47 protein-coding genes, 1 pseudogene and 1 riboswitch (1 of these 49 running past the window's edge) are annotated in these 57,671 nt (G+C 42.6%); of the genes and pseudogenes, 17 read left to right on the top strand and 31 right to left on the bottom strand.

All coding sequences use genetic code 11. The features are described 5' to 3' along the window. Window positions 1–366: the start of a class D beta-lactamase gene (gene blaOXA / locus AVJ20_RS05735; protein ID WP_111884528.1), read on the bottom strand. Its footprint begins 486 nt before the window's first position; only the first 366 of its 852 coding nucleotides appear in the window; it begins with the start codon at window positions 364–366; its stop codon lies off the left edge, out of view. A 202-nt stretch (window positions 367–568) separates the two neighbouring features. Here blaOXA and AVJ20_RS05730 point away from each other — a divergent pair, with 202 nt between their 5' ends. Continuing rightward, window positions 569–1,378, top strand: coding sequence for a toxin-antitoxin system YwqK family antitoxin (locus AVJ20_RS05730; protein WP_111884491.1), 810 nt, complete (start codon window positions 569–571; stop codon window positions 1,376–1,378). 41 nt (window positions 1,379–1,419) lie between these two features. On the opposite strand, the pseudogene AVJ20_RS05725 reads toward AVJ20_RS05730, so the two are convergent. Beyond that, a pseudogene (locus tag AVJ20_RS05725) lies at window positions 1,420–3,126 on the bottom strand (diguanylate cyclase). A gap of 1,096 nt (window positions 3,127–4,222) precedes the next feature. On the opposite strand from AVJ20_RS05725, the gene omp33-36 reads away from it, so the two are divergent. After that, window positions 4,223–5,104 carry a porin Omp33-36 gene (gene omp33-36 / locus AVJ20_RS05720; RefSeq protein WP_111884490.1) on the top strand — a complete coding sequence of 294 codons (882 nt, stop codon included), beginning with the start codon at window positions 4,223–4,225 and terminating at the stop codon, window positions 5,102–5,104. A 59-nt stretch (window positions 5,105–5,163) separates the two neighbouring features. Here omp33-36 and AVJ20_RS05715 read toward each other — a convergent pair whose 3' ends face one another. Then, a complete protein-coding gene (locus AVJ20_RS05715) occupies window positions 5,164–5,859 on the bottom strand; it encodes an ion channel (RefSeq protein WP_111884489.1) in 696 nt (231 codons plus the stop codon). 251 nt (window positions 5,860–6,110) lie between these two features. On the opposite strand from AVJ20_RS05715, the gene AVJ20_RS05710 reads away from it, so the two are divergent. Then, window positions 6,111–6,485, top strand: coding sequence for a hypothetical protein (locus AVJ20_RS05710; protein WP_111884488.1), 375 nt, complete (start codon window positions 6,111–6,113; stop codon window positions 6,483–6,485). A gap of 88 nt (window positions 6,486–6,573) precedes the next feature. Here the strand turns inward: AVJ20_RS05710 and AVJ20_RS05705 are convergent, their stop codons facing one another. Continuing rightward, the gene (locus AVJ20_RS05705) at window positions 6,574–8,289 is read right to left on the bottom strand and encodes a cation acetate symporter (protein WP_111884487.1); all 1,716 of its coding nucleotides are present in this window, start codon (window positions 8,287–8,289) and stop codon (window positions 6,574–6,576) included. A gap of 1 nt (window position 8,290) precedes the next feature. Beyond that, window positions 8,291–8,623, bottom strand: a complete 333-nt coding sequence (locus AVJ20_RS05700) for a DUF485 domain-containing protein (protein WP_078193192.1) — start codon at window positions 8,621–8,623, stop codon at window positions 8,291–8,293. A gap of 181 nt (window positions 8,624–8,804) precedes the next feature. On the opposite strand from AVJ20_RS05700, the gene AVJ20_RS05695 reads away from it, so the two are divergent. Both AVJ20_RS05695 and AVJ20_RS05690 read left to right on the top strand, forming a co-directional pair. Continuing rightward, entirely contained in the window at window positions 8,805–12,293 is a 3,489-nt protein-coding gene (locus AVJ20_RS05695; protein ID WP_111884486.1) for a PAS domain-containing hybrid sensor histidine kinase/response regulator, read from the top strand. A 428-nt stretch (window positions 12,294–12,721) separates the two neighbouring features. Continuing rightward, window positions 12,722–13,489 (top strand): hypothetical protein, encoded by a 768-nt coding sequence (locus tag AVJ20_RS05690; protein ID WP_111884485.1) that lies wholly within the window; start codon window positions 12,722–12,724, stop codon window positions 13,487–13,489. Between the two features lie 170 nt (window positions 13,490–13,659). Here AVJ20_RS05690 and AVJ20_RS05685 read toward each other — a convergent pair whose 3' ends face one another. Next, window positions 13,660–14,310 carry a response regulator gene (locus AVJ20_RS05685; protein ID WP_078190543.1) on the bottom strand — a complete coding sequence of 217 codons (651 nt, stop codon included), beginning with the start codon at window positions 14,308–14,310 and terminating at the stop codon, window positions 13,660–13,662. A 374-nt stretch (window positions 14,311–14,684) separates the two neighbouring features. Here AVJ20_RS05685 and msuE point away from each other — a divergent pair, with 374 nt between their 5' ends. The 4 genes from msuE to AVJ20_RS05665 all read left to right on the top strand — a co-directional run bounded on the left by msuE (window position 14,685) and on the right by AVJ20_RS05665 (window position 19,217). Next, window positions 14,685–15,416: an FMN reductase gene (msuE, locus tag AVJ20_RS05680; RefSeq protein WP_111884484.1), complete on the top strand. Its 732-nt coding sequence runs from the start codon at window positions 14,685–14,687 to the stop codon at window positions 15,414–15,416. Between the two features lie 39 nt (window positions 15,417–15,455). After that, the gene (sfnG, locus tag AVJ20_RS05675) at window positions 15,456–16,562 is read left to right on the top strand and encodes a dimethylsulfone monooxygenase SfnG (protein ID WP_111884483.1); all 1,107 of its coding nucleotides are present in this window, start codon (window positions 15,456–15,458) and stop codon (window positions 16,560–16,562) included. Window positions 16,563–17,058: 496 nt separating this feature from the next. Further along, a complete protein-coding gene (locus AVJ20_RS05670; RefSeq protein ID WP_111884482.1) occupies window positions 17,059–18,477 on the top strand; it encodes a cryptochrome/photolyase family protein in 1,419 nt (472 codons plus the stop codon). A gap of 125 nt (window positions 18,478–18,602) precedes the next feature. Next, complete coding sequence (locus AVJ20_RS05665) at window positions 18,603–19,217, top strand: riboflavin synthase subunit alpha (protein ID WP_111884481.1); 615 nt, start codon at window positions 18,603–18,605, stop codon at window positions 19,215–19,217. 71 nt (window positions 19,218–19,288) lie between these two features. Here AVJ20_RS05665 and AVJ20_RS05660 read toward each other — a convergent pair whose 3' ends face one another. After that, window positions 19,289–20,467: an acyl-CoA dehydrogenase family protein gene (locus AVJ20_RS05660; RefSeq protein ID WP_111884480.1), complete on the bottom strand. Its 1,179-nt coding sequence runs from the start codon at window positions 20,465–20,467 to the stop codon at window positions 19,289–19,291. Window positions 20,468–20,772: 305 nt separating this feature from the next. After that, on the bottom strand, window positions 20,773–22,716 hold the full coding sequence (gene acs / locus AVJ20_RS05655) for an acetate--CoA ligase (RefSeq protein ID WP_111884479.1): 1,944 nt from the start codon (window positions 22,714–22,716) through the stop codon (window positions 20,773–20,775). 284 nt (window positions 22,717–23,000) lie between these two features. Here acs and AVJ20_RS05650 point away from each other — a divergent pair, with 284 nt between their 5' ends. Together AVJ20_RS05650 and AVJ20_RS05645 are read left to right on the top strand one after the other, a co-directional pair. Next, a complete protein-coding gene (locus tag AVJ20_RS05650) occupies window positions 23,001–23,579 on the top strand; it encodes a DUF805 domain-containing protein (protein ID WP_111884478.1) in 579 nt (192 codons plus the stop codon). A 123-nt stretch (window positions 23,580–23,702) separates the two neighbouring features. Then, window positions 23,703–24,674, top strand: coding sequence for a mechanosensitive ion channel family protein (locus AVJ20_RS05645; protein WP_111884477.1), 972 nt, complete (start codon window positions 23,703–23,705; stop codon window positions 24,672–24,674). Here AVJ20_RS05645 and AVJ20_RS05640 read toward each other — a convergent pair. The 5 genes from AVJ20_RS05640 to prfB form a co-directional block, all read right to left on the bottom strand. After that, window positions 24,660–25,370, bottom strand: coding sequence for a 16S rRNA (uracil(1498)-N(3))-methyltransferase (locus AVJ20_RS05640; RefSeq protein ID WP_111884527.1), 711 nt, complete (start codon window positions 25,368–25,370; stop codon window positions 24,660–24,662). The genes AVJ20_RS05645 and AVJ20_RS05640 overlap by 15 nt on opposite strands. A gap of 227 nt (window positions 25,371–25,597) precedes the next feature. Beyond that, window positions 25,598–26,878, bottom strand: coding sequence for a 3-deoxy-D-manno-octulosonic acid transferase (locus tag AVJ20_RS05635; RefSeq protein ID WP_111884476.1), 1,281 nt, complete (start codon window positions 26,876–26,878; stop codon window positions 25,598–25,600). A gap of 87 nt (window positions 26,879–26,965) precedes the next feature. Further along, complete coding sequence (locus AVJ20_RS05630; RefSeq protein ID WP_111884475.1) at window positions 26,966–28,054, bottom strand: alkene reductase; 1,089 nt, start codon at window positions 28,052–28,054, stop codon at window positions 26,966–26,968. Window positions 28,055–28,091: 37 nt separating this feature from the next. Continuing rightward, a complete protein-coding gene (locus AVJ20_RS05625) occupies window positions 28,092–28,391 on the bottom strand; it encodes an ArsR/SmtB family transcription factor (RefSeq protein WP_078190555.1) in 300 nt (99 codons plus the stop codon). Between the two features lie 154 nt (window positions 28,392–28,545). After that, window positions 28,546–29,641 (bottom strand): peptide chain release factor 2 gene (prfB, locus tag AVJ20_RS05620; RefSeq protein ID WP_111884474.1). Its coding sequence is split into 2 segments (ribosomal slippage): window positions 28,546–29,568 and window positions 29,570–29,641, totalling 1,095 coding nucleotides; the frame shifts between segments, so codons are not numbered across the junction. 181 nt (window positions 29,642–29,822) lie between these two features. On the opposite strand from prfB, the gene AVJ20_RS05615 reads away from it, so the two are divergent. Beyond that, window positions 29,823–30,671 (top strand): porin, encoded by an 849-nt coding sequence (locus AVJ20_RS05615; protein ID WP_111884473.1) that lies wholly within the window; start codon window positions 29,823–29,825, stop codon window positions 30,669–30,671. 326 nt (window positions 30,672–30,997) lie between these two features. After that, window positions 30,998–31,783: a putative porin gene (locus tag AVJ20_RS05610; protein ID WP_111884472.1), complete on the top strand. Its 786-nt coding sequence runs from the start codon at window positions 30,998–31,000 to the stop codon at window positions 31,781–31,783. Between the two features lie 71 nt (window positions 31,784–31,854). On the opposite strand, the gene recJ is transcribed toward AVJ20_RS05610, so the two are convergent. The 7 genes from recJ to AVJ20_RS05575 form a co-directional block, all read right to left on the bottom strand. After that, window positions 31,855–33,558, bottom strand: coding sequence for a single-stranded-DNA-specific exonuclease RecJ (recJ, locus tag AVJ20_RS05605; protein ID WP_111884471.1), 1,704 nt, complete (start codon window positions 33,556–33,558; stop codon window positions 31,855–31,857). Continuing rightward, window positions 33,559–34,215 (bottom strand): pyridoxamine 5'-phosphate oxidase, encoded by a 657-nt coding sequence (gene pdxH / locus AVJ20_RS05600; protein WP_111884470.1) that lies wholly within the window; start codon window positions 34,213–34,215, stop codon window positions 33,559–33,561. An 18-nt stretch (window positions 34,216–34,233) separates the two neighbouring features. Continuing rightward, on the bottom strand, window positions 34,234–35,565 hold the full coding sequence (gene glmM, locus AVJ20_RS05595) for a phosphoglucosamine mutase (protein WP_111884469.1): 1,332 nt from the start codon (window positions 35,563–35,565) through the stop codon (window positions 34,234–34,236). 118 nt (window positions 35,566–35,683) lie between these two features. After that, window positions 35,684–37,150, bottom strand: a complete 1,467-nt coding sequence (gene guaB / locus AVJ20_RS05590) for an IMP dehydrogenase (RefSeq protein WP_078190562.1) — start codon at window positions 37,148–37,150, stop codon at window positions 35,684–35,686. A gap of 220 nt (window positions 37,151–37,370) precedes the next feature. Beyond that, window positions 37,371–37,736: a YkgJ family cysteine cluster protein gene (locus tag AVJ20_RS05585; RefSeq protein ID WP_078193208.1), complete on the bottom strand. Its 366-nt coding sequence runs from the start codon at window positions 37,734–37,736 to the stop codon at window positions 37,371–37,373. A 98-nt stretch (window positions 37,737–37,834) separates the two neighbouring features. Further along, on the bottom strand, window positions 37,835–38,632 hold the full coding sequence (locus AVJ20_RS05580; protein WP_111884468.1) for an MBL fold metallo-hydrolase: 798 nt from the start codon (window positions 38,630–38,632) through the stop codon (window positions 37,835–37,837). Between the two features lie 194 nt (window positions 38,633–38,826). Next, window positions 38,827–39,405 (bottom strand): TMEM165/GDT1 family protein, encoded by a 579-nt coding sequence (locus AVJ20_RS05575; protein WP_078193209.1) that lies wholly within the window; start codon window positions 39,403–39,405, stop codon window positions 38,827–38,829. Between the two features lie 74 nt (window positions 39,406–39,479). After that, window positions 39,480–39,622: riboswitch (yybP-ykoY riboswitch) on the bottom strand. 58 nt (window positions 39,623–39,680) lie between these two features. Here AVJ20_RS05575 and AVJ20_RS05570 point away from each other — a divergent pair. After that, window positions 39,681–40,391, top strand: a complete 711-nt coding sequence (locus AVJ20_RS05570) for a methyltransferase type 11 (protein ID WP_162689737.1) — start codon at window positions 39,681–39,683, stop codon at window positions 40,389–40,391. Window positions 40,392–40,439: 48 nt separating this feature from the next. On the opposite strand, the gene AVJ20_RS05565 is transcribed toward AVJ20_RS05570, so the two are convergent. From AVJ20_RS05565 to AVJ20_RS05555, 3 genes are all read right to left on the bottom strand, one after another. Beyond that, a complete protein-coding gene (locus tag AVJ20_RS05565) occupies window positions 40,440–42,431 on the bottom strand; it encodes a 2-oxo acid dehydrogenase subunit E2 (RefSeq protein WP_111884466.1) in 1,992 nt (663 codons plus the stop codon). A gap of 2 nt (window positions 42,432–42,433) precedes the next feature. Beyond that, on the bottom strand, window positions 42,434–45,136 hold the full coding sequence (gene aceE, locus AVJ20_RS05560; protein WP_078193212.1) for a pyruvate dehydrogenase (acetyl-transferring), homodimeric type: 2,703 nt from the start codon (window positions 45,134–45,136) through the stop codon (window positions 42,434–42,436). Window positions 45,137–45,417: 281 nt separating this feature from the next. Further along, complete coding sequence (locus AVJ20_RS05555; protein ID WP_111884465.1) at window positions 45,418–46,110, bottom strand: M23 family metallopeptidase; 693 nt, start codon at window positions 46,108–46,110, stop codon at window positions 45,418–45,420. Between the two features lie 106 nt (window positions 46,111–46,216). Between AVJ20_RS05555 and AVJ20_RS05550 the strand changes: the two genes are divergently transcribed. Then, entirely contained in the window at window positions 46,217–46,657 is a 441-nt protein-coding gene (locus tag AVJ20_RS05550; RefSeq protein WP_111884464.1) for a DciA family protein, read from the top strand. A 97-nt stretch (window positions 46,658–46,754) separates the two neighbouring features. On the opposite strand, the gene lpxC is transcribed toward AVJ20_RS05550, so the two are convergent. The 8 genes from lpxC to gshB form a co-directional block, all read right to left on the bottom strand. Then, a complete protein-coding gene (gene lpxC, locus AVJ20_RS05545; protein WP_078193215.1) occupies window positions 46,755–47,657 on the bottom strand; it encodes a UDP-3-O-acyl-N-acetylglucosamine deacetylase in 903 nt (300 codons plus the stop codon). 125 nt (window positions 47,658–47,782) lie between these two features. After that, entirely contained in the window at window positions 47,783–48,973 is a 1,191-nt protein-coding gene (gene ftsZ, locus AVJ20_RS05540) for a cell division protein FtsZ (RefSeq protein WP_111884463.1), read from the bottom strand. 159 nt (window positions 48,974–49,132) lie between these two features. Beyond that, a complete protein-coding gene (gene ftsA / locus AVJ20_RS05535) occupies window positions 49,133–50,395 on the bottom strand; it encodes a cell division protein FtsA (RefSeq protein ID WP_111884462.1) in 1,263 nt (420 codons plus the stop codon). A 68-nt stretch (window positions 50,396–50,463) separates the two neighbouring features. Then, on the bottom strand, window positions 50,464–51,318 hold the full coding sequence (locus AVJ20_RS05530) for a cell division protein FtsQ/DivIB (protein WP_078193218.1): 855 nt from the start codon (window positions 51,316–51,318) through the stop codon (window positions 50,464–50,466). A 3-nt stretch (window positions 51,319–51,321) separates the two neighbouring features. Further along, window positions 51,322–52,251: a D-alanine--D-alanine ligase gene (locus AVJ20_RS05525; protein WP_111884461.1), complete on the bottom strand. Its 930-nt coding sequence runs from the start codon at window positions 52,249–52,251 to the stop codon at window positions 51,322–51,324. Between the two features lie 59 nt (window positions 52,252–52,310). Next, the gene (murC, locus tag AVJ20_RS05520) at window positions 52,311–53,759 is read right to left on the bottom strand and encodes a UDP-N-acetylmuramate--L-alanine ligase (protein ID WP_078190576.1); all 1,449 of its coding nucleotides are present in this window, start codon (window positions 53,757–53,759) and stop codon (window positions 52,311–52,313) included. A 14-nt stretch (window positions 53,760–53,773) separates the two neighbouring features. Beyond that, window positions 53,774–54,871, bottom strand: coding sequence for an undecaprenyldiphospho-muramoylpentapeptide beta-N-acetylglucosaminyltransferase (gene murG, locus AVJ20_RS05515; protein WP_111884460.1), 1,098 nt, complete (start codon window positions 54,869–54,871; stop codon window positions 53,774–53,776). Between the two features lie 304 nt (window positions 54,872–55,175). Then, window positions 55,176–56,120, bottom strand: a complete 945-nt coding sequence (gene gshB, locus AVJ20_RS05510; RefSeq protein WP_111884459.1) for a glutathione synthase — start codon at window positions 56,118–56,120, stop codon at window positions 55,176–55,178. A gap of 326 nt (window positions 56,121–56,446) precedes the next feature. Here gshB and AVJ20_RS05505 point away from each other — a divergent pair, with 326 nt between their 5' ends. Next, window positions 56,447–57,349 (top strand): GGDEF domain-containing protein, encoded by a 903-nt coding sequence (locus AVJ20_RS05505; protein ID WP_111884458.1) that lies wholly within the window; start codon window positions 56,447–56,449, stop codon window positions 57,347–57,349. A 125-nt stretch (window positions 57,350–57,474) separates the two neighbouring features. Beyond that, window positions 57,475–57,671, top strand: a 197-nt coding sequence (locus tag AVJ20_RS05500; RefSeq protein ID WP_111884457.1) for a DUF3565 domain-containing protein, incomplete at its 3' end; no start/stop codon positions are given.

Here is a 57,671-nt window from a genome sequence, read left to right as displayed (position 1 = left end):
GTCTTTTTCCCATGACGGGAAAGCACGTTTTTCACCTTTCCATTTAAAAACTTCAGTGGCTGTCGCCTTCTGATGCTGCAAACCAATTAATGCATTTAACATTTTAAAAGTAGATGCGGGAATGTATTCAGTGTGGGCGCGCTGTAAGTCATTGCCATAATGACTTAAACGCTGACCATCAAATGTGACAAATACTGCCTGTGTTTGTGCTTGATTAAATAAAGACGGAATCTCTCTCACCCGTGAATTTACTAAATTGGCTTGAGCCGTTTGTTTTAAGTGTTGAGATGAATCCAACATGCCTTCATTTGTTGTACATGCTGACAAACTCAGGACAGTCATCAACGATAGATATATTTTTTTCATTGCACTATTTTTATGGCGTTTAAAGTCCATAGTATAAGATGAAGTTCAAATCTGAATTGTTTACTTTTCAACAGTCTTCTATCTGTTGCAAACTTAGCGCATCCACTATTTATTTTTAAACAAAACATCCTTATGATGACGCCTATCGTGGACTCAACAACGAATAATTTTTAACTTTTTAAAATATAAAAGCATACTAACAATGAATAAATTTATCTTAAGTTTCAGCCTCTTATTATGTCCAATATATAGCTTTGCCGATGGCTATCTAAACGAATACATGGTGCTGTTTGTCTCACAAGAAGACCCCGATCTTAGCCCATGGAAAGATAAGCCGCAGTGTAAAGCCCTCAGTACCCCGACTTCACACAAAGGGATCTATGAAAATCAATATGTCTATGCCAATGGCAATGCCCTGACCACCATCTTTCTGAGTAATAGCAAAATTAAAAACGGTGAATGTGAACATTTAATTCACTTTCCAGATGGTATTCAAGGCTCAGGCGTATTTGAAAGTTTCTTCCCCAATGGCAAACCCCGTAGCCGCATTGCCTATAAAAATGGGGAGTACGAAGGCAAACTCGAGTTTTGGTTTGCCAATGGGATAAAAGAGCAAGAAAGTAGCATCATCAATGGTGAATCTCAGGGGGATTACAAAATTTGGCATCCAAATGGCCAACTGGCTTTTTCTCAAAATTATAAAAATGGTATCGAGCATGGCCTGCGCCAACGCTGGTATAGCGATGGTAAACCGTGGACCTATGCCAATTTTCAAAATAATAAACTGATTGGTGAGCTGAAAATGTGGTTTGAAAACGGCAAACTAGAACGCCAAGGTTATTATCGTAATGGCGTTCGTCATAACAGTTATAAAATTTGGTATGACAATGGGCAACCTGAAGCGGTGCTTCAGTACAATTTAGGCAAAATTACCCAAGCCCAGTGTTGGAATGAAGATGGTAGTCAAATGAACCAACAAGCCTGCAACAAATTATATAAAGATGAAGATTAATTGATTTTTCTGGCTAAATTTATGAATCTGCCAAGCTGCGTTTAGGCTGAAACACGATCACGCCCCGCAGCTTTGGCTTTAAACAACGCTTGGTCTGCGCGCTCTAATAAATCGATCCAGCTTTTGGCACCCACTGCAACACCAATACTCACCGTCACGATGAGATCGGCTTCGTCTTCTGCCAAATTGAAATTCACATGCTGAATATCATGCCGTATGGTTTCGGCAATGTGCTGGGCTTTGAGCATATCAATCCCCTCGATCAGGACTAAAAACTCATCTCCACCATATCGCACCACCAAGTCGGATGAACGAATATGTTGTCGTAATTGATTGGCAACATGTTGAATCACCAAATCACCGACAATATGCCCATAGCGATCATTCACCTGTTTAAAGTGATCAATATCAATCACGATCAGTGCTGTATGTAAAAAGCCTGAATTTTGGCTGTCGCGAAATTTAATATATTCATCTAAGGCAAAACGATTGGCGACATTGGTGAGTGAGTCAGTATTGGCAATATGTTTAAGCTGAAATTCAAAGGCATCACGCTGTTCCAACATGTTTTCAATATGCTGAATGGCATCAAATAAACTGAGATAACCTACTTTGGCAGGTTCAATCACGCCTTGATCCATTTGTCGGTGCCGAGCCAGTTTAAATAACTGATTACGAGCACGAATTAAAGGTTCAAACACCCATTTCTTGGCATAGAACATCGTTAATAATGCAGTCAGTAATGACACGAGCGAGACAAAAAGCGTGAAAATCAATTTATTTCGCGCTTCACGTTGTTCATCCGCAGCTACTTTGAGACTGTAATCTACAATATAACTTTGCAATTCCACCACTGTGACAAATTTATTGACCATTGCATCAGTGAGCTGGGTGCCATCCATGTGATAACGCTGATGTTGAAGACTTTTTTGAGTCAAACCATCAATAATTGGCAAACCTTTATCTAAAAATTCCGTCCTTACCGCATGATGTAACTGTTTAAACTCGGGAGTTTTGTCATGTTCAGACTGCACGACATTGATCAATTCCCATAGATAGCGTGTTTGACGCTGGGTTTGTAAACTCCGCGCTAAATTTTGCTCTGGAATTTCCTGTTGAAATGATACCGCAGCCATAATATTTGATGCGACTCTTCCCGCCTAATCACGTAATTCTGCCAGTAATAAAATCAGCGTGTAATAATTCGATACACGAGTATCTTTACCATGAGAATAATTGACCAATTTCTGCATGGCAATATAGCTTTGATCCCAAGCTTGGAACATCGCCAAAATGGCATGATCCAATTTTTTAGCTTCACGTTGTTGTGTCGGCAGCGCAATATATTGATCGACCGTTTTGCGACCCTGCAACAAATATGGATATAAATTGGACTCTAACTGCTGGGCGATCGGTGCAAAGCCCGTTTCTTTTAAAACTTTCAGTGTATCTTGATATTGCCGATCAACGCCTTGACGATATTCAGCCAACTCAATAATTTTTTGCTCGCGCTGTTCACCTTGACTCGACATTGCACTGTTAGCTGGCGCACGTTCACGGGAAATTTGGTTGGTTAAATCTGCCACCATTTTCAGCATCTGAATTTCTTTCAGCGCTTCGGCACTTTTGAGGTAGTTTTGATTGCTGCTCACAATCAATGGAACACTGATAAATACGATAGACAAGACGATTACTAGCATCGCAAGTTGCAAGCGCTTACTAATATGCTCTGTTCGTAATGTTTCCATCTATTTTATGCCCCACACTTGTTGCATACCCCAACCCACTTCTCAACTAAACGCGGGAATATTTAAATTAATGACCAATAATTTATTAATTTGTAAAGTGAACATTTATAGCTCTAAATTCTATATAAATGTGCTTAATCTGTCACATTTTTATCACTTTAGAACGAGATAATTTGCTAAAAAACAGCAGCATATTTCAAAGCGAAATATTTTTTATTAACTTGTTTAAATAAATATTTACAATTGCAATAAATTGGTGCAGAATGCACCGTATTAGGGCACACTAGATTTCTTCCTCAGCAGAATATTTTAGTTTCCCGAAAATTTTGGCTAAAAAATCCTGATTTTCCTTGAAAATCAGGATTTTTTTTGTCTATATCACTTTAATTGAAAGATAAATAGAATTATTAACGCACCATAAAAGTGCATTTATTTCTACAAGATATTTGCTCTATATTTTATCTTTAATATAAAGTTGCATTTTTGAATAAAAAAAAGCCCAACCTTGGGGAAAGCTGGGCGAATAAAAAACAATAATGGAGAATCAGGGTCAAAGTCACACTTTTAAACCGTGTGACGACTCGATTGGCAAATTATGAATCAAATAAAACCTGATGTAAAGCCAAGTATTTCACTAGGATATTAAAAATATCACAAAGACACATATTTAAGTGACATATCCCTCAAACTTAAAACAAAAATGTCTATTTAATATACAAATAAGTGGTTTTAGCCCAACAATTCAGCAGTCAAAGTCCCGATTTATTACCTCAAATGCGTGAAAAGCGTTAGAATTTACCCACTACCATAAATGTTATTTTAAATTAAAATAACAATAATAATTGTTATTTTAGATTGAGAAGTTGTGTATTTTTTCAAGTGTATTTTTTTAATTAAGAATTTAATCAAACTTACTTAATTGTTCTCAATGATTTTTTTTCAGTGACTTATTAGTTAGAGTAAAAACTGAATTTCTTATTATGAAATAAAGATCTGAGTCAGAGACTGAATAATAACCTTTAGGATCATTGACTTAATATATTGTTACAATACAATGCTCAATGTTTAATCCATTTGTAACAACTGGTAGAAAATCATGAAAAAACTCGGTTTAGCCACTGCTTTATTATTAGCCATGACCGGTGCTCAAGCTTACCAATTTGAAGTTCAAGGCCAAGCAGAATACATCGACACAACTGCAAATGACAAAGATTTCATTGGTGGTGTTCAAGGTACTTACTACTTAAAAAATGTTGACTCTACAAAAGGTCCTTTAGCTGAAGCTGCATTCTTAAACCAAGCTTCTAACGTATCTGTTGCTTACAACTACGGTGAAGTTGGTTCACAAGGTGTTGACGTAGTTGCTCATAACTTTGGTGCTAAAGCTGAAGCTTATGTTCCAACTAAAGTTGTTCCTGTATATGCAAGCGCGTCTTACAGCCACACTATTTTAGATTCTAAAAACCAAGCATCTAAAGTATTAGAAGACAACGGCGACCGTTATGCATTAGAAGTTGGTGCGCTTCCAACTCAAAACTTCTTAGTTGCTGTTGGTTACACTAGCGTTGCTGACCAAGCTGCTGTTGACGCGTTCAACGTTATGGGTAACGGTGTTGCTAAAGCTGTTGCTGAAGCTACAACTATTGGCCAAGACCAAGACGCAATCACTGCACGTGCTAAATATGTTGGCGCAATCGACGACACTAACATGGCAATTGGTTTCGAATCAGGCATCATCTACGGTGATGACACTGCTTACCAATTCAAAACTGATCTTTTCGTAACTCCTAAATTAAGCGTTGGTGCTTCTTACGCTGAATCTAGCTTTGCTGGTACTCCAGACTCAGCTTGGGGCGCGAACGTAAACTACTTCATCACTCCTGCTGTTGCAGTTGGTGCTAGCTATGTAAATGCTAATGCTGAAGAAGTTGCGCTTGACACTCAAACTGTTGGCGTAAACGCTAAATTCCGTTTCTAATTCATATTAGATACTGAATACCAAAAAGGACGCATTTGCGTCCTTTTTTTATCCTGCCATTATTTGTCTTTGGGCTCATGGCGTTCCGGTAAATGGGCAATATATTGCAAAGCAATTAAGCGTGAAACGATGAGAGCCAAATACATCACCCCACAAAACATTTGAAGCATAGCCAACACCCGTGCAGGCGCGCTCCCAGGCATGAGATCCGACAAGCCCGTGGCAGACTGCAAACTAAAACTTAAAAATAATAAATCTAACCACGACTGCATGCCCGGCTCTGCAGGATTCACAAAACTATCCGGATAAATTAGCTGACAAATACTATAGAGAAAAGCAAAACCCCATGCGATGAGGGTAAATACTGCCCCGGCTGCAAAAAGTTCGTCTTTGGTTAAATAACGATCGGCAAACATATAGCGTAATAAGCCATAGGCTGCACTAAAATATGCGCATGCTTCAAAACCATGCGCAATAATTTGAATATTGGGATGATTTACACCGAGCATAATCAAAGTAGAAAACAATACGGCGCAGCCAACAAAACTCAGTCCTAGAATCGTAAACATTGGAGTTTGGCGAATCACTTTGGCAATGATCAATAGTACCGACACCCCAAGTACCCAAATTAGCGCACGAAAAGACAGACTTTCTCGGGTAATCGCGGTTAAAACCAAGATCAGAAACTGCACCAGTAACAGCCATGCTGAGGGTAAAAGTCTAAAGCTTTTCCAAACATCTACAAAACCTTGCATTATTTTCAATCTCTATATTTTTTTCATGCGCTGAAATGATCGATCTGAAGCATCATCAACTGATTGATTTTAAATTAGCACGAAGTGAGTTTTTTTTATTGCAAAAATTTGTTGATCTTAATCTGAAAAAGCATCCATATGAGCACTGTTCTAGCTGGGTTTCTTATTACCAAAGAGGTTCAAAAAACCTACTGTAAGTTTCAGTTTTCAGGCACATATTCAAAGGAATCTCCTGCGTGGTAGATTTCATTATGAAAAAACATCTCGTATCTGCACCCCTCTATCTGCTCATGCTCTCTGCCTGTACACAAGACAGTCCACTCCTCAAAGGCCATGAAAATTATGTGGGGACTTGGCAAAACAACCACAGTGAATTAGTGATCAAAGCGTCGGGCGAAGTGACGTATCACCATCAAGAACATACCGAAAAAAGTATTGCCAACCAAACCTTCAGTGGTGCTGAACAGTCGCGAATAAAAGCCCATTTGAGCAGTTTTGGTGATCAGAGCTTTAGCATCGGTCAGGATGATTTCTCTCAACAATTCACCATTCAGCGCTCACCTTATCAAGATGATCAAGGCCATTGGAAAATGTCGATCAATGGAGAAAATTATACACGCAAATAGGACAGAGATTTGTCTACAAACCTCTGCGTCATATCATTCACTAAATATAAAAAAAGCCCCTTATTAGGGGCTTTTTAGGCGATTCAGATTAGTGATCTGAAGCACCAGAGATACCAATACCAGTTTGTGAACGTACATACTGTGCATCGAATGCTTTACGCTCAGCTTGTGCTTGTGCTGAATTATCAGTCACAGAGAACAACCAGCAGCAGATGAATGCCAATGGCATTGCAAAGATAGCAGGACCATTGAATGGGTTAATTGGTGTTTCAGAGATTGCGAATGTATCTACCCAAACTGCTTTAGACAATACAATTAGAATCACAGCAGTTGCTAGACCAACCACACCACCAATCACTGCACCACGCGTCGTTAATCCTTTCCAGAACATCGACAATACAAGCACTGGGAAGTTTGCACATGCAGCTACAGAGAATGCAAGACCGACCATGAATGCAACGTTTTGTTTCTCGAACAAGATACCTAAAATCATTGCGAAGATCGCAAGACCTAAAGTCGCGATTTTAGACATACGAAGTTCAGATTCAGGTGTAGTTTGACCTTTCTTGAATACGTTTGCATACAAGTCATGTGAAATTGCTGAAGCACCAGACAACGTTAGACCTGCAACTACTGCAAGAATTGTTGCGAATGCTACCGCTGAAATAAAGCCCATGAACAAGTCACCGCCCAATGCATCAGACAAGTGAACCGCTGCCATGTTGTTACCACCAACAAGTTCTAACTTGCCAGTTACCGCCATTTTCGCTACATCAAGAAATTGTGGGTTGTTCGATACATAAAGGATCGCACCAAAACCGATGATGAAAGTTAATAGGTAGAAGTAACCAATAAAACCTGTAGCAACAACTACTGATTTACGTGCTTCTTTTGCATCTTTTACAGTAAAGAAACGCATCAAAATGTGTGGAAGACCTGCTGTACCGAACATCAATGCAAGACCTAGAGAGATCGCATCAATTGGGTTGGCTGCAAGTTTACCTGGACCCATAATGTTTGCAGCTTCAGCTAAAGATACGTCATGTACTTTAGAGAAAACTTGGATCGATTGAGTGAACATTTCAGAGAAGCTGAAGCCCACGCCTTTCATGACCATGAATGCCATGAAGCTTGCGCCAGAAAGTAGCATCACTGCTTTAATGATCTGTACCCAAGTTGTTGCCAACATACCACCGAAGATTACATAAGCCATCATCAGTAGACCAACGATCACAACCGCAATGTTGTAGTTCAAACCGAATAGTAGTTTAATCAATTGACCTGCACCCACCATCTGTGCAATCAGGTAGAACGCTACAACCACAAGCGAGCTTACTGCTGCAAGGGTACGGACAGGTTTCTCAGCTAGACGGAATGACACCACGTCAGATAAGTTGAACTTACCTAAGTTACGCAGACGCTCAGCCACCAAGAACAATACGATTGGCCAACCCACCATAAAGCCCAATGAATACAGCAAGCCGTCAAAGCCTGAACTGAATACCATTGCGGAAATACCGAGGAACGATGCTGCTGACATATAGTCACCGGCAATCGCTAAACCATTTTGGAAACCCGAAATACCACCACCCGCTGTATAGAAGTCAGCTGTGTTGGTGGTTTGCTTCGCTGCCCATTTGGTAATAAACAAAGTCAAGCCAACAAAAATTGCGAACATGATAATCGCATGCCAGTTGGTTGCTTGTTGCTGTGCTTCACCTAAATCTGGTCCAGCCATTGCCATGCTTGACATGAGCAGAGCAGGAGCCGCTAATACTATTGCTTTCAATGAATTCCATTTCATCTTAGTGCGGTCCTTTTTCTTGAGTAATTGCTTCTACTTCACGCATTGCTTCTGCGTTTAATGCATCCAACTTGTTGTTTGCAATATACGAATAAACACCACACAGTAAGAATGACAATACGATAATGCTTAGACCTAATGGCATACCAATCGTGGTCACACCACCACTCACGGATTGCATCAAGAACTCTTTGTTATAGCCCACAAGGAGCATAAAGCCGACATAGACCACCAACATGATGATCGTCAAAGTCCAGCTCAACTTACTTTTACGGCTGACCATTTCCTTAAATTTTGGATTCTGTAGAATTTGTTCTACCTGTCTCTCATCCATAATATTCTCCTTACGCCGAACCTTGGCGCGCAATTTTCTAATTCGAATTATTTCGAAGCTAAACTTACCAATGTTCCTTATCTCTTGTAATTTAGACTTTGGTCGTTAAATTTTGAGCAATAACCTTCCTAAGCCTATGGATGCGTTATCATTAAGCGAGAATTAATATGCTGCAGGCTTTATGAATAGTTGGCTTATCGTCGGGGTATTGGCCCTTTACATCGCATTACTCTTTGTATGTGCATTCTTTGGTGAAAAGCATGCCAGCAGGCTCAGTACTCGCGGCAGAATGCTTCTCTTTAGCCTAACTTTAGGGGTTTACTGTTCATCTTGGACATTTTATGGCGCAACAGGTGCCGCCGTTCGTGAGGGCATTATTTTCCTGCCAATTTATCTGGGACCGCTGCTATTTGTTGCGCTCGGCTATGATATTTGGCGACGTTTAGGGCGTGTCCGTCAGCATCATGCCATTTCATCGATTGCCGACTTTGTAGCAGCACGATATGGTAAAAGTGGCCCCTTAGCATCACTGGTCACGATCCTTGCCGTAATTGCCATTATTCCCTATTTAGCCTTGCAGCTACGTGCGATTGCCTTAAGTGCAACAGTCATTTTAGAACCGACCGCTGGTCTGACAGGTACCACCAATAGTGTGCTGTTTTTGACCGGTGTATTGGCGATTTTGGCGATGATGTTTGGGACACGACAGATTGCCAATACTGAACAGCACGGCGGCTTAATGTTGGCTGTGGCATTTGAGTCTTTCGTCAAGCTGTTTGCACTACTTGCAGTCGCATTTTTCTTTGTTTTTGAATCACCTGAAAACATGGCGCAAATCAGCCATGACATTAGCAGTACATTTAAAGATGTCCAGCTCAAAGGTGTGCCAGAAAGCTTTTGGATTCAAACATTATTGGCTGCTTTAGCGATTATTTGTCTACCACGTCAGTTCCATGTCGCGGTGGTTGAACTACGTGATGAAAAGCATATCCGTGGTGCTCGTCGTTGGTTTGCCATTTATCTGATTTTAACCATTATCGCGATCATCCCGATTGCCAGTTGGGCGCTGCATGCAGCACCTGCCTACTTGGCAATCCCCGATGTTGCTGTGCTCTCACTGCCTTTAAGTTATAACCAAGACTGGTTGACTTTACTTGCCTTTCTCGGTGGTTTTTCTGCTTCGACAGGCATGCTGTTGGTATCGTCAGTGGCCTTGTCGATTATGCTCAGTAATGACTTGATCATGCCTGCACTGTGGCGTACACGCTTATTGTCACGTCATGACAAACGCCTACCACTCGTACTGAAATTCACTCGTCGTGTGTGTATTTTAGCGGTCATGTTATTGGGCTTCTTGTTCTTCCATTTCTTCAATGACATTGACCAATTATCGGTATTTGGCCTATTGGCCTTCAGTGCTGTGGCTCAGTTTGCACCGGCGCTAATTGGTGGTTTGTATTGGCGTGGCGGAAGCAAGCAAGGTGTATATGCGGGTCTGTTGGTCGGTTTTGGCATGTGGGCTTATACCCTGTTATTACCAACCGTATTGCGTAGCCTACCTGAACAATTTAAAACATTTACCGAAAATCTTTTAAGTCAGGGTCCGCTAGGCTTGAGTTGGTTACGTCCTGAAGCACTTTTAGGGTTTGAATCTTTCGATCCACTTACCCATGGCGTAGTTTGGGCACTCGGTTTAAATATCACCCTCTATATTTGGATTTCCCGCGTCTTCCGTCCAAGTGTTGCCGAGCAAATTCAGGCCGAAAGTTTCTTTTATTATGAAACCAAGCCCCTTCCTGCTCAAAGTACATCGAATGACATAAGTTATATTCACCATGATGTGGCGCGTCTAAAAGTAGGTGATCTGATTACTTTGGCAAAACGCATTACCGGTGAAGGTCCAACCATGCGTGCCTTCAACCAGTTCTGCGCACAAAACAATGTCGTTTTAAATGAAAATAGCAGCGCCAACGGCATGTGGTGGCGTTTTACCGAACAGTATCTTGCCGGCACCATCGGTGCGGCATCTGCCCGTACCTTACTCACCACAGCCATGGTCAATAATGGTTTAGCACTCGGTCAGGTCGCCAATATTCTTGACCAAGCCTCACAGTGGCAGCGCTTTAACCAAAACCTGATCATGACCATGATCGACCATATGACTCAAGGTGTGTCCGTGGTTGATGAAAATATGTGTTTGGTGGCATGGAACAATCAATACCTCAAACTGTTTGATTATCCAAAAGACATTGTCTATGTCGGTTGCCCAATTTCAGACTTGATTCGTTATAACGCTGAACGCGGCGAATGTGGTCCCGGTTCAGTCGAGGAACATGTGCGTAAACGCATGCATTGGATGCAAGTCGGCAGCGCACACGAATTTGAACGAATTCGTAAAGATGGTCGTGTAATTCAGATGCGCGGGAACCCAATCGAAGGCGGTGGTTTCGTCACGACCTTTGCCGATATTACCGCATTCCGTGAAAATGAAGCCTTGCTTGAAGGACGTGTACAAGACCGTACCCAACAGTTGGCAGATGCCCTGTCTGAACAACAATTGGCACGTGAGCAAGCCGATAAAGCCAATATGTCGAAAAGCCGCTTTATTGCTGCTGCAAGCCATGACTTATTGCAACCGATGCATGCTGCGCGTCTGTTTAGTACCGCCCTCGAGCAAAGCGTACAAAATGATGATGATCGTAAAACGCTTCAGCAACTTGATCGTGCGCTGCATGGTGCGGAAAGTATGCTCTCTGCCCTCTTGGACATTGCACGACTCGAAGGTGGAACCATTCAACCGAAACGTCAGCCTTATCCACTACATGACTTACTCAGCGATCTTGAACTGCAATTTAAATCGATTGCAGCACAGCGTAATATCAAACTGACCGTACACGATGCTCAGTTCTGGATTGACACCGACCCACAGTGGATTCGTCGTATTATTCAAAACTTCGTCAGTAATGCCCTACGCTATACAGCGCGTGGTCGTGTTGTGGTAGGTGTACTGCGTTCAGCACGTCCGGGGCATATTCGTATTGGCGTTTGGGATACAGGTCCTGGGATCGCGGAAGAACAGCGCATTAAGTTGTTCCAAGAGTTCGAACGCTGTGGACACACCTCTCCATGGGGCGAACAGGGTCTAGGTTTAGGTTTAGCCATCGTGCAAAGGATGACCAGCCTACTCGACTATCCTGTGCATGTGTTCTCAGAACTTGGTCATGGTTCGTGCTTTATGATTGAAGTGCCGGTGGTCGCTGCGCCAAAAGTGGTCGCTGCACCGCCCCAAGCGGTTCCGCTGAAAACCAAAGCCTATAAGATTCTGTGCTTAGACAATGATGAAACCATTTTGGAAGGGATGTCGACCTTACTGACCAAATGGGGCTATCAAGTCTTTAAAGCCACTGAACCTGAACAGGCCATGGAGTTGATTCAACAAGAGAATATTCAAGTTTGGTTGGTTGACCAACACTTGAATAACAACAAGATTGGTCTCGACTTTATTTTAGATAACCGTCAGGAAAATGTCCCTGTGGCACTGATTACTGCAGATTCTGATCCTGAACTACCGCAACGTCTAAAAGAGTTAAACATCGTCTTACTGAAAAAACCGTTGAAACCGGCTTCACTCCGTTCATGGTTATCTGGTTTGAAGATTTCAAATCAGTAGCGCTGTTACAGGACATCTCTCTGTGAAAAGTAGCCCATTTCATTCACATGAAATGGGCTTTTGTTTACCTTGCTTTTACTTAAACTTACCTAACTGGCAAAAAAATTTTTCTCAGCGGCAAGATCATTCAAAATAGCCCCGACATTTCGTCTATTTATTAGCCATAAATATCAAATTTAGATTGCCTATGGCAAAAAATATCGAATGCATTAGTGAACACTTGTACACTTAGTTACAATTAAAAATATATTTGATTTAAAAAAGATTTTTACAACCAAAAATAAAAACTAAAACTTTAGTCTTATATTTAGCTGCCGCCATTCGTTTTAAAAATATTCATAAGAAGTTGATCAGTTTCAAGCCAATTCAAGAAGCGTCATAACTCAACACTTGAGAAGCTGATCTCCCCGCATATTAGGAGTGATCTTGTGAATATTTCAGAAACAATGCCGCATGGTTTTGATCAAAATCTACAGTTTCATCGTCAATATGGCGCCAATGCCATTTTGCCAGAGATCGACTGGCGTCAGCTATTTAAGTTCAGCAAGTTAAGTGATGTGCAAGTCGAAGCGTTGGAAACGCTCTATCGCAGTGCCGTTCCTCTGGCTTTGCAGGTGTTTGACGAGCTGAATTTTGATGTCTTTGCACCGAATGCCTACAAACCCCAAGGTCTTGGCTTATTCGATCGACTGGCAGAACAGGAAGATCTACTACTGCAAAATTTAGAAGCAGAATCCAATTGCTTAGGTTTGGACACCCGTCATCAGATTTGGAGCATGCTACTGCGCGGCGGTGCGGTATTGGTGTTCAAAGCTTGGCTCGGTAAAGTCAAAACCGACCAAAACCAGCTTGATAAAACACAGTTTGATGAATTATCCGATTTACTGTTTATTAAAACAGCGCCATTTGAATTGGCACAACGTTTAAATGTCGATGCCAACTCCAAGCAAGACCATATCTTCCTGATGTATGACAATGATGTCTATCTGGACCGTTTTAACAGTTTAGAAACTGCAGCCCTATTTGTGGATTTGGGCGTTTATGACGCTGCCTTTTTGAGTTTACGTGATGACCGTGTCGCGGATTATCTCAAAGCGCGCGGCTATGTGACCGATGAACAAATTGATGAATTGCAATGTGCGCTCAACCCTTTGTACTGTACCGATCTGACGCCTAAGCAAGACTATATTGCTTAAGTTGAAGTGGTTTGTTTAAGTCATTGTTAAGTTGCAGTGCTCTATTGCATTTAAACCGCATGTAAAGACCAAACGGCATTTAAAATGCGAAATGATCATGCGCTAGCATTAGTACTTAAATAGCATAAAAAAGACCTCACGATGGAGGTCTTTTTTTATGGAAAAAATCCTTAGATTTTCTTTTCTTCAATATTCAATGCATTAATTGCCAATACAGCTTGAGTTCGGTTTTGTACGCCCAACTTACGGAAAATCGCCGTTACATGCGCTTTAATGGTTGCTTCAGACACATCCAACTCATAGGCAATTTGTTTATTCAACAAACCTTCCGCCACCATCATCAACACGCGAAATTGTTGCGGTGTTAAAGACTGAATACGTTCTGCCAATGCCGTTTCATCTGCAGCACGTGGATCAAAGTTCATATTGGCTGGTAAATTTGGTGGCAACCAAATCTCGCCTTCTAAGACTTGACGAATCGCTTCACCAATGTGACTTGGATGCGCAGATTTTGGAATATAACCCATCGCGCCATGTGCAATCGCACGTTGGATAATCGACGCTTCTTCATGCGCAGAGACCACAATGATTGGAATCGATGGATATTGTGCGCGAATATGCACCAAGGCAGAAAAGCCTGAAGCACCCGGCAAGTTTAAATCCAATAACACAAGATCAGGCTCAGGGCCATTTTCAAGACGTTCATAGCATTCATTGACTGCTGCAGTCTCATGAATTTGCGCCTGAGGCAAACTATAACGAACCGCCTGAATTAAAGCATGACGAAACAGCGGGTGATCATCAACGATTAAAATATTCATAAGCAACGTGAGAGATCTTGTGCACAATGACCCTATTCTAACCACACATGCTATGTGAAGGATATGCAAGAACTTATTTTTTTGCATTTAAAATGTAGATTTTCACCTAAAATGCGTCTTTTTTCGCATTTTCTATAAATCTTTAAATCTAATCATATTTTCATATAAATTTTATCAACACAGTAAAAATGCTTATATCTAAGCATTATATGTTGAAATATCAACAGTTTAAAATTTGAAATTTCACGAATCTTGTGGTTTTTCCAACATATCTAAAAATCAGATAACTTTTCTGATTTTCGTTATTTTACAGTGATCCACCCGTCGGGATTAATAAAAGGCATTCCGAGAAACCACACTTTTAGGTTTAAAAAATGTCTCAAGTTAATCTACAAAAACCCCTGAATATTGTTGCTGTATCAGGTGGCCTAAACAATCCATCTAAAACTGAAGCTTTGGTGCAAGCCATTGTTGATGAACTCGGTGATGCAACTCCAATCAATGTGCATTTTATTAAGTTTAGTGAAATTGGCAATTTATTAGGTGGCGCGATTTACCGTAACCAATTGCCACAACGTGTACAAGATGACCTTGCTGCTGTTGAAGCTGCTGATACACTGATTGTTGGAACACCAGTTTATCGTGCTTCATTTACAGGTCTGTTTAAACACTTCTTTGACTTTGTCGAACAAACTGCATTGGTGGATGTACCTGTCTTGCTTGCAGCTTCGGGTGGTTCTGAACGCCATGCTTTAGTGCTTGAACATCAACTGCGTCCATTGTTCAGTTTCTTCCAAGCGCAAACATTGCCGATTGGGGTCTATGCAACAGATCGTGATTTCACCCCTGAATACACCATTCATAGTGAATTACTCCGTGACCGCATTACTTTAGCCGTAGCACGTGCGCTGCCGATTTTGGAATGGGCTCCAGCCAAAGGTCAGCGTGCTGAAGTGGTGAAAGCCAAGTCTCAACAAGCCAACCAAAACTTGGGCATTAATAAGCAAATCGAGCAAGAAGAAGTCCTTCCTTCTGCAGCTGTTCCAAGTTTGGATGCCGCTGAAGCTCGACTGCATAGTAAAAAGCCAAAAACGCAAGTGGCCTAAACACCACAGCATAACAATTCGATCCCGAGGGTTTGCAAAATGTCAGTACAAGAAAAAAACATTACATTTGCGTATTGGGTACCAAACGTCAATGGTGGTTTGGTGGTCAGTAATATTGAACAGCGTACCGATTGGAGCTATGACTATAACGTGCGTTTGGCACAAGCTGCAGAAAAAAGTGGCTTTGATTATGCGCTGACTCAAATTCGTTTTACCGCAGGTTATAACGCGGAAAATCAACATGAGTCGGTGAGTTTCAGTCATGGTATTTTGACCAAAACCGAAAAGCTCAAAGTCATTGCAGCGATTTTACCCGGCCCTTGGAAACCAGCTCTGGCTGCGAAACAATTGGCGACCATCGATCATCTCACCAATGGCCGTATTGCGATTAATGTCGTGAGTGGTTGGTTCCGTGGTGAGTTTGATGCGATTGGAGAAGAATGGCCCGAGCATGACCAACGCTATGCGCGTTCTGAAGAATTCATTCGTAGCCTAAAAGGCGTTTGGACGCAGGATAACTTTAGTTTTGATGGTAAATACTATCAATTTAAAGACTACACTCTATCTCCGAAACCGGTGCAAAAACCGCATATTGAAATCTTCCAAGGTGGCAGTTCACGTGCAGCACGTGACATGGCATCACGTGTTTCCGATTGGTACTTCACCAACGGCAATAGCCCTGCTGAGTTGAAAAAGCAGATCGATGATATTCGTGAAAAAGCCAAGGCCAATAACCATCAGGTCAAAATCGGGGTGAATGCCTTCATCATTGCCCGAGATACGGAGGAAGAAGCCCAAGCGGTGCTTCAAGCTATTATCGACAATGCCAATACTGAAGCGGTCAATGCCTTTGGCGATGCAACTCGTGAAGCAGGTGCATCCACCAAAGAAGGCGAAGGTAACTGGGCAAAATCTACTTTTGAAGATTTGGTTCAATACAACGACGGCTTTAAAACCAATCTGATTGGCACGCCACAACAAATTGCCGAACGCATTGTGGAACTCAAAAGTGTAGGTGTCGATTTGGTTCTCTCAGGTTTTCTCCACTTCATTGAAGAGGTGGAATACTTTGGCGAAAAAGTGTTGCCACTGGTTCGTGAACTGGAAGCTCAACAGCAGCAAGTTGTGCAGGCTAAATCAGCATAATTGTTGATGCAGTCACAGCTCATGTAATCAGCATAATAATCACAACCGGCTCACTTCACTTTCCTCCCCTAAGGCTCGGCTTAGGGGATTTTTTATCTCGAGTACCATTTAAAAACATGCTCTGATTCTAGAAAAATGAGCTGACCTGTAGACAAAGAAAAAGCCCGACATCCTGTCGGGCTTTTTCTATATGGATACTTAAGCATGACTCCTGTCTTGCTTCACAGTCCTGATGGTGAACACTTTGTTATTGTTTTATGTTCCGGAACGTCCTGTTCCTGTATGAGTTCATCTTAGGTAAAATTTAAAAGTGCGCCTAGCGTCAAAAACTTCGTTGCTTGTACGCTTAAGCTGACAGAATTGTGCGCAATCGGTTAAGTTAAACGATAGATATTATATGGTTTTTTATTAAAATCGATATTTTTTAGATGATTTTATCACCAATTGACACCCCCGTAATTCCAGTGATATTTCCAACACAAACGAGGCAATAAATATGCAACTGGTTTGGTTTCGACAAGATTTAAGACGACATGACCATAGCGCACTGTGGCAGGCGACACAGTCTGGTCCAACGATTGCCTTTATTGCGCTTTCTCCTGAACAATGGGCAAGGCATGACGATGCCCCCATTAAAATCCATCGCTATCTTGCCCAACTGGAACTTTTGCGACAGCAATTGGCTGAGCTAAATATTCCACTGATTATTCAGCATATTCCCCATTGGTCAGACATCGCCACTGAGCTATTAACCCTATGTACTCAGCTCAATATACACACTGTTCATGCACATATTGAACATGGTGTGAATGAACTTAAACGGGATCGCGAAGTACAACAGTTATTAGAACAGCAGCACATCTCTGTTGAGCTGTACCATGACCGCACCCTGTTTCCTGTTGGCAGTATTCGCAATCAATCTGGACATCCTTATCAAGTTTTCGGTGCATTTAAGAAAAATTGCTACGAAAAATTGAGCATCAGTCTGCCTACTTGTTATCCCGCTATTGAAGTCCAAGCGGCTCTCGAACCGCATCCGCTGTGGCAAAATCAATTTGATTTAACTCCTTTTTATCCCACATCGCTGTTAGCTACTCAAATCGAGCTTTGGCCGATTGGAGAAGATCACGCACTACAGTGCTTAGATGAATTTATTGAACAACATCTGCATCGTTATGCTGATGATCGGGACTTTCCTGCGCTCAATGGAACCAGTCGAATTGGCATGTATTTAAACTTGGGCATCTTGTCTATTCGCCAATGTCTGCAAGCCCTGTTTCGTGAACAAGGCGGCTATTTCCAGATCGACCACAGAGGACAACAAACTTGGCTCGATGAGCTGCTTTGGCGTGAATTTTACCAGCACATTTTATTTGACTACCCGCAAGTTTCTCAGCACCAGCCGTTTCAAACCAAAACCTTAAAAATAAAATGGCGCCATGCACCACAAGACTTTTCTGCGTGGCAATACGGCCAGACGGGCATTCCGATCGTCGATGCAGGGATGCGTCAACTACTGGCTACGGGTTGGATGCATAATCGGGTGCGGATGATTTGTGCCATGTTCCTTAGTAAGAATCTACTGATCGATTGGCGGTTGGGGGAACAATGGTTTATGCAGCACCTTGTCGATGGTGACTTAGCAGCCAATAATGGCGGTTGGCAATGGTGCGCCTCGACGGGTACAGATGCTGTACCTTATTTTCGGATTTTTAACCCGATCAGCCAATCTCAGAAATTTGATCCGAACGGAGATTATCTACGTCAATGGCTACCTGAACTGGCAGATTTGGATGCAAAGCAAATTCACCAACCCTTTGCCAAAAATCCTCAATTGGAATTGAACTACCCTCAGCCGATCGTTGACTTAAAACAGTCTCGCCTAGCGGCAATTGAAACATTCCGAGCATTGTAGGCCATTGCCAAAATCGAACTGCGACAGATCAAAATGCTGTACTGAAATGGTCACTCTAAGGCATAGCCGAGCGTTCGTTTTGTCCCTACAATACAGAAAACGCAAATCATTTTAGAGACGCTCCCATGTATACAGGCATCGTGCAAGGTTTAGAAAAAGTCTTAGAGATTCGTCAAGGTAATGGCTTCACAACCTTGGTGATTTCAAATCATCAGAATTTTTTTCATGATGTCTTTATCGGGGCAAGTGTGGCGATTAATGGCGTGTGTTTAACGGCTACACATATTGATTTGGCAGCCAACCAAGTGCATTTTGATGTCTCTGATTTGACCAATCAACTCACCACGCTGAAAACTCTCAAAGCTGGTGATGAGGTCAATGTCGAACGCTCAGCCAAAGTTGGAGCAGAAAATGGTGGTCACAATCTGTATGGTCATATCGAAGGCACAGCCACGATCAAAAACTTAGAGCATCGCGGGGAAACCTTTCATCTCGATATTCACATTCCAGCAGGCAATATTAAATATTTCTTTCTCAAAGGTTTTATTGGACTCAATGGTTGCAGTTTGACTGTGAACCGTGTTGATCGTGCCAATAGTGAAATTTCAATCGATCTCATTCCTGAAACACTGCGTCTCACCACATGGAAAGATGTCCAAGTCGGTGATGCCGTGAATTATGAAATTGATCAAACAACGCGAACCTTAGTCGATACCTTAGAAAATATTCATCAGCGTTAAATCGACTGACAGCACATTGCAAAAAAGCCTCCAAAACGGAGGCTTTTTATTGGCTCATGTGCAATATACGTTTAAGAATAAAAACTTGGATCTGGCACTTTGGCTGTGAGCACCCATTCACCGACCTCCTGATATTTATAATCAATCGGATCGTGTAAGGTTTGAGTACGTACATTGCGCCAGAAGCGATCTAAATTTAGTTTGGCAGTTGTGGCACGTGCGCCCATCACTTGGAAAATATTTTGCGTAATGTATAGCGAGCTATTGGTGGCTGCGATTTTGGCAGTTGCAATCGCAATAGAGACTTCTCCACGTTGTTCCGCCGTCAAAGCTTCACCAATCTCCCAAGCCCATTGCAAACGCTGAACCGCTTTATCTGCCAATAAACGTACACTTTCTAATTGCACATAAAACTCAGCAAAATGCTTTTGAATAAATGGGTCATTCACTGCATTTTCAACCAATGATTTTGACCATGCTTTTTGGCTTTGTACCGTCTGTTTTGCTGTTTCAAATGCCCCTTCGGCTACCCCCAAGAACATATGCACAAAGATCAACTGTGCAATCAAAGGGCGTAAACTCGAATATGGTGTACTCAAAGGCCCCGGATTCAGTAGTAATTCATCTTTAGAAATTTTAACTTGTTCAAAATGGCTACTTCCACTGTCGGTTTGACGTTGTCCCATATTGTCCCAATCGCCGAGAAAACTGACGCCTTCACGTGCTGTAGGAATCACCCCGATCAATAATTTTCCATCTTCATTGAAGCCAGAACACAGCAAAATGTCTGAATCCATGGAACCCGAACAAAAACTTTTATCGCCATGAAAGACGTATTCGTGTTCAGACAGTTGCGTCGCTGTAGTACGACGGTCTAAGGGGTTTAAGGTATTGCCCCAAAATAAATGCTCACGTGCAGTCTGTTCAAACCACGGGCCATATTGCTCTGGCTGCGCGAACAACTGTACCGTTGCAATTAATAAATGATGGAAACCATAAACATGCGCCAATGAGCTATCCACTTGAGCAATGGTTTGAATGGTTTTAAAAATCGTCAGCCAATCTGCACCCTGTCCACCGTATTGCTGTCCAATGGACAATGCAAGTAAACCACTTTGACGAATCAAATCACGTTCAGCTTTGGGATTTCCCCCCTGCTTATCACGCTGAGCAGCCGTCGTGGCAAATTCTGCCGCCAGTTTTTGGGCAATATCGATCGGATCTTGAGTCAATGGAGTTGAAGCGTTCATATATCTGTCTGATTATTCTGTTACCGTTTTAGCTTAACAAAGTAGAGGCATTCAGCTTATCTCAATGCCTGCAGTCTATATCTGTAAAATCTATATCTAATGAAATCTAAGTCACCAAGATTCAGGCGACTTATAATTTGATCATTTTATACGTCGTATTTAGGATGGATAAAATGCATCATGAACGGCCCTTCATCCTAATCAACTTTTATAGGAGAAAGGACGTTCATTATTGCTTTAATAATCCTTCGTATAAGCCATAGTGAACTTTCATCAGAACGTGATCACTCACGCTCAAATGGTTTTTATGACTTCGGATAAACCGTAGCAATCAAATGTTCAACCACTTGAGGTTCTGCCAAGGTCGAGGTATCACCTAAAGAGTCCAATTCATTGGCCGCAATTTTTCTTAAAATACGGCGCATGATTTTACCAGAACGGGTTTTTGGTAAGGCCGGCGCCCAATGCAATGCATCTGGCGTTGCCACTGGTCCAAGGATTTTGCGTACCCAAGCCACCAGTTCCTGACGTAACTCATCCGTCTCTGCTGTCCCTGCTTGTAGGGTGACAAAGGCGCAAATCCCTTGCCCTTTAATATCATGCGGCATACCCACCACTGCAGACTCTGCCACAGCATCATGTGCAACCAATGCACTTTCAATTTCAGCCGTTCCCAATCGGTGTCCTGAAACGTTCAAGACGTCATCCACACGACCCGTAATCCAATAATAGCCAGACTCGTCACGACGTGCGCCATCACCTGTAAAATACGTCCCCGGATAAGTGGAGAAATAGGCCTCAATAAAGCGCTCAGGATCACCCCAAATGGTTCGCATTTGTCCCGGCCAAGAATCCTTAATCACCAAGTTACCTTCTACGGCACCTTCAAGCTCATTGCCTTCAGCATCGACAATCGCAGGTTGCACACCAAAGAATGGACGCGTCGCTGAACCTGGTTTTAAATCGGTTGCTCCAGGCAATGGCGTAATCATGAAACCACCCGTCTCTGTTTGCCACCATGTATCCACCACTGGGCAGCGGCTTTCACCTACCACGGTGTAGTACCAATTCCATGCCTCTGGGTTAATCGGTTCACCCACCGAACCCAGTAAACGCAAACTACTGCGGTCACTTTCTCGGACAAAGGCATCCCCTTCTCGCATCATGGCGCGAATTGCAGTCGGTGCCGTATATAAAATAGTGACGTTGTGTTTATCAACAATATGTCCGGTCCGAGCCCAACTTGGATATTGTGGTACACCTTCAAACATCACGGTCGTGGTGCCATTCGACAATGGCCCATACAACACATAAGAGTGTCCCGTAATCCAACCAACATCGGCAGTACACCAAAACACATCATCTTGTTTAAGGTCAAAAACTTCACGGAAGGTACAATTCACATAGGTTAAATAGCCGCCTGTGGTATGCAATACACCTTTCGGTTTTCCTGTCGAACCTGATGTATACAAAATAAATAGCGGGTCCTCGGCATTCATAGGTTCAGGTGGACAAATATCATTGACCGACATGATTTCCATGTGATACCACAAATCACGATCTGCTTTCATTTCGATCGGGTTACCTGTACGGTGTACCACAATGACATTTTGAACCGAAGATGTGCCTTCAATGTCGAGTGCAAGATCGACATTTTCTTTGAGTGGAATGGGCTTGCCACCACGCATCCCACAATCCGCAGTAATCACGACTTTCGCCTGACTATCATCGATACGACTTGCCAATGAGTCTGGTGAGAACCCGCCAAAAACCACGCAGTGTACTGCACCAATTCGGGTACAGGCCAACATCGCAATTGCCGCTTCGGGCACCATTGGCATATACAGCACCACACGGTCGCCTTTGCCCACGCCATGTTTTTTCAGCACATTAGCAAAACGGCAAGTTTCATCATGCAGTTCTTCAAAAGAAATGATTTTATGCCGTGAAGGATGATCACCTTCCCAAATAATGGCCGGTTTATGTGGATGTTCTTTTAAATGTCGATCGAGACAGTTGGCACTGACATTCAATTCACCATCAGCAAACCACTCAATCTTGAAATCATCTTGCTTAAAATTTGTATTTTTAACTTGGGTAAACGGTTTGATCCAATCGATCTTTTGCGCTTGCTCTGCCCAAAACTCATCTGGTTGTTCAATCGATTTTTGATAACGCTCAAAGTACTCCGACTCGTTGATGCGTGCGGTTTTTTTGAAACTTTCAGGTACTGGATAGATCTCTTTCATATTGTATTTTCCTTGATCTGATTCATCTCATCACGAGATGCCATGCCACATTTCTACTTTTATAATTCCTGCATCACAGCAGTATGACGATTAATTTTTAATCGCAGCAATCATGCTTTGGTCGTATTATTCTTTCCCATTTAAAGCACATCTATAAGCAAAATTTCAACAAAAACATGTTTTAATTCAGTATCTGACCAGTTCAATTAAACCTATACTGCAAAGGTAATTTTACTCAGCACTCCGCTTTTTTATTCTTTCATATACGTTGAGTTGATCCGATCATGAACACCAATGACTCTTCTTTCTTTTCCCGTCAGACGACCACTACATCGGATAATCCCCTGAAACCTGATGGACGTTTTGGTCGACTGAGCATGATTGGTTGGTATGGCTTTCTCAATATCATCAGCTTTTTTGCCATAATCGCTTTAAGCCTTGCCGTGGGTATTTTCAACATCAATACCATGGCGTTAAATGAGCAATTTGTTGGTATATTCACTGGGATATCTGGCCTCGCCTATTTGGCGATTATGATTCTTTACATTTATTTTTATTGTGTCTTTGTCGTGCGTCGGCTGCATGACCTCAATAAAGCCGGTTGGTTGCTACTATTATTATTTATCCCCGTGATCAATCTTTTCTTTATCCTATATTTATTATTAGCCTCAGGTACAGCGACCGTAAATCAATACGGCGCGCCACGCCCTGCTGCAGTTTGGGAAAAAATTCTGGCATGGTTGATGATTTTAATCAGTGTCTTGTCGCTCTTGGCTACAGGTAGCATCACCTCGTATATGATGGGTAGCGGTGAAATTGAATCGCCGACAGAAATCATTCAACAAGGTACTGAATATTTCTAAACCACTGACCGAATTTAAGCCTGTCTGAATTTTGATACATCTGTTCGCCAGCCTGTAAATGAGGGTTATTTTCGCCACTAATTTCAGGCAAAATAGCGAAAAATCGAAACATTTGGAAAACTCGTGGCTGAAAAAGAAAATGCCTTGAGTGATGTCACTCAAGGCACGACTCAACTTTTGCAAGAGGCAACAGAAAAAACCGCACAAACCGTGCTGGAACATACCTCTAAATATAATGACGCATACTCAACGATCGATAAATTTGTCGATGGATTTTGGGAACGCCTGCCATATATTTGTATCGCATTAATTGTTTTTACGATCTTCTATCTACTGTCTAAACTCTTTAGATTCTTTGTTCGTAAAGCGCTCACTGACCGTTCTTACTCAAAACAAAATCTAGTTTTGGTCCTGAACCGTGTGGGTAGCTCAGCCATTATGTTCTTCGGTTTCCTAATTGCAATGGTCATTGCAATCCCAGGTTTCACACCGGGTCAGCTCATGAGTGCATTGGGGATTGGTTCGGTCGCAATCGGTTTCGCGTTTAAAGATATTTTCCAGAACTTACTGTCGGGTATTTTGATTCTCCTCGGTGAACCATTCAAAATCGGTGACGACATTATTGTGTCAGGCATGGAAGGTACAGTTGAAGATATTCAGATCCGCGCAACCTTCCTACGCTCTCCAGATGGTCGTCGTATCGTGATTCCAAACGCGACGGTTTACACCAGTGCGGTAACGGTGAATACCGCTTATCAGCGTCGTCGTTGTGAATTTGTGGTGGGTATTGGTTATGAAGATGACATTCAAAAAGCTAAAAATATTGTTTTGGCTATTTTGGACAAAGACCCAACCATTTTGAGCCAACCTGCGTTTACCGTAAACGTAAATGCTTTGGCTGATTTCTCAGTCAATCTGAATGTCCGTTGGTGGGTAGATACCACTGAAACCACTACTGCGAACTCAATCAGTGAAGTGCAAGAACACGTTATCCAAGCATTCAATCAAAATGATATTTCAATTCCTTACCCTGTACAGGAAGTGAAAGTTTACCGTGGTGATCAAGCTGAGACAGAAGCGTCAACAGCCAAATAATCGCCCTAAAACGTACGGAATCACAGTTTCTGTACGGATAATTCGGTTGCCTAAGCTGACTGCTTGGCAACCGTTTTTTATGAGCAAATCGACCTCATAAGGGATAAATCCACCTTCAGGCCCAATAATGATCGTACATCCATGTTGAATCCCTGCAGGCATCACATCTTCGACATAAGGGTGCGCCACATAAGCGGGATAGTCCGATGAAATCATGCTCGGTAAAACATCTTCCACAAAGGGTTTAAAGCGTTTATACAGTTCAATTTTGGGCGCAATGGTGTCACCTGCCTGCTCCAAACCCAACGTCACATAGTGATCGAGCTGCTGTAAAAATGGTGTCTGCCAATAGCTTTTATCCACGCGATAACTGTGCAGCAAAATGATTTTTTCTACACCTAAGGTGACGGCATCCATGATCAGACGGCGCAACACTTTCGGACGAGGCATTGCCACAATTAAAGTCACCGGATGCTTTGCTGGTACTTCTTCTTCTTGTAAGGGTTTAAGTTGAATGCCGTGATCCGCAATACTGACGATTTGGGTTAAATAACGCTTTCCTTCCCGAATCCCGACTTTGAGGGTATCGCCCACCTGTACATCAACATGGGTTTTTAAATGCTCAATTTGGCGTTTAGCACTGATACTCCACAGTTCAGATTCAGTTTGACGTGGGTCAAGCAAGACGATGTTCATAAATAACCATATCAATTCACGCAAAGCATATGTCATTGAGGACAGGCGACATGGATGTCGCCTGTGCGCTGAGGTACAGGAAGTACCTTCAGCGTACAGAGGATTTTTGCTACTTTTAATCCTTTAAAAGTAGATTATGCCTACGAATAGGATGTTCAACGATCACCATAAAATAAGGCCGTGATAAAACTTGCCTAATAAAAATTAATGTATCGCAAAATTAAAACTTAAAGGTACTGATCAATCACCTGAATATGCTTTTGCAGCGACCCAGTATTCTTTTGCATAATCAGCTGAGCTGCATCATTTAAAGCCTGAGCTTTCGCAGTATTTTGAATGATGTCAACCAATGCACTGGCCGCCTGCTCGAAATCCCGCACAACCACAACCGCATGGGCCGCTACAAATTCATCCACAATGGTTTGGAAATTAAAATAATTCTTACCCAAAACTGTCGGCACATTTAACGCGATCGGCTCTAAAATATTGTGCCCACCACCAGGTTCATTGAGCGATCCACCCACAAAACAAGCCTGACTCAATGCGTACCACAACCACATTTCACCCATACTGTCTGCTAAATACACTTGTGTATCAGGCAAAATGGTCTGATTAAGGCTGCGGCGCTGTGTGCGTAAATTCAGTTTCTGCGCTTCTACAAAAACTTCATCAAAGCGTTCAGGATGACGTGGTACGACGATACATAACAGCTCAGGCTGTTGTTGCAAAATCGGCTGCAGTGCCGCGAGCAGTTTTTGTTCTTCTGGTGCATGCGTACTGGCAATGGTGATGATCTTACGCTCTTGTAAAGCCCAATCTTTTCGTAACTGCGCTGCTTGTTGCACAAAGCTATCGGGCGCATGAATATCAAACTTGATACTACCGACGACCTGACTGGTATGCGGGTTTGCACCCAACCCAATAAATCGCGTTAAAGTTGCCTGATCTTGCGCCAATAATTGTTTTAAACTCTTTAGCATCGGCTGCGTCAAACTCGGGACTTTGCCATAACCCTTCGCCGATTTTTCAGATAATCTGGCATTAATCAATAAACACGGAACGTTGGCCTGATCGGCTTCAATCATCAAATTTGGCCAGAGTTCAGTTTCGACCAGAGCCAACATTTTCGGTTGATATTTTTCGATAAAACGACGGACTAACTTTTTTTGATCTGCCGGCAAATACACGGCCTGAAACAGTGATTCATACGGTGCTTTTAAAAATAATTGTTTCGCACGCGCTTGTCCGGTTTTGGTGGTATTGGTGACTAAGACCGGATGACCTGCTTTGAGATAATGTTCAATCAGCGGCTGTGCAGCGTTGGTTTCTCCTACGGAAACCACATGAAACCAAATTGCATCGCGGTTTTTAACCGGCTGAAATGGCCCAAAGCGCTCAAGACACTCTTGCTGATATAGTTGGAGATCTTCAGCACGTTTTTTGAGGCGCCATTGATATAGCGGCTTAATCAGTGCCAAAGCTGCGTTATACCAAAAAGGAGTAGTCAAATTATTACGCTCAAAAACGGTTTGAATCGGCAGAATATATCAGAGCATTATCCACATGTTAATGGATAATGCGTATTCAAGTGTCGATTAATAGGTTGAACGACCTGAACCAAATTTATTTTTCATGCTTGGATAATCAATATAGCCTTCGGCAACATCTGTTCCAATCATATTTTCCAACTGCAATTCATTCAGTGCAGCATTCGCCAGCAAACGTTCAAACAAATCTGGATTGGCAATATAGGCTTTACCAAAAGACACCGCATCGGCTTTACCTGAGGCCAATAAATCTACAGCATCTTCACGGCTTAAACGCATATTGGCAATATATGGCACACCATTTGAGCGCTGTTTCAGATAATCACTGATACTGTCATCCGCCAGATATTCACGGGTAAAGAAAAATGCAATCTTCCTCTGCCCCAACTGCTCTAAGGCATAGCCAAAGGTTTCACGTGGATCATGATCGCCCATGTCGTGTTCATCACCACGCGGCGCAAGATGCACACCTACACGACCTGCCCCCCACACTTCAATCAGCGCATCCACCACTTCAAGCAATAAACGTGCGCGGTTTTCTACAGAACCACCATACTCATCTTCACGTAAATTGGTTTTGCTTTGTAGGAATTGATCGATCAAATAACCATTGGCCGCATGCAGTTCCACACCATCAAATCCCGCTTCTTTGGCTTTGATCGCAGACTGTTTGTATTGTTCTACAATGCTTTTGATTTCTGCAATCTCTAATGGACGTGGCACGACATATTCGCGTTTTGGGCGAAGCAGACTGACATAACCCGCCTGTTGTACCGCACTGGCAGAAACTGGTGTATCACCATTCAAAAGATCGGGATGTGAGACACGTCCGACATGCCACAATTGTGCCACAATTAAACCTTGCTGTTCATGTACGGCTTGGGTCACCAATTTCCAGCCCTGAACTTGAGCATCGGTAAATAAACCCGGCGTCTGCAAATAGCCATTAGCTGCTTCTGAAATGACTGTTGCTTCTGAAATGATTAATCCAGCACTTGCACGCTGTGCATAATATTCAGCCATCATCGGCGTTGGAACACGGTCAATGGTTGCACGACTACGGGTTAGTGGCGCCATTACAACGCGATTTTTGAGGTGTAAATCACCCAAAATGAGAGGAGTATTAAGTTCAGCCATATATGTCTCGCCTGACACTTCAAATGCGAAAAATGATTTAAAGTGAGTTCTGCAGATAATCAATATATTGCTGAATGAGTTCTTCATTGCGTGAAAAATACGACCATTGACCATATTTCTCGGCTTGAATTAAGCCCGCCTGTTGTAACACAGACAAATGATTAGACATCGTAGACTGCGAAACATTACCGAGTTTTTCGATATTGCCAGCGCATACACCACGATTAAAGCCGCCACATTGTTCTTCTGACAAAAACTGTTCTGGTGTTTTTAACCATTCCAAGATTTGACGTCGAGTCGGATTGGCAAGTGCTTTAAAAATTAAATCAATATCCATAATTTAAACGGGTTTAATTAAATAAAAATTTGGACAACAAAGTTCTATTCAGCATCTTGAATACACTATATCGTATTTTTTCGATTTTTATATCGATTTTTTTAGATATATTAATCAAGAACAGATAGAACTTTGTTTTCTATATAAATTTAAATTACAAACCTTGTTTGAGGCTGGCTTCAATAAACTTATCTAAATCACCATCAAGTACTGCGCCGGTGTTTGAACTTTCCACACTGGTACGTAAGTCTTTAATACGCGAGTCATCTAAAACGTATGAGCGAATTTGGCTGCCCCAACCGATATCTGACTTGGTATCTTCCAACGCTTGTGCCGCATCATTACGTTTTTGCATTTCAAGTTCGTACAATTTTGCACGTAACTGTTTCCATGCATGGTCACGGTTGGCGTGCTGTGAACGTTGGTTCTGACATGCCACCACAATCCCTGTTGGAGCGTGAGTTAAACGTACCGCAGAGTCTGTTTTGTTAATGTGCTGACCACCCGCACCAGATGCACGATAGGTATCAGTACGTACATCAGCTGGATTGATTTCAATTTCAATATTGTCATCAATTTCAGGCGATACAAAAACCGCTGAGAATGAAGTATGGCGACGATTACCTGAGTCAAAAGGTGACTTACGGACTAAACGATGTACGCCAGATTCTGTACGTAACCAACCATATGCATACTCACCTTCTACACGGATCGTTGCAGACTTGATCCCTGCCACATCACCATCAGACTCTTCCATCACTTCTGCTTTAAAGCCATGACGTTCAATCCAACGTAGATACATGCGCAGTAACATGGATGCCCAGTCCTGTGCTTCAGTACCACCAGAACCCGCTTGAATTTCGACATAGCATGGGTTCGGGTCCATCGGATTACTGAACATACGACGGAATTCTAATTTCGCAAGTTCTGCTTCCGCTGAAGTTAACTCTGCTTGCACATCCGCAAGTAAGCTTTCTTCTTCTGCTTCAACCGCAAGATCCAGCATCGCTTGGGCATCTTCTAGTTGAGTTGAAAGGCCTTCGAGCACGTTAATGACGTTTTCTAGTTCACCTTTTTCTTTCGCCATTGCTTGCGCACGGCTTTGATCATTCCAAATTGCTGGGTCTTCCAGCTCACGTAGAACCTCTTCTAAACGCTCTTTTTTCAGATCGTAGTCAAAGATACCCCCGTAATGTTTGACCACGGTCGTTTAAGTCTTTTAGCTGTAATAGATACGGATTAATTTCCACGTGAATTACTCTCAATCAAAAAATTTGGCTTAAATAGCCGCCTATTATATCACAGAGAATTTGCACAGATTCAGCCAGATTGATCATCCAAATCATTGACTTCAATGCACATAATATGAACAATACGCTCGCGTTACTATTTATTACATTTTATTTACAACAATAATGTTTCGAGGGTTTTATGAAAAAGACATTACTTGCACTAGGATTAGCTGTTATCACTTCATCAACATTTGCTTATGATGCCCAAATTGATGGTGGCTATACATATACTGATTGGGATGATGACTATACAGATTCAGATCATTCTGTTGATGTAAAAGGCACTTTGTATTTTGACTCAGTACAAACTGGTAATGGTCCGTTAAATGAAGCCGCATTCCTTGGGCATAATAGCAACGTCTATGCGCAATACGCTTTTAATCGCAAAGAAAGTGTTGATTTCGCAATTTTTGATGGCGTTGAACTCGGTACTGAAACTGATGAACAAGATGTACATTCAATTTCGGCTGGTATCGAATACTACTATCAACAATTTTATGTAAATGGTGAAATTGGTACTTCTCGAGTTAAGTACAAAGAAAACTATAAATTGCCAAGTTGGTCAGGTTCTGATAAAGACGACTATGATGTAACAACTTATCGTGCATTAGTTGGCTTCTTACCTGTTTCTAATTTACTTTTAGCTGCTGGTGTTGACGGCGTTAAAGTTGAAGATGGTGATGACGACAACCGTTTTGCTGTAAAAGCAAAATATGTTGCGCCTTTGAACAATGGTCAATACATCAACCTTGAAGCAGATGGTGCTTTTGGTGACATTGATTCTGCAACGATTGGTGCAGACTACTACTTCGACCAAGCATTTAGCGTGGGTGCAGCTTATAACATCGTTGATAACGGTGAAGAAGATACAGATTACTTCGCTATCCGTTCAAAATACTTCCTTAACCCGAACCTAGCAATCGGTGGTCAAGTTGGTTTTGGTGATGACGTTCAAGCGTTCAACATCAATGCAACTTTCCGTTTCTAATTTCGTTTGAATTAGAAGTTTGCATTAAAAAAGCACCTCAAATTTGAGGTGCTTTTTTCTTTTGGATGTAATATTTACTTTAAAAAAAGTCCAGTTGTTGACCAAATAGTCTACAAATTCATAATATCTACACAGTTTTAATAAAACAAAACATTAATAATAATTATATATTTTTCAATATCTTAAATTATTAAAATTACATAAAATTACCGAATACACAGTTCTGCAACTTTGCAGCGATTGACCATCTTTAAAAATTCTCTAGACTAAAACTTGTAACAAAAAATGTATTAAATTTAGCCAAACAATTTAGAGGGGTAGTTTCCATGAAAAAACTCGCAATTGCTTCAGCACTTCTTTCTGCACTTGCTATTACAGGTACAGCTCATGCTTATCAAGCAGAAGTGGGCGCTTCAGCTGGTTACATCGACCCAGATAATGGAAGCTCTGGCAGTGAATTTGGTGTAAACGGTACTTATTACTTCAACCCTGTTCAAACTCGTAACGCTCCTCTTGCAGAAGCTGCATTCTTAAACCGTGCAAGTAACGTAAATGCACATGCAACTTTCGCTGACCGTGGCGATGTTGACGACAATACTTATGGCGTAGGTATCGAATACTTCGTACCAAACTCAGATTTCTATGTATCTGGTGATGTAAGCCGTAATAATGTCGAAGTTGACACTCCATTCGGCACAGTAGACAACGATACAACTTATTATGCAGCTGAAGTGGGTTACCTTCCTGCACCTGGTTTCTTAGTTGCTGCCGGTCTAAAAGGTTGGGACAATGACGATGACGACGGTGTAGATCCAACACTTCGTGCAAAATATGTCACTACACTAAGCAATGGTAAAGACATCAACCTTGAAGCGGGTGCAGCATTCGGTGATCTAGATGAATTCAATCTAGCAGCGGATTACTTCATCGACAAAACATTCAGTGTTGGTGCTGACTACTACAACAACGATGTCACTGATCGTAACGAAGTAGGGATCAATGCACGTAAATTCTTCAACCAACAAGTGAGCCTTGAAGGTCGTGTTGGTTTCGGTGAAGTTGGCAACAATGACTACAATTCATTTGGTGTAGCAGCGAAATACCGCTTCTAATCCATTGAAGTCAAAACCATAAAAAAACCGCTCTTCTGAGCGGTTTTTTTATTTGCCTGTAAAAATAGAATTTATTGAGCCAAGTGTAGAACTCTCAATTGAACACTGACATTTCCTCTAAATTCATTTTTATCGAGTTCGTAGACCAAGCGGATTTTATCTTGCATAGGATTAAATTCATATTTTTCTGCCGCATTAAATGCAATTGCGTCCACCATTAAGCCATTATCTAAAGCAAGTTTTAATTTCAGATGCACATCTTTCAACCAACGATAATCTAAAACTTTAAATAGGCCTTCATAGACCGGTGCAGGGAATTTTTGTCCCCATGGACTTAAATTTTGCAAAAGATCGACGGTTTCGACATTAATGGCCGAATCGGGCAATTCGCCATCTGTCCAAATAGTGGCCTGAAATAAATTTTCATCTTGCGCAGCGATGAGTGCTTCAAAAGCGGTTTTAAATTCAGAAAAATGCTGCTTTTGAATGGTTAGTCCTGCCGCAGCAGCATGCCCGCCAAAATGACTCACCAAATGCGGATGTAATTCAGCAATACGCTCAATACTGTCTCGAATATGAATACCTTCGATCGAACGCGCAGAGCCTTTAATATGTACGCCATCCTCATCTGCGGCAAAGACGATTGCAGGTCTATGGAATTGTTCTTTTAAACGCCCTGCAACAATCCCAATCACCCCTTGATGCCAATGCTGTTCAAACATGATCAAGGCTGCAGGTAAGTTATCCTGATCAAGCTGAATATGTTCTAACTCAGCCAGAGCTTCCTGTTTAATCTGCCCTTCGACTTGGCGTCTTTCAATATTGAGTTGATTCAACTGCTGCGCAATCGGATAAGCCGTACTTAAATCTGCCGCAATCAGACACTCAATCCCAATATCCATAGTCTCCATACGCCCAGCTGCATTGAGTCGTGGGCCGACCACAAAGCCCAAGTCCTGTGCTTTTAACTGTGCAGGATCACGACCGGCAATATCCAATAATGCACTGATTCCTGGACGACATAATCCTTGCTGTATCCGCTTCAAACCAGCATCGATCAAAATCCGATTATTCAGATCTAGACTTGCAACATCAGCATAAGTACCTAAGGCCACCAAATCCAAATATTGGCTGAGGTTGGCTGTGGATTTAGCATTTTTTTTGCGCATACTGGCCAAATTTGCCAACACATAAAATGCAACACCTACGCCAGCCAAGGCTTTACTTGGAAATTCACATCCCAATTGATTGGGATTTACCACCGCTTCTGCTTGTGGTGTTTCCTTTGTGGTCAGGTGATGGTCGGTAATGATCACCTGCATACCATGCGCCTGTGCCTGTGCTACACCAGCATGGCTCGAAATACCATTATCGACCGTAATCAGCAAATCTGGAGTAAAGCTCACGAAGGCCAAATCAGCAATGGCAGGTGTCAGACCATAACCATATTTGAAACGATCTGGAACCAGATATTCAACATCCGCACCCATATCACGTAGTGCCAAGACCATCAATGCAGTACTGGTCGCACCGTCGGCATCATAATCACCAACAATGACGATTTTCTTTTGAGTATCAATTGCTTGATCGATTATTTCAATCGCTTGCTCTAAACCCTTTAAGTTTGGCGCATGTAAGTGCTTAAGCTTCAATTCCAGCTCTTGTGCGGAAGAAACCCCGCGACGTGCCAATAAATCAGCAATAAACGGGGCAACGCCCTGAATATCTTCAGGGCGCGTCAAATAGGGTCTTTGTTGAATTAAAAGTTTAGACATTTATGGCATCAGTCGCTGTAAAACCCATTGACCATCCTGTAGTTTATAACTCAAGCGGTCATGTAAACGATTCGGACGGCCTTGCCAAAATTCATAATAATCCGGAACTAAACGATAGCCACCCCAAAACTCAGGTTTCGCCAATACCTCTTTGCTTTCCACTTGATCATGCAAATTTTGGAATCGCTGTTGTAATTCTTCACGGCTGGCAATAACACCACTTTGTGGAGTGCTAATGTGCGCTGCGATTTGGCTATCACGCGGTCGTTTATGGTAATAATCTGTCGATTCTTCGAGAGATATCTTTTCCACACGACCACTGACCCGAATTTGACGTTCCTGCTCTTGCCAATAAAACAATAACTCTGCATAAGGATTATTGAGCAGATCGTTACCTTTTTGACTGTCATAGTTGGTGTAGAAGTCATAACCTGCATGGGTCGCACCGCGCAACAAGACCGTCCGCACGTGCGGACGGCCTTGGGCATTTGCCGTAGCCAAAGACATAGCATAGGGTTCATGCAATTGTGCTGCTAAGGCATGGTTAAACCATAATAAAAACTGCTCATGTGGATCACGGTTCACCTGATCTTCATGCAACTCACCTTTTTGATAAGTTAAACGCAGTTCACTTAAGTCCTTAATCACATCATTCATGCAATTTCCCCTCTTGATTTAAGCTGCATTGGCACGAACAGCATCAGCCAAATGATTTGCCAATGCGGTGACTTCTTCAAGGTCATTACCTTCAACCATGACACGAATGACCGGCTCTGTGCCTGATTTACGAATCAAGATGCGACCACGCCCTTTAAGCTGAGCTTCAGCTTTTTCAAACTCGCTCACCAGTGCAGGTACGGCGTAGGGATCAAACATCGCAGCCAAGCGAACATTCACCAAGACATTTGGTAATAACTCAAACCCTTCCACCAATTCATGCAAAGCTTTACCTTGCTCAACCATCACCGTTAACACCTGAAGTGAAGCAATGATCGCATCACCTGTGGTGCTCTTGTCCAAAGTCAAGATATGACCTGATGGTTCACCGCCCGTTACCCAGCCCTTTTCTTCTAGGCCTTGTAGAACATAGCGGTCACCAACTTTGGCACGAAGCAACGGCACTTTGGCTTGATCTAAAGCAATTTCAAGCGCCATATTGCTCATTACGGTACCCACGATACCCGCAGGTTTTTGACTCGCTTGAGTGGCTAAAATATAAAGAATATGGTCACCAGTAATTTGCTGACCGTTTTTATCGACCATAATCACGCGGTCGGCATCACCATCAAAAGCGATCCCTAAATCTGCCTGATGTTCAACCACTGCTTTTTGTAAAAACTCAGGATGCGTCGAACCACAGTCTTTATTGATGTTTAAACCATCTGGTTCGTTAAACAGCGCAATCACTTTTGCACCCAGTTCACGATACACCGAAGGGCCGACGCTATAGGCTGCACCATTGGCACAGTCCACCACAATTTTTAAGCCTGTCAGGTCAAAATGGTACGGGAAGGTTGATTTACAAAACTCGATATAACGACCATTGGCATCTTTTACACGCACACTTTTACCTAAGTTTGCAGGGTCTTCGATCACCAAGTCATTTTCAAGTTCTTTGTTAATAGCTTCTTGAATTTCATCCGGCAATTTTTTACCTTCGCTCGAGAAGAACTTAATACCATTGTCAAAATACGGATTATGCGACGCCGAGATCACGATGCCTAAGCTGGCATGTAATGCACGGGTTAAATGGGCAATTGCGGGTGTAGGTAATGGACCCAACAAATGAACATAAACACCTGCTGCGTTTAAACCAGCTTGTAATGCTGACTCTAAAATATAGCCCGATAATCGGGTATCTTTACCTAGTACAACGATGGGCTTTGCTTTTTTACTGTATTGTTTTAATACTTTACCTGCGGCAAATCCTAGTTTTAATGCAAATTCAGGGGTAATAGGCAATTCACCGAATTTGCCACGAATGCCATCTGTACCAAAATAACTCATGTTGTACTCACTTCTTAATGGTGATCTTAATCATCACTTTTTACTGCAAATACTTTACACCAAAAACAAAAAGGCCGTCATATTAATGACGGCCTTTTCGGCTAAAAGCTACTAAATATCAACCAACACGGTAGTTTGGTGCTTCTTTAGTAATAGTCACGTCATGTACGTGAGATTCAGACATACCTGCCGCAGTAATTTTGACAAACTGTGCATTTTTACGTAAGTCATCGATCACCGCAGAACCGGTATAACCCATAGATGAACGTAAACCACCCATCATTTGATGAACGATGTTACCCATTGGACCTTTGTACGGTACGCGACCTTCAATACCTTCTGGTACAAGTTTTTCAGCGCCTGCTTTTGAGTCTTGGAAATAACGGTCAGCAGAACCTGTAGCACCTGCCATCGCACCCAATGAACCCATACCACGATACGCTTTGTAGTAACGACCTTGGAAGAATTCAACTTCGCCCGGTGCTTCTTCAGTACCCGCCATCAATGAACCTACCATGATGGTACTCGCACCGGCACCAATCGCTTTTGCCATATCACCAGAGAAACGGATACCACCGTCTGCAATCAATGGAATTTGATCTTTTAGTGCATTGGCAACGCTGTCAATCGCAGAGATTTGCGGCATACCAATACCAGCAACGATACGTGTAGTACAGATTGAACCTGGGCCAATACCCACTTTCACTGCATCTGCACCAGCATCTAATAATGCAAGAGCTGCATCACCAGTCGCGATGTTACCGCCAATCACTTGAACTTGTGGATAGTTGGCTTTTACCCAACGTACACGTTCAATTACACCTGCAGAGTGACCATGTGCTGTATCAACAACAATCGCATCAACACCTGCTTCCACCAATGCTTCTACACGGCTTGGTGTTTCTGCACCTGTACCTACTGCAGCGCCAACGCGTAAACGACCTAAGTCATCTTTGCAGCTGTTTGGATAGTTTTCAGCTTTACGGAAATCAGTAACCGTGATTAAACCTTTCAGTTCGTTGTTGTCATTTACAACAAGGACTTTTTCAATACGGTGTTTTTGAAGTAATGCTTGGATATTTTCTTTTGATTCGTTTTCACGAACAGTCACCAAACGATCATGGCCTGTCATGATGTTACTAACAGGTTGCTCAAGATTGGTTTCAAAACGAGTGTCACGACCAGTAACAATACCCACCACTTGACCGTCTTTCACCACTGGTACACCGCTGATGTTATTTGCTTGAGTTAAAGCAATCAGCTCACGTACAGTAGTTTCTGGTGTAACGGTAATTGGGTCTTTCACCATACCTGCTTCAAATTTTTTCACGCGGCGAACTTCTGCAGCCTGTGCAGCAATATCCATGTTTTTATGCAGGATACCGATACCACCGTTTTGCGCCATTGCAATCGCCATACGTGATTCAGTCACAGTATCCATTGCAGCAGAAACAAGTGGAATATTCAAATTGATGCCACGTGTGAAACGTGTCTTAAGAGAGACATCTTTTGGGAGAACAGTAGAATAGGCAGGGAGTAATAAGACATCATCAAAGGTTAGGGCTTCTTGAACGATGGTCAACATAACAGTCTCGCTGGTAATTTCCGTGAGCCATTATATACAAATTTCCGTTCAATTTTCATTTTAATTGCGGCAATTCTTTACGGAGTTTTCAATATTAACCATCGAATATGCTGTTTTCAGCAAGAATACTCTGGGGGTTGGTCAGCATCCAGTGCAATACAGGCAGAATCCGAAGATTCTACCTCTTAGATTTCAATAAATTTATTCTGGAAATAAAGCCTTAACTGACTTGATCGAAATCTTCGTCATTTTCAGCGTCATGCAGTGGAATACTGATCAATGGAATCATTTGATGCGCGATGCGTGCTTTATTACATTGCTCATCGGCGATTTGAACTTCTTTACAAGATGAACTACGTGCCTCATACATGTTACAACTCACCTGTTTGCCTACTTCTCCACCCAAAGCAATACAACGTGGATTTGCCTGATTCGTACCCACCATACATGAATACACCGATGTCACAGGTTCCGTATAATGTTCAGGCATATTTAGCCCTTCTGCCCAATAAAAAGAAACGCGATAGTGAGCACAACATGCTCCACAGGTTAAACATGCATCCTGAGTCGGTATTTGAGACAACATTTTTATCTATTCTCGTCATCTAAAAGCTTATTTTATGGACGAAAAATATTAAAAAATGTTATCTGCAAACTCAATTATTTTTTGAAATTTTCAAGTCATTATACTGGGCAAGTAAAAACTGTCTCATCCATTAAATCGACACCACATTGTAAGGTTTCGATCCAATCTAAGAATTGGTTGATCTGTTCTTTACCAATAAATGGCGTCCCGTGCTGCGGTACGATCATTTCCACATCCATCGTCCGTACCATGTTGACCCACAGACGGATCACTTTGTTCGAACACATATAGCGCTGATGGAAGCCTTTCATTTTAGGAATATGAGCGGCAAAATTTTCTAAAGGTTTAGAGGCGTCGTCCACCATAGATGCGCCCATATCCCCTGAGAATAAAATTTTGGCAATCGGGTCATAAAATTGGAAGTTACCAACCGAATGTAGGAAATGTGCAGGAACAGCCACCAAATGACTGTTACCTAATGCAATCACCTGCCCATGATCTGGCAGTTCGATCAGACGATCCAACCAGTTGCCTTTCATGCGGTCACTCATAAATGCAGAGTTTAAATGTGGTAAGAAACGCGCCCACAGTTTAGATGCCACCACTTTGGCGTCGGTATAAACCAACCAACGTGGCATCGAGGTAATAATGTCTGGGTCCTGATGCGAGGCCATCACATAGTCAAGATTAGTCAAACGGGTATATTTATTCAGTTCCATAGTCAGTGGGACATAGGTCAAGTCACCACCCGGATCGAGCACCGCTGCGCGCTCATTATCCAAAATCAGGAACTGGTTCGCCTGTACGCCCTCGCCTTTTACCAAACTGGTAAAGCTAATACATTTATGCTTTCCATCATCATAAAGTACCTGTGATGTTGTGCGTTCGAAAGCCATTCCCATTCCCCAAATTTTTTATCAAAAAATATATATTCTATAGGTGAATAACATATATTTATTTAGGGAAACTTACAATAAATATTCAGTCAATATTATCTGAAATATCAGTGAATTGGGTCTCATTTATTGGCAAATAATCCTGAGTTTTTAACTCAGGATTTCATGTATTTTTAATATGGTGAGATTAGTATTTAAAATAAATAGTGTTGTGCCAACGCAGCCAAACCAATCACCAAGAATACTAGGGCGCCAATTTTATGAATCAGTGAAATCGGTAGTTTTTCAGCTAGTTTGTTGCCAATAAATACCGCAGGCGCATTAACCAACATGATGCCTAATGTCGTCCCCAAAGTCACCCAGCCAATACTGTCAAAGCGTGCTGCCAGTGCAACTGTAGCAATTTGGGTTTTATCCCCAATTTCAGCCAAGAAGAACAACACGAAAGTGGCACCAAAAACCCCATATTTTTGCCATTTATTGATACTTTCAGATTCATCATCCAATTGATCGGGGATCAACATCCACACCGCCATAGCAATAAAGCCCAGAGAAACGATCCACAATAAAACGATTGGGCTTAAAACGGTGGTAATCCATTGACCCAGCACAGCAGAAACCCCGTGGTTCACCACAGTCGCTAGGAAAATTGCAATTAAGATCGGAACGGGTTTACGAAAACGTGCAGCAAGCAGTAAGGCAAGTAATTGTGTTTTATCGCCCATTTCTGACAGGGCAACAACAGCAAGGGAAATGAAGAAAGCGGTTAACATGGTGCATTTCTCTGGCTAGCAATAACATATACCGATGACTTATCCCTCCTGCTAGCCAATGTGCAGAGTGATAAATCAAAGGTCTTGCCAACAAAAGAAAGCTACGAAGAGCTCATTTGGTTCTTTGCTATGATGACCATGCTCGTTTTAGAGCAAATATGTTGACCATCACCTTTTTACTTTGCGTAAAAAGCGGCTACTCCCCAATGAAGTAATGCTATTCTAGCGAGGAATGCATGTTTTCGCAATTTTAATTTTCGATGACTCAATTTGATATGCAAAACAATAATCAAAAATTTCAAGAATTTATTCAACACTATATGCATGTGCAGGATGTATTAATCATTGCAGGTGGTCCATCTCAGCTCAATTTCGACTTAACCACCATTCACCCTTCAAAAAAGCTGCTAATCATTTGCTGTAATCAAAGTTTTCTTCAACTTCCTCTGGCTCAAATTGCCCATCATTCAGATTATGCATGGTGGTTACACTATCAACCCATGCTCAAAGCCTGCTTTCAAGGTGACATCATTAGCGGATGTGGTTTAGGTCACAACCGGCCATATCCTGAACATGAAGTGATTAACCTTAAAACCGTGCGTATCGATACGCAAGCGGAGTTATTTCATTCACCGTACTTTGTGTATGGTAATAATTGCGGCCTTCAAGCCTATTCACTCGCACATCTCTTTCAACCGCAGCGTATTTGGCTGATGGGCTATGACTTCCAGCACCAACAGGGCCAAACACATGCGTATCAACATCAACATGTGCAAGAACTGGGGCATTATGAAAAGTTTTGGGGTTTATTTTTAAAAGACTTCCAACGCTTTGAACATTTACGACATAAGCTTTGGTCGACGGCGCACCCACATCGTACGCTTCCACTCACCTATAACCTCAACGCAAACTCGGCATTAAAGCTCTACCCTTCACCCATTGAACTTCCGGATTGGCTTTGTCAGTCCACCACCACGACGCCATAAAAAAACCCTGCCAAAGCAGGGTTCATTTTGAAACTTAAACAGGTCATATTAGATCAATAAAGTTCGGATATCTTTGAGCAGCTTCGTCAGTTTATTGGCAAAACGTGCAGCATCCGCTCCATTAATTACACGGTGATCGTATGACAATGACAGCGGCAGCATCAAACGTGGATCAAAGCTTTCACCATTCCATACTGGCTGCATGGTTGCAGGTGAAATACCCAAAATCGCCACCTGTGGCCAGTTGACCAACGGTGTAAATGCCGTGCCACCAATTGAACCCAGACTGGTAATGGTAAAGTTCGCACCTTGTAAATCTTTCGGCGACAATTTTTTGTCACGTGCTTTTTGACTCAGCTCACCCAACTCAATTGCAATCTGCTTAATGGATTTTTGATCTGGATTACGCAGTACAGGTACGGTCAAACCATCAGGCGTGGCAACGGCAATCCCCATATGGATTTCATTACGTAACAATACTGACTTGCCATCATCAGACAAATGACCTGCAAATTCACGCTCTTCTTTCAACAAATAAGCCACTGCTTTGATGATGAAAGCCATAATGGTTAAGCCAATACCTTCTTTCTTAAAGTTAGCTTTTAAATCATTACGCCAAGCTTCAAGATCGGTAATATCCGCAGCATCGAATTGTGTCACTTGCGGGATAAAGTTGTTTAAAGACAATTGCGGGATCGACACTTGTTGTAAACGTGTCAAAACTTTCTCTTCGACACCACCAAAAGCATCAAAACTTGGCAACTTCGGCAAACCTGAAACCTGTGCCACAGCTTGCGCTGCTGGTGCAGCTTGCGGAGTGGTCAAACGGGTTTTTACATAAGCGAATAAATCTTCTTTCATTAAACGCTCATGCGGACCAGATGCTTTGACTTCTGCTAAAACCACACCCAATTCACGTGCAAGCTTACGAACGGCCGGACCTGCATACACTTTGGCATTGGCAGCATTTTGCTCTTTGGTGAGCTTATCTGCGCCTTGTGGTTGCGGTGCTGCTGCTTCAACTTTGCTTTCAGCTTTAGGTGCAACTGTCGCAGGCTGTGCTACAGCTGGTGCAGGTTTCGCTGCTGGCGCTGGTGCAGGTGCTGCAACAGCTTGACCTTCGGCTTCAATCGTCACTAAAGCGACGCCTTCAGAGACACTTTGCCCTAACTGAACATGAATCGCGGTGATTTTACCAGCGGTAGAGCTTGGCACTTCTACCGTTGCTTTGTCTGATTCCACCACGATGATGCTTTGGTCTTTTTCAACCACATCACCCACAGCGACTAAAATTTCAGCCACTGCTGCTTTATCAACACCTAAGTCAGGCACTGCAATTTCAACAGGTCCAGACGCTGCAGCCGTAGACGGCGCTGGTGTTGCTTCTGCAACAACAGGTGCAGCAACAGGCTGTGCAGTTTCTTGCACAGCAGCCGATTTAACCGCAGCAGATGAAGCCGCCGTTTTCACCGTTAAAATCACTACACCTTCTTTCACTACATCGCCAGCACTGATCGTGATCGATTCGACACGGCCTGATACAGTACTTGGGACTTCGACTGTCGCTTTGTCTGATTCCACCACGATAATACTTTGATCAACATCAATCTCATCACCAACAGAGACCAAAATTTCACTTACCGTAGCTTTTTCTACGCCAATATCAGGGACTTGCACATCGACACTTTGCGACTGAGGAGCATTGGCTGCAACAGGTGCTGCTGCAGCTTGTTCTGCTTCCACAACCGGAGTTGGTTCTGCTGCTTGGTCTTCAGTTGCATTTTGTACTGGCTCAGCGGTAGCAGTACTTTGACCTTCTGCTTCCAACTCGATCAGCACAGCACCTTCAGCAACACTGTCACCTAGATTAACTGCAATGCTTTTCACCACGCCTGCCGAAGTGCTTGGCACTTCAACAGAGGCTTTGTCAGACTCTAACAACACAATGCTGTCATCAACGCTAATGGTGTCGCCGACTTTCACTAAAATCTCAGCGACCGTTGCTTTATCTACACCAATATCAGGAGTCGTAATTCGCATGATTAGTTCTCCTCTTTGTAGTCAGCCACAGCATGCAGTTCCGGCGTTTCCTGCGGAGCCCATGCCACTGGACGGTCAGTATCTAGTTCAAAGCTTGAGATGGCATCTTTGACTAAACGCGCATCAACTTCGCCTTCATCCGCGAGTTTTTTCAATGTTGCTACCACAATATGTGCGGCATCAACACCAAAATAGCTACGTAAGTTGCCACGTGTATCTGAACGACCATAACCATCTGTGCCTAATGCAACGAACGGACGATTGTCTGGAAGATAAGCACGGATTTGTTCGCTATAAGCACGCATGTGATCGGTTGCCGATACCACAATACCGTCTTTTTCACGAAGTAATTGAGAGATCCAAGCTTCTTTCGTATCTTCAGCCAATGGATGTAGGCGGTTGTATTCTTCACACGCCATACCATCACGAGCTAATTCGTTAAAGCTAGTGACGCTCCACACATTTGAATGAATTTGATATTCATCACGAAGGATTTTCGCTGCTTTAATCACTTCACGCAGAATCACACCTGAACCCATCAACTGAACCGTTGCTTTCTCATCTTCTTCGAAGAGATACATACCACGTTTAATGCCTTCTTCAGCACCTTCAGGAATAGCAGGGTGTTCGTAGTTTTCATTCATTACTGTTAAGTAATAGAACACGCGCTCTTGGTTCACGTACATGCGTTTTAAACCATCATGTACGATTACTGCCAACTCATAACCAAAACATGGGTCATAAGAAATACAGTTTGGAATCGTATTTGCCAAGATATGTGAATGACCATCTTGGTGCTGTAAACCTTCACCGTTCAGTGTTGTACGACCCGCAGTTGCACCGAGCAAGAAACCTTGCGCCTGCGCATCACCTGCCGCCCATGCAATATCGCCAATACGCTGGAAACCGAACATCGAGTAGTACATATACATCGGAATCATTGGCAAGTTATTGGTTGAATAACTTGTTCCTAACGCAGCCCAAGCACTCATCGCACCCGCTTCGTTAATCCCTTCTTGTAGCATGTGACCATCTTTGGCTTCACGGTAATGCATCAACTGTTCTTGGTCTTCAGGGGTATATTTTTGACCATGCGCAGCATAGATCCCCAACTGACGGAACATACCTTCCAAACCGAAAGTACGCGCTTCATCTGGCACGATTGGTACGACACGGTCTTTAATGGCTTTTTCTTTCAATAATGATGAAATCAAACGTACCATCAACATGGTCGTCGATTGCTCTTTACCACCACTGCCTTTCAGTACCGCATCAAACACAGACAATTCAGGAATCGCCAGTTGTTCACTTTCTTTACGACGTGCAGGTAAATAACCACCCAATGCCTCACGACGCGCCTTCATGTATTTCAATTCAGGCGAGTTTTCGCTCGGACGATAGAATGGCACTTCTTCAAGCTGTTCATCGGTAAATGGCAAGTTGAAACGGTTACGCACGTATTTCAACGACTCAAGCTGCATTTTCTTGATTTGATGAGTCTTGTTGACTGCTTCAATCTCTTCCGACAAACCATAACCTTTGACCGTTTTTGCCAAGATAACTGTTGGCTGACCCGTTTCCTTCATCGCTTCGGCATAAGCCGCATACACTTTGAATGGGTCATGACCACCACGGTTCAGGTTATCAATATCTTCATCGCTTAAGTTGCGCACCAACTCTTCAGCTTCAGGATACTTACCAAAGAAATGTGCACGCGTATACGCACCGCCTTTCACTTGATAGCGTTGGAAGTCACCATCAACCGCTTCTTCCATCACCGCTTTTAAGGCACCTGAATCATCTTTTGCCAGTAGCGGATCCCAATGACGACCCCATACCACTTTAATTACCCGCCAGCCTGCACCACGGAACAATGATTCAAGTTCTTGAATAATTTTACCGTTACCACGAACTGGGCCATCTAGACGCTGTAAGTTACAGTTCACGACCCAAATTAGGTTGTCGAGCTTTTCACGACCTGCAAGTGAAATGGCACCTGTACTTTCAGGCTCATCCATTTCACCATCACCGAGGTAAGCCCAAACTTTACGGTTTTCTTCTTTGATCAGGCCACGATTCATCAAGTACTTTTGGATGTGTGCTTGATAGATCGACATGATTGGACCTAGACCCATCGATACGGTTGGGAACTGCCAATAATCTGGCATCAAATATGGATGTGGGTATGACGGCAAACCTTTACCGCCAACTTCACGACGGAAATTATTTAAGTGCTCTTCAGTCAAACGACCTTCTAAGAACGAACGTGCATAGATACCCGGTGCACAGTGACCTTGATAATAGATCATGTCACCGCCAAAGCTGTCGCTATTGGCACGGAAGAAGTGGTTAAAGCCCACGTCATATAAAGTTGCAGATGATGCAAAACTTGCCAAGTGACCACCTAAGTCATCACCTGTTTTATTGGCACGCAGTACCATCGCTAAGGCATTCCAGCGGATCAACGCACGAATACGGCGCTCCATATCCGAATCACCTGGCATAGGTGGCTGTTCTTCAACTGAAATGGTATTTAAGTAAGGAGTATTTAGTCGCTGAATGGGAACGTGCTTAGCAATCGCTTGTTGATAGAGTTTTTCAAGCAAAAATGCAGCGCGGTCAGTTCCCATGTGCTGTAAAACTGAATCAAATGCGTCCTGCCATTCTTGGGTTTCTTGCGCATCTGTATCGCCATAAAACGCCATACTTCACCTATCCTATGTGCTAAATATATGGCTCTATTAGTACCATATTTTGGCTAGGCTCAGTTATCGCCACAAATGAATACGAAATAGCTCTGTTATTTATTTACTAAATACTCATTGATTAACAATTACACAAATTTACATTTTTGGGTCAATTTTCGCCATTTTTCATACAGACAATATTTTTTAAAATGATAATTTTATAGTTATTAGCGATAAATAAAAAAGCCATTGTCTGTAGAGGTTCAGACAATGGCTTCGTATATAGATGTTATATGTGCTTATGGTAACATCGCTAAATACGTTGATGGATTTTTACGTTGACCATCTTTCACTACTTCGTAATGTAAATGTGGGCCAGTACAACGACCAGTACAACCAACGTTAGCAATATGCTCACCCGCAGCAACACGGTCGCCTACACGTGCAATTAAGCGTGATGCATGTGCATAACGTGTCAGGTAACCATTACCATGGTTAATTTCAACATATTGACCATAACCTGTGCCCCAACCTGACTTTGTTACAATGCCTGGACCCGTTGCATAAATAGGTGTGCCACTAGCCGCAGAAAGATCTAAACCTGAATGATTTTCTGCACGGCCACCCATGGTACGACCACCATAGTTTGAACTTACACGCTTCATGTCTGGAAGTGGGTGGGCAATTAACCATGAATATGGATTATTTGAACTTGCTGAATAGTTTTTAGAGGAATTGCTTGAACCGTATTTTTTTGCGATTGTCGCATTGTTGAGTTCAATTGATTTTTCACGAATTTTAACATTCAACTTTGTTTCTGCTGGAATATCAATATCATTGCTTTCAGAGTAAGCACCTTGAGACAAAGTGCGAGTTAACTGTTCAATACGATCTGATGAATCTGCTTGATTTAATTCAACTAAATCTGCAAAAGCGACTGAAGCGGCCGAAGCAGCCAATGAAAACGCCAATAAAATACGTCGTAAATGCATAAAAAACCTCTATAAACTGTTCTCTTTTGTTCCTTGTGTGATTTCGTCCTTGATATCAGCCAAAAGGAGCGCATAAGATTAAGACATAAACATGTAGGAAATATGTATGTCAGAACCTGTCAACGTCTTTCAACCAACAAGAAAACACATAAAAACAGGAAACTTTTCGTTTCTCTCAACGCAAGTTGCTGCATGGCAGAAGCTTACGAAAATTGTCCAACCGCTATTACCCCAACCGGATCAATGGCAAGTCGTTTGTTATATAAACGGTGTACTTATATTAACTGGTGAAAATCAGGCACTGATAAGTCAGTTGGCCTATTTACAAAAGCAATATATTGCACAGTTATCACAAATATACGAATTCAAGGATTTACACAAGATTCAAGTTCGTCTGAGAACTCCGTCTCCAACGCCCCATTCCCCTGAAAAAATTTCAAGAACCCTCAGTACAGAAACTCAGGATTTACTCCGTAATGCTGCTGACTTTGTGAGCGACCCTAAGCTTAGCCAAGCAATGCTGCGTTTGGCAAGCAATAAAAAGTAACCACCGAGTTGTAACAGACAAATTTGAATATTCAGATTGTGACAGACTTAACACTTACAAATGATACAATATAACATCACTATTATAAGACAATGACTTATGTCACATTCACATAACTAATTGGGCAATCTTTAATGTCATCAAATGTTACAATTTCATAGCTGTCTGGATCACTTTTGACATTGCGTAATAACTGATTATTTAATGCATGACCTGACTTATAGGCATCATATTTCGCAATAATTTGATGACCGAGCAAGTATAAATCACCCACAGCATCTAATATTTTGTGACGAACAAACTCATCCGAGAAGCGTAAGCCCTCTTCATTGACCACACCATTGTCATCTACACCAATGGCATTTTCGAGACTCGCCCCTAAAGCCAAATTATTAGCTTTGAGGTAATCTAAATCTTTCATAAAGCCAAAAGTCCGCGCTTCACTAACTTCATAGACAAATGTTTCGGTTGAAAAGTCGATTGTTGCCGACTGAAATTCTTTCTTAAATGCAGGATGGTCAAAATCAATCGTAAAATTTAATTGGAAACCGTCATGGGGTTGGAAGGCAGCACGTTTATCATCGATCAGTGCTTCGACAGGTTTGCGTATTTTTATGAATTTTTTAGGTGCATTTTGTTCTTGTAGTTCACCTTGCATAAGCAAATAAATGAACGGGCCGGCACTCCCATCCATAATGGGCACTTCAGACGCCGACACTTCCACGATCAGGTTATCAATCCCTAAACCAGCAATCGCACTCATAATGTGCTCAATTGTGCCCACCTTGGCATTTTCTTGTACTAAGTTAGAACACATGAATGCTTCTTGAATCAGCATAGCATCGGCTGGAATATCAATCGGTGGATTTAAGTCGATACGACGAAACACAATCCCCCCATCGGCATGATGTGGTACAAAGTTTATCATCACTTTTTGCCCACTATGCAGTCCGATGCCACTCGCTTTCACGATGCGTTTCAGGGTACGTTGTTTCAACATGTGTCTTCTATCATCAGTTCACAAAACCGCTATACGTTAGCATATTTAGCCATTGATAAAAAACAAAAAGGTAGCTGATCAGCTACCTTTTGTAATCAATAGACATTTAAGTCATTGAATTTATGTTATTTACGTTGCTGATTTTTCAAATAGTCTTGAATACTCATTGGCGTAGGGCGTGAATTGGATGCTGACGCCGCTGCTGCAGCTGGAGCTGCTGCTTCATTGTGCTGACGTTGAATCGCTGGCACATCATCTTCATCTACAGGTACTTGTGCAGAAGCGACTGTACGCGTTGCTTGTGAGACAGGGCGTTTCACTGGCTCAGCAGAATCGGCAGAATTACGAGTTAAACCCGTTGCGATCACCGTTACGCTAATTTCATCACGTGCATCTGGATCAAATACCGTACCGTAGAACACTTGACCTTCATCAAGATCCACAATTTGGTTCACCACATCAGTGATTTCTTCAATTTCACCGAAGGTTACGTCATCGCCACCTGTAACGTTAATCAAAATGCCTTTTGCATTCATGATGGTCACGTTATCTAACAATGGGCTACGGATCGCTTGTTCAGCAGCTTGACGCGCACGGTTTTCACCACGACCAGAACCTGCACCCATCATTGCATAACCACGTGTACTCATGGCAGTTTTCAAATCGGCGAAGTCAAGGTTGATATGACCCGGACGCACGACAAGATCAAAGATACTACGTACCGCATTTAACAATACATCGTCTGCCTTTTTATAAGCATCTTTCATTGAAATATCGCGGAATACTTTAAGTAGACGTTGGTTCGGAATAATAATCAGAGAATCAACATGTTGCTCAAGTGCTTCAATACCTTTCTCAGCAGATTGCTGACGACGTTTACCTTCAAAGTTAAACGGAGTCGTCACCACACCTACAGTTAAGATACCCATTTCTTTGGCAATTTCAGCAACAACTGGCGCAGCACCGGTACCTGTACCACCACCCATACCTGCAGTCACGAACACCATGTCCGTACCTTCAAGGTGTTGGCGAATCAACTCACGGCTTTCTTCAGCAGCAGTTTGACCCACTTGTGGATTTGCACCTGCACCCAAACCACGCGTACTTTGCTCGCCGAGTTGGATTTTAAATTGTGCATTCATGCGGTCGAGTGCTTGTTTGTCTGTATTGGCACAAACAAATTTTACACCTTCGATATCTGATTCCAACATATGTTGCACAGCGTTGCCGCCAGCACCACCTACACCGAATACTGTGAAACGGGCTTGACCGTTGCTGTCGCTTTGATCATCTTCTAAAAATTCAAATGAGGCCATGCCTAAAAAATTCCTAATCCATAATTGGCAGACACTTCAGCCCGTATACTGCCTTGATCTTAATAAAAATTGTTTTTTAGAATGCTGTCCAAGTTCCAGCTTGTCAAGTACAAGCAATAATCCGTACAACTTCCCAACAATATTCCCAAATATTTCAACTTAAAAGATCGACTTCAAGGTGTCATTGAAGCCCGACCATGCACGTTTTACCCGATTCAATACTGAAAGTTTTTCCGTATCTTCTGGCTCAACGATCGTATCTTGTGTTTCACTTTGACTGAAAATTAACAGACCTGCGGCAGTCGCGTATTGTGAACGACGTAAAGCGGCTTGCTGTTGATCATCAGCATACACTTGCATAGGTGGGTTACCTAAATGTGCAGAAACACCTAACATCCGACGCGCAAATGTCACCATCCCTTCAATTTGGCAGGCATCACCTGTGAGTACAACACCATGGTATAACCCATGAATCGCACCATGATCGACCAACTCATTACGCACTTGATTAAAGATTTCTTCATAGCGCGCAATAATGATTTCGGTCAGTTCAATACGGCTAATGGTTTGTGGACCATCAATACCTTGGAACTGAATCATACTTTCAGGTTTAACAACTTTCAGATCAACACAACCATACAACAGCTTAATGCGTTCAGCTTCTTCTGTTGTGGTTTGCAATACAGCAGCAATATCACGTGTTACATGCTCACCGCCACGTTGCAAGGTGTGTGTCATCGCCAAGCGACCATCTAAATACACCGCAATGTTGGTCGTACCAGCACCAATATCAACCAAGCACACACCATATTCTTTTTCATCTTTAAGCAAACTGGCTTCAGCTGTTGCTAATGATGAAATGACCATGCGTTCAACACCAATATTGGCACCTTTTAATGCGCGATCCAAATTCTGCATGGTGCTGATGGGCAACATCATCAAATGATAATGTCCTGTCATACTCCGTGCTGACATGCGAATCGGGTTTAACACCCATTCAGGTTCATCATCTAGTTCAAAACCTAAAGGTACAGCACTCACCAAATAATGGTCAGACGTTAAATGACTGGCTTTGGCCAGTTCTAATGCACGCACCACTTCATTGGTGGTAATCGCATGGTCATTATTTTCAATTGGAGTGCGACCAGAGGCATAAAAACTTTTTAGTTCAGCACTTGGAATGGAAATCCACGCAGAATGTACACGACATTCCGCCATATCTTCCGCTTCCTGCACTGCATTTTTAATTGCGGTAACAACTTTATCGAGACTGACAATTTTCCCTTTATTCATGCCGCGGTTACGAGCGGTCGCCATCCCTACCACTTGGATATTGTCTGGCGCGTGTACCTTACCAATCAAAACTGAAACTTTGTGTGTCCCAATGTCAATCGCAACAACCGAGGGAACAGCTTCATTCATTATTTACTACTACCATTCACATGTTTGTTTAATTTATGGCTTAAAGCCTCTACTTATAAAGCCGATCATTATGGCTTTACAGGCGCTGCATTCGCAATGCCTATGTCATCACTGGTTACAACAAACTGACCATTTACCGACTTTGCTGGCACAGAGTTTTTCCATTGAATCGCTAAACCATTTCGGTAGCGCAAATCGATGGCAGAAATTCGTGGCCAAACAGGTTTTAAGTCACTGTGTGCGAGATAACTTAAACGCTGCAACTTACTCATGGTCTGATCCTGATCGACAATTACGCGTAAGCCTGAATCAAACTGCATAAACCAAGTCATTCGTTCGGTTAAATATAATTCTTTTAAACGAATACCAACAGGTATAAATAGTTGATTAATTTCATTATAGCGACGCATCATCATTTTGGACTGACTCGTCGGCCCATGCAATAACGGTAAATTCTGATGATTGGTCGGGGTTAATTCGGCAAATACATCACCACTGTCGCTTAACAATCGCCCAGTTCCCCAACGTGCAATCGCTTGACGCGGCATCACCCGTACACGAATTGCATTTGGCCAAGCACGCGATACCACCACGCGATCGACCCAAGAGATTTCTAAAGTACGGTCACGAATGACACGTAAATCAGAGGTAAAATAGTTTTCAGTCATCATCGGTGAAACGTATGATATGACTTGTTGTTTTTCTTGGGCGCTCCGCACACCCACCACATCAAGTTCAGCCACACGTGCATCCGTCATGACTTTATATAGCCCCCAAATCCCAGCAATCAAGACCACACATGCAATAAACAACAACAGCCATCCACCCACATTGGTAAGCTTTTCCTTACGTGTCGGTGGTTTGTCATGTATCGATGTCGTTGCTGCACGTTTACGGCGCATTGACGCAGGAAGTTGAGCCATAATTTAGTGTGCCGCACCTGTTAGGGTTTGTTCCAAAATTGCAACACAAAGATCATCAAAACTATAGCCTATAGCATTAGCAGCTTTAGGCACTAGAGAATGACTGGTCATACCCGGCACGGTATTTACCTCAAGTAACCAGAAGTTTCCTTCTGCATCTTGCATCGCGTCAATACGGCCCCAACCACTCGCACCTACCGCTTGGAAAGCGCGTAAAGATAAAGCTTGTAGACGCTTTTCTTCATCTTCAGTCAAGCCACATGGAATACCATATTGCACATCGTTACGGTTATATTTCGCTTCATAATCGTAAAAAGCCACATCTGCAGGCGGTTCTAAACGAATCACCGGTAAAGCCTGACCATTTAAAATCACAATGGTAAATTCACGTCCGGTAATCCATTTTTCAGCCATCACGACTGCATCATGCTGGGTCGCTTTTGCAATTGCTGTTGCAAAGTCTTCAATTTTTTCAACTTTGCTCATACCAATGCTTGAGCCTTCATGCACGGGCTTGATGATAAATGGCAAACCAATTGAATCTACAATTTCTTGTAAATCTGAGTCTTTGCTGACAATACGATAAGGTGCTGTCGGTAGTTCTGAACCTTGCCAAACTTGTTTAGTTTTGACTTTATCCATACCAATCGCCGAGCCTTGAACGCCCGTTCCAGTGTACGGAATGTTTAACCATTCCAAAGTACCCTGAATTTGACCATCTTCACCACCACGGCCATGAAGTACGATAAATGCACGGTCATAAGCCACCAACTCAGTCACACTGCGTTGCTGCGGATCGAATGCTTCGGCATTTACACCCGAACGCACCAATGCTTCAAGTACAGCTTTACCACTATCGAGAGAAACCTCACGTTCGGCAGATTTCCCACCTAATAACACGGCAACTTTGCCGAATTTTGAAGCATTTGACACGTTTATATCCTTAAACTTTTATCTACGGTCTAAACAAACTTTGGATCACCCAGCGGTGATCATTTTACATAGAGATTGTTTTGAGCAAGTTCGATTGAGATTGCTCCAACATTACCTGCGCCCTGTGTTAATAACAAGTCATTTGCTTGTAACACTTTTTTCATTACTGCTTGTAAGTTGCCTTCTACTGGATCGATGAGAATCGGCTCAACTTCACCACGTAGACGAATGCTTCGAGCCAACGCACGACTATCCGCACCTACAATTGGTTTTTCACCTGCAGGATAAACTTCTAATAACAACAGTTGATCGACTTGAGACAAGACATCGACGAAGTCATCAAAACAGTCACGCGTACGACTAAAACGATGTGGCTGGAACATCATCACCAAACGACGATCTGGATGACTTGCCCGTGCTGCTTTAATGGTCGCTTCCACTTCTTTTGGATGGTGACCATAGTCATCGACCAATTTCACCAAGCCATCTTCAACTTCAAATTCGCCTTGTACTTGGAAACGACGACCTACGCCACTGAAGCTTTCTAAGGCACGCGCAATCGCAGCATCAGAAACACCTTCATCCGTTGCAATACCAATCGCTGCCAAGGCATTTAAGATATTATGAAGACCCGGCAAGTTAATGGTTAAACGTAACGGCTCACGGTCTTTACGCAAAACGGTAAAGTGTGATTGCATGCCTTCTTGAGCCACATCAACAGCACGAATGTCATTGTCTTCATTGAAACCATAAGTCACGACAGGACGACCAATACGCGGCATAATTTCACGGATGTTGGCATCATCACCACACATCACGGCTAAACCGTAAAATGGAAGACGCTGTAAGAATTGTACGAAGGTATCTTTCAATACATCAAAGCTACCGCCATAGGTATCCATATGGTCAGCATCGATATTGGTGACAATCGTTGCCATCGGCTGTAAATGCAGGAAAGATGCATCTGATTCATCCGCTTCGGCCACGATATAACGACTTGCACCCAATGCAGCATTCACACCAGTACGATTTAACAAACCACCAATGACATAAGTTGGGTCCAGATTTTCTTCTGCCAACATGCATGTCACAAGACTGGTTGTCGTGGTTTTACCATGCGTCCCCGCAACGGCAATACCATGACGGTAACGCATTAATTCACCCAACATTTCTGCACGACGCACGACAGGTGTACGGGTTTCAATCGCCGCTTTCACTTCCGGGTTTTCAGAATCAATAGCTGTTGATACCACGATTACATTGGCGCCTTGAATATTTTCAGCAGCATGACCAATGAAAACTTGAATGCCGTTTTCTTCAAGCTGAGCCGTGGTTTTCGACGCTTTAATATCTGAACCTGAAACTTTATAGCCTTGGTTTTTCAATACTTCGGCAATACCGCACATGCCCGCGCCACCAATTCCAATAAAATGGATGTGTTTAATACGGCGCATTTCTGGCACTTTAATGAGCTTTTTCGCTTGATCGGCAGGCGTTGATGGAGACATAGATTACTCGAATTTTACAAATCTTGAATTAAACCAACCACGTGCTGTGTCGCATCGGGTTGTGCCTGTTGTCGAGCCTTAACCGCCATTTCCATAAGTCGTTGGCGATTCATCAGCGGCTTCAACAACGCTGTTAAACTTTCTGCGGTCATGTCCGCTTGTGGGCAAATTTTTGCAGCATTGATATTGGCCAAGAACCCTGCATTTGCAGTTTGATGGTCATCCACTGCACTTGGCAGAGGAACAAAGACGGCTGCTACACCCGCTGTCGCAATTTCAGTGACGGTTAGTGCACCAGCACGGCAGATAATCAAATCCGCTGCAGAATAGGCTGCTGCCATATCTTCAATAAACGGCTGAACGTCAACTTGCATATGTTCAGGTGCATTTGCATAACGAGCCAATGTGCTTTCAGCATTATTTTGACCACACTGATGATATACACTGAGGGGCTGTTCTAATTGCTGCAAAGCAGCCGGCACACATTCATTTAAGGCACGTGCGCCCAGTGAGCCACCTACAATTAAAACCCGTAATGGCAAACCAGCTTTTTCACGCTCTTGGTAACGCCATGACGGATTTAAAATTTCTGTAATTTCTTTACGTACAGGATTACCTGTGGTCACGATTTTATCTTGTGCAGGAAAGGTATTTGGAAATGCCTGACACACCGTTTTCGCCACACGCGATAATTGCGTATTGGTAAAACCTGCCACCGCATTTTGTTCATGGATAATAACCGGAATACCCAATGCACGAGCAGCCAAACCACCCGGTCCAGCCACATACCCCCCAAAACCTGCAACAGCATCGACTTTGAGTTGTTTCATATAACGCATGGCACTCAAAGTGGCTTTGAGAATTTTAAACGGTGCCATCAGCTTACGCACGACTCCATTGCCGCGTACGCCCTGGATATCGATTTGATAAATTGGAATATTATGATTTTTAAGCAGGCGATTTTCCATGCCTGTTGGCGTTGCGAGCCAAGAAACTTCACAGCCTTGTTGTTGCAACTCTTTGGCAACAGCGAGCGCTGGAAAGACGTGACCACCGGTTCCGGCAGCCATCATCATGACATGTTTCGGCTTTACTTGCGTTACTTCGGTCACTGTCTAATTCTTCAATTCTAAAAAGAGGCTAATGATATTCGATTTTAAACAAACAATTGTAATCACAAACGCATGACCGTGAAAGGTAATTTACTTTTTTTCAACAGGCGTATGATTGTTTTTTTCTACTATTTTAAAAGTTTAAACTAGTTTTATTATTAATCTATGAGAATTGAAAAAAAATCAGACAATTTTTCACTTTAATTGCATTCACTTACATTTTTTTTGCTTTTTAAGCTCCCCTCCCCTGAGGGCAGGACAAAAAAAAGAGCCCGTGGAGGACTCTTTTAAATCTAGTGCAAAATTAAGCTTTTAAACCTGCCTCAAGGACATCGAATAAATCATCGGCAATCGAGGTGCCAAATTGCGCATCAATTTCACGTACGCAGGTTGGACTGGTGACATTAATTTCAGTCACGTAATTACCAATCACATCCAGACCGACAAACACTAACCCTTTTTCACGAAGGAATGGCCCAACTTTGGCTGCAATGGCTTTATCATTTTCGGTCAATGGACGCGCCTCGCCCAAACCACCTGCCGCCAAGTTGCCACGCACTTCGCCATTTTGCGGAATACGCGCCAAACAATACGGCACGGGCTCGCCATTGATCATCAAGATGCGCTTGTCGCCATCCACAATTTCAGGGATGTATCTCTGCGCCATAATCGGCTGTGTGCCGTTATTGGTCAGGATTTCAATGGTTGAACCAATGTTTACGCCATCTTGGTATAAACGGAAAATGCCCATACCGCCCATGCCATCTAATGGTTTCACGATCACATCGCCATGTTCTTGTAAAAATTCACGAATCAGACTTTGCTGTGAAGTCACCAAGGTCGGTACTTGAAGTTCAGGGAATTGCGTCGCGAACAATTTTTCATTGCAGTCACGTAGGCTTTGTGGCTTGTTAATAATCCATGCGCCTTCGCGTTCAGCCTGTTCCAAAATATAGGTGGTGTAGACAAAGTTCATATCAAACGGCGGATCTTTACGCATCAAAACCACGTCATAAGCAGCAATTGATTCTTTTTGTTTTTCGCCGAGTTCGTAATAGTGGTTGTAGTTTTCAAAAACTTTTAGCGGTGAAATCAAACCAAAGGCTTTGCCTTGATCGATATATAAATCTTGCTGTAATGCATAGCCTAGCTCATGTCCACGACGTGCTGCTGCCCATAACATCGCCATTGAGGTATCTTTTTTTAGGTTTACATTTTCGATGGGATCCATCACAACAAGTACACGCATTATTCAGTGCTCTGTTCATTATCAATTTATGAACGAGTATAGCCGAGATTTTTCTTTTGTTTATTCTGATTTTGCATGTGTATGTATGGATTCGTGTGATGCAGGCGATAATTCAAAACATTTCTATCATCTGCCTTATCTCTATAACGGAAATAAGCCGTGAAAGCATTATGGTGTTAGGCCTGCGTAAATAGATGCCAAACAATTGAGACAGATATTCATCACACCTACATCTCACTCATCACTATTTTTGGTGAAAAAACACGTGCTTTTTATTTTTTTAGCTATTGTGTTAATTATTGTAAATAAAGAAATAGAATTAATTAATGATTAACATTGGGCAGATGGCTATCATTCTTGATGCTTTGCCAGACCCTGCTTTTGTCATATCGCGTAGTGGAAAATACGTTGCGGTTTTTGGTGGGCGCGATAATCGCTATTACCACGATGGTTCCGGTCTTGTTGGTACCTATATTTCAGATGTGATCAAGCCAGATAAAGCCAACTTGTTTATGCAACTGATCGACCAAGCTCTAGCGTCAGGAAATCTACTCATCGAAGAGTATGAACTGAGCAATAGGGATGTAAAAGGTCTGCCCGATTATGGTCCTGAAGAGCCCATTTGGTTTGAGGTGCGCATCCAAGCCCTTAGTTTTTCAGTAGATGAAGAAGACGTTGTACTTTGGGTCGCAAGTAATATTTCAACGCGTCACAACTTGGAAATCAAGCTGAAGGAACTCAGCCATACGGATCAGTTAACCGGTCTTTTCAACCGAAGAAAATTAGAGCATGACTTAGCATTACATTATGAGTCATACCTACGGCATTCCATACAGACCTCGATCTTGATGTTCGATCTTGATAACCTCAAAAAAATCAACGACAGTAAAGGTCATCATGTTGGTGATGAGGCAATCCGAGCAGTCGCAGATATTCTTCGTTTAACGCTGCGTAAGACCGATTGCGCCTGCCGCTTAGGTGGAGATGAGTTTGTGGTCGCCTTGCCCAACACGGGCTGCGAGCAGGCCATCCAGTTTGCCAAACGGATTCATGAACATTCCAGAAAAGAATTAAGTCGGTTTTCAATAGATAACGCGCATGTCACCGTGAGCATAGGAGTGACAACCATCATGCCTGAAGATTGCACCTACGAAGATACAATTCAACGTGCTGATCTAGCGCTGTATAAAGCTAAACATGGCGGGAAAAATAGAATTGTCGCGGCCTAAGCGTGCGCCAGAAATAAACCAAATTTCACAGTCTATTTTGCAATTCGATATTCAAGCCGTTGTGATTGCTCAACATGAACTCTTTTCCCTTTTCAGCATCATTTTAATTTAGATAGGTGTTTAATATGCAGCAAGCCATTGTTGATTTTGCCTTGGATGATGAAAATCATTGGTATGCCATTTTAGCTTGTGGTCATACACAGCATGTCCGCCATGATCCTCCATGGCAAAACCGTCCTTGGGTTATCACTGAGCAAGGACGGAAAGAAAAGTTAGGGGTAATGTTGGAATGTAAGAAGTGTGATGAAGAGATGTTATTCCA

This window comes from Acinetobacter sp. CFCC 11171 (assembly GCF_003268405.1).
GTDB classification, from domain to species: domain Bacteria; phylum Pseudomonadota; class Gammaproteobacteria; order Pseudomonadales; family Moraxellaceae; genus Acinetobacter; species Acinetobacter amyesii.
Note: the sequence above shows the minus strand (reverse complement) of the source record. Positions and strands in the feature narration are given on the sequence as shown.

Bases quoted from the DNA above. Each gene is read 5' to 3' on its own strand.
- AVJ20_RS05730 (WP_111884491.1), top strand. From the start codon at position 569: ATGAATAAATTTATCTTAAGTTTCAGCCTCTTATTATGTCCAATATAT.
- omp33-36 (WP_111884490.1), top strand. From the start codon at position 4,223: ATGAAAAAACTCGGTTTAGCCACTGCTTTATTATTAGCCATGACCGGT.
- AVJ20_RS05715 (WP_111884489.1), bottom strand. From the start codon at position 5,859: ATGCAAGGTTTTGTAGATGTTTGGAAAAGCTTTAGACTTTTACCCTCA.
- AVJ20_RS05710 (WP_111884488.1), top strand. From the start codon at position 6,111: ATGAAAAAACATCTCGTATCTGCACCCCTCTATCTGCTCATGCTCTCT.
- AVJ20_RS05705 (WP_111884487.1), bottom strand. From the start codon at position 8,289: ATGAAATGGAATTCATTGAAAGCAATAGTATTAGCGGCTCCTGCTCTG.
- AVJ20_RS05700 (WP_078193192.1), bottom strand. From the start codon at position 8,623: ATGGATGAGAGACAGGTAGAACAAATTCTACAGAATCCAAAATTTAAG.
- AVJ20_RS05695 (WP_111884486.1), top strand. From the start codon at position 8,805: ATGAATAGTTGGCTTATCGTCGGGGTATTGGCCCTTTACATCGCATTA.
- AVJ20_RS05685 (WP_078190543.1), bottom strand. From the start codon at position 14,310: ATGAATATTTTAATCGTTGATGATCACCCGCTGTTTCGTCATGCTTTA.
- msuE (WP_111884484.1), top strand. From the start codon at position 14,685: ATGTCTCAAGTTAATCTACAAAAACCCCTGAATATTGTTGCTGTATCA.
- sfnG (WP_111884483.1), top strand. From the start codon at position 15,456: ATGTCAGTACAAGAAAAAAACATTACATTTGCGTATTGGGTACCAAAC.
- AVJ20_RS05670 (WP_111884482.1), top strand. From the start codon at position 17,059: ATGCAACTGGTTTGGTTTCGACAAGATTTAAGACGACATGACCATAGC.
- AVJ20_RS05665 (WP_111884481.1), top strand. From the start codon at position 18,603: ATGTATACAGGCATCGTGCAAGGTTTAGAAAAAGTCTTAGAGATTCGT.
- AVJ20_RS05660 (WP_111884480.1), bottom strand. From the start codon at position 20,467: ATGAACGCTTCAACTCCATTGACTCAAGATCCGATCGATATTGCCCAA.
- acs (WP_111884479.1), bottom strand. From the start codon at position 22,716: ATGAAAGAGATCTATCCAGTACCTGAAAGTTTCAAAAAAACCGCACGC.
- AVJ20_RS05650 (WP_111884478.1), top strand. From the start codon at position 23,001: ATGAACACCAATGACTCTTCTTTCTTTTCCCGTCAGACGACCACTACA.
- AVJ20_RS05640 (WP_111884527.1), bottom strand. From the start codon at position 25,370: ATGAACATCGTCTTGCTTGACCCACGTCAAACTGAATCTGAACTGTGG.
- AVJ20_RS05630 (WP_111884475.1), bottom strand. From the start codon at position 28,054: ATGGCTGAACTTAATACTCCTCTCATTTTGGGTGATTTACACCTCAAA.
- AVJ20_RS05625 (WP_078190555.1), bottom strand. From the start codon at position 28,391: ATGGATATTGATTTAATTTTTAAAGCACTTGCCAATCCGACTCGACGT.
- AVJ20_RS05615 (WP_111884473.1), top strand. From the start codon at position 29,823: ATGAAAAAGACATTACTTGCACTAGGATTAGCTGTTATCACTTCATCA.
- AVJ20_RS05610 (WP_111884472.1), top strand. From the start codon at position 30,998: ATGAAAAAACTCGCAATTGCTTCAGCACTTCTTTCTGCACTTGCTATT.
- recJ (WP_111884471.1), bottom strand. From the start codon at position 33,558: ATGTCTAAACTTTTAATTCAACAAAGACCCTATTTGACGCGCCCTGAA.
- pdxH (WP_111884470.1), bottom strand. From the start codon at position 34,215: ATGAATGATGTGATTAAGGACTTAAGTGAACTGCGTTTAACTTATCAA.
- glmM (WP_111884469.1), bottom strand. From the start codon at position 35,565: ATGAGTTATTTTGGTACAGATGGCATTCGTGGCAAATTCGGTGAATTG.
- guaB (WP_078190562.1), bottom strand. From the start codon at position 37,150: ATGTTGACCATCGTTCAAGAAGCCCTAACCTTTGATGATGTCTTATTA.
- AVJ20_RS05585 (WP_078193208.1), bottom strand. From the start codon at position 37,736: ATGTTGTCTCAAATACCGACTCAGGATGCATGTTTAACCTGTGGAGCA.
- AVJ20_RS05580 (WP_111884468.1), bottom strand. From the start codon at position 38,632: ATGGCTTTCGAACGCACAACATCACAGGTACTTTATGATGATGGAAAG.
- AVJ20_RS05575 (WP_078193209.1), bottom strand. From the start codon at position 39,405: ATGTTAACCGCTTTCTTCATTTCCCTTGCTGTTGTTGCCCTGTCAGAA.
- AVJ20_RS05570 (WP_162689737.1), top strand. From the start codon at position 39,681: ATGCAAAACAATAATCAAAAATTTCAAGAATTTATTCAACACTATATG.
- AVJ20_RS05565 (WP_111884466.1), bottom strand. From the start codon at position 42,431: ATGCGAATTACGACTCCTGATATTGGTGTAGATAAAGCAACGGTCGCT.
- aceE (WP_078193212.1), bottom strand. From the start codon at position 45,136: ATGGCGTTTTATGGCGATACAGATGCGCAAGAAACCCAAGAATGGCAG.
- AVJ20_RS05555 (WP_111884465.1), bottom strand. From the start codon at position 46,110: ATGCATTTACGACGTATTTTATTGGCGTTTTCATTGGCTGCTTCGGCC.
- AVJ20_RS05550 (WP_111884464.1), top strand. From the start codon at position 46,217: ATGTCAGAACCTGTCAACGTCTTTCAACCAACAAGAAAACACATAAAA.
- lpxC (WP_078193215.1), bottom strand. From the start codon at position 47,657: ATGTTGAAACAACGTACCCTGAAACGCATCGTGAAAGCGAGTGGCATC.
- ftsZ (WP_111884463.1), bottom strand. From the start codon at position 48,973: ATGGCCTCATTTGAATTTTTAGAAGATGATCAAAGCGACAGCAACGGT.
- ftsA (WP_111884462.1), bottom strand. From the start codon at position 50,395: ATGAATGAAGCTGTTCCCTCGGTTGTTGCGATTGACATTGGGACACAC.
- AVJ20_RS05530 (WP_078193218.1), bottom strand. From the start codon at position 51,318: ATGGCTCAACTTCCTGCGTCAATGCGCCGTAAACGTGCAGCAACGACA.
- murC (WP_078190576.1), bottom strand. From the start codon at position 53,759: ATGTCTCCATCAACGCCTGCCGATCAAGCGAAAAAGCTCATTAAAGTG.
- gshB (WP_111884459.1), bottom strand. From the start codon at position 56,120: ATGCGTGTACTTGTTGTGATGGATCCCATCGAAAATGTAAACCTAAAA.
- AVJ20_RS05505 (WP_111884458.1), top strand. From the start codon at position 56,447: ATGATTAACATTGGGCAGATGGCTATCATTCTTGATGCTTTGCCAGAC.